The organism is Chachezhania sediminis, assembly GCF_009765275.1.
GTDB classification, from domain to species: Bacteria; Pseudomonadota; Alphaproteobacteria; order Rhodobacterales; family Rhodobacteraceae; genus Chachezhania; species Chachezhania sediminis.
Genome location: NZ_VOPH01000010.1, coordinates 55,588 through 113,258, shown reverse-complemented (window position 1 = coordinate 113,258; position 57,671 = coordinate 55,588). Strand labels below are relative to the sequence as shown.

Genomic DNA, 57,671 nt, shown 5'->3' with positions numbered 1-57,671 from the left:
CGCTGAGCCTTTACGTCCAGCGCGCCTTCGAGATGACAGCCAACACAGCCCCCTTCAACGGCGGTCTGCCGGCGATGAGCATTCCCTGCGGCCTGAGCGAGGGCCTGCCCATCGGCCTGATGCTTGTCGGTCCGAACTATGGTGAGATGAAAATCTACCAGGCAGCGCATGCCTTCGAGCAATCGGGCGACTGGCGCGACATGTGAGTTCCTGAGGAGGAGGAGACGGCCATGAGCATCCTGAATGAAAGCGTCGCCGGCCGGATCAGGTCATTCGGGACGGACAGTGCCGCGCCCGTGCCCGTGGATCTGGCCCCCCGGGACGGGCGGTCCTATGTGCAGGGGCCCAGCGTCCCGCCGCTGGTCTATGCCACGATCCCGCAGATGCTGGCCGACACCGTGTCGCGCTATGGGCCACGGGATGCGCTGGTCTTTCCGGACCGCAGGCTCAGCTATTACGACCTGGACCGCGAGGTGGACGCGCTGGCCTCTGGCTTCCTGGCGATGGGACTGGAAAAGGGCGACCGGCTGGGGATCTGGTCGCCCAACCGGCTGGAATGGGTGCTGACCCAGTTCGCCACGGCACGGATCGGGGTGATCCTGGTCAACATCAATCCCGCCTATCGCCTGAACGAGCTGGAATATGCGCTGAACAAGTCGGGCTGCACCGCGCTGGTGCTGGCACCGCGGTTCAAGACGTCGGACTACATCGACATGATCCGCACGCTGGCGCCAGAGATGGAGCGGTCCGAAAAGGGCCGCCTGCACGCGGTGAAAGTGCCCGCACTCCGCCATGTCATCGTGATGGAGGACGCCCCCGCCGGCGCCTGGAGTTTCGACGAGATCGCGGCCCTTGGCGGCCCGGCCCAGCAGCTGCGCCTGCCGCAGATCGACCGCAAGCTGCAACCGGACGACGCGATCAACATCCAGTTCACCTCCGGCACGACGGGCCATCCCAAGGGCGCGACGCTGTCTCATTACAACGTCATCAACAACGCCCGGTTCGTGACCGACCGGATCAAGCTGACGGAAACCGACCGGCTGGCGATCCCGGTGCCGCTCTATCACTGCTTCGGCATGGTGATGGCCGTGCTGGGCGCGGTCAGCAAGGGCGCCGCGATGGTCTTTCCGGGCGAGGCCTTCGAACCCGCCCAGACGCTGGACACCGTCAGCGCGGAACGCTGCACCGCACTTTACGGTGTGCCGACGATGTTCGTGGCCATGCTGGCGGAACTGGACGCCAAGCCCCGAGAGCTGTCCAGCCTGCGCACGGGCGTGATGGCCGGCGCGCTGTGCCCGGTCGAGGTGATGCGCCAGGTCAACGACCGGATGCATATGTCCGAGGTCACGATCTGCTATGGCATGACCGAAACCTCGCCCGTATCGTTCCAAAGCTTCGTCGACGATCCATTGGTGAAGCGCTGCGAAACGGTGGGCCGGGTGCATCCGCATCTGGAGGTGAAAATCGTCGATGCCGAGGGCGCCATCGTGCCGCCGGGCACGCAGGGCGAACTTTGCACCCGCGGCTATTCGGTGATGAAGGGCTATTGGGACGAACCGGAACGCACGGCCGAGGCGATCCGCGACGGGTGGATGCACACCGGCGATCTGGCGGTGCTGGACGACGAAGGGTTCTGCACCATCACCGGCCGGATCAAGGACATGATCATCCGCGGGGGCGAGAACATCTATCCGCGCGAGATCGAGGAATTCCTGATCGCCCATCCCCATGTGCGCGACGTGCAGGTCTTCGGAATCCCCGACGACCGCTTCGGCGAGGAGGTCTGTGCCTGGGTCATCGCGGTCGAGGGCGCGGGCCTGACGGCCGAGGCGCTGCGCAGCCACTGCACGGGCCAGATCGCCCATTTCAAGGTCCCGCGCCACATCCATCTGGTGGAGGAACTGCCGATGACGATCACGGGCAAGCCGCAGAAATTCGTGATGCGCGACCTGATGGTCGAGCTGCTAAAGACCGGGGACTGATCGGAAGACCGGTCGCGACAGGGCCTTCCGGAACCGGGCACCAGGCACGGACCAGCCCAGGACCCCATCGGTCATGAAGCCCGGGCGGGGCGCAGGTGCTGCATCCGCGTGCCCGGGCCTGCCTCGCGACGGACTTTCCCGAAAGGGCCCGCTGCCTGCGCCCGAAACCGCCACGCCCATCGTCTTCTTCAGAGAGATGGAGCCGCGGATGGTCGCGCGGGTCGACGTCCGCGTCCCCGGAAAGTCCGATTGCGTTCGGCAAACCCGGTTCTGCACCGGACGCAAAGGTGCCTGCCGACAGCCGCGCCCACCCGGATCTGCCTTAAGCCTGTAGTCAGTCTTATGTAAATAATATCAAAAACTTACAAGACACTCCTGAAGTGGTGCGTGCAAAGCATGCTCTTGCAGGCAAACCCGGGGCACGGAAACCTGGCCGGAACCCATCGCCGGTGGATCCCCGTCTATTGGGGCTGCACATCCGCCGGTCGCCGCGCGTCCTCAAAAGCCGCCAGAAGGTCATCAAGACCCCGGAAAACCGACGCGGACCCGAACTGGTCGGATACCTGCCGCCATGTCGGGACATCCGCGGCGGACACCGACTGGACGAAGACCAGCCGGACCGAAAGGTCGGCCAACATCTTCCGAAGGTCTTCCAGCGTGGCCTGCGCGGTGAAGTCAACATCGTCCACGGCCGAGATGTCGATGCAGAACCATTGCAGCGGTGGCGCGGCCTGTCCGACGAGGTCCGCGATTTCGGTCCGCATCTGCTGGGCATTGGCAAAGTACATCGCATGAGTGAAGCGATAAACCATCAGCCCCGGCCGAAGCTGGGCTCCTGACGAGAGCGGTTGCGCGACCACGCCGTAGGGACGCATGTCGGCGACCAGAAGGTCCAGCGGCCGATAGCCGTGGCGCGTATGGCTGATGATCGCCATCAGAACGGCAAAGGCGATGCCCTTCTGCACCCCCAGCAGAACCACGGCCGCAATCGTGGCGACCGCGATCCAGCCTTCGGCCGGGCGCTTGTAAAAGATGTCGCGGATCGCGGGGAAATCTGTCAGCTCGATCGCGATCACGATCACGACACCGGACAGGACCGACATCGGGACATAACTCAGCGGTCGGGTCAGGAACATCAGCACCGCCAGTACCACGCTCGCCATGACCAGAAGCGACAGCTGCGTCCGCCCGCCGGCCCCGGCCACCATGGCCGTCTTGGTGGGGCTGCCGTTGACCACGAAGGACCCGCTCAGCCCCGCGCCCAGATTGGCCAAGCCCAGGGCGTAGAGATCGGTGCTTTCTTCCAGGCTTTCACCGGCCTCTTCGGCGTAGGCCCGCGCGGTGGCCGCACTTTGCGCCAGGACGACAACGGCCATGGCCAGTGCCGTGGGCAGAAGGGACGCGATCACCTGGAGGCTGAGGTCGGCGCGCGGCAGGGCCAGTTGCGGCAGGCCGGTCGGGATGGGGCCGACCAGCGGCACCAGCCGGCCCAGGTCGAAGGTCCAGGAACCCGCGATGGACATGCAGATCAGGGCCAGCGCAAAGGGCGGGCGGACCCGCCAGCCGCTGCCGATCCGCCGGGTGGCCCCAAGGACCAGCGCGGTCCCGGCGGCAATGGCGATGGCGCTCCAGTTCGCCTGCTGCAAACCCTGTGGCAGGCCCTGCAGGGCCGCGATCATGCCGTTGCCGGGACCCGGCAGGGCGACAAGGCGTCCGACCTCCTTCAGGGCGACCTGTAGTCCGACGCCGGTGAGGAAGCCCGTTAGCACCGGACGCGACAGGAAATCGGCCATGAAACCCAGCCCCAGCAGCGCGGCAATCAGCATCAGTACGCCGACCATCAGCGCCAGGACCATGGCCAGCGCCATGTACTGGTCCGTCCCCGTCGCGGCCAGGCCGATCAGCCCGCTCGCCAGGATCGCCGCCGTTGCCGAATCCGCCCCCACCACAAGGTGCCGCGACGATGCAAAGACCGCGAAGAGCGCCGATGGGATCAGGATCGTGTAAAGCCCGGTGATCACCGGCGTGCCAGAGATCCTCGTATAACCCATCACCTCGGGTATCGCGAGCGCGGCCAGCGTAAGCCCGGCCAGCACCTCGGCCGGAATTTGGCCGGGCGTCAGGGGGCGGATGCCGCCCAAGGCCCTTGGTCCGCTGATCTTCCGAAGCTGCATGCAGGTGCCCTGACCTTCTGTCTGCCAGATCCGCGTTGTCGCACACAGTTCGCCCGACGTGTAGCCGCTGCAAGACATGTCCCCATCATTGCCGCGGTCCCGAACGAAGGTGCCCCAGGGCCAGGCGGCAAACCTTGGCGGCCGGCGTTCCGGGCGGTCTTCCGGGGCGATCCCGCGCCCGCGCGGCCGGGGGGAGGCAGTGGCTGTGTCCCACTTTTCTGACAGGCAGTCCGACGGGCATCCCGTGCCGGGACGTCGGGCCGGTCACCCGACCGCGGTGCGGATCAGGTAAGTGCAGCGCCGTCCGTCGCCCAGCAGGTATTCGACGCGCTCCACCTCTGCCCCGTCGCCCAAAACGTTCTGGAACACCGCCAGCTCCGCCCGGCAGAAGCCGCGGCACTGCGTGGCGGCGGCGCAGATCGGGCAATGGTTCTCGATCAAAAGCATGGCGCCGTCCGCCCCGTCCTCGGCCCGGGCCATGTAGCCTTCGGCGGTCCGCAAGTTGGCCAGTTTTTCCACGCGTTCCTTCAACGACGCGCAGCCGGACAGCGCGTCCCGGTACTGGGCCTGCGTCCGGGCCTCGCGCGCGGCGATGACCCGATCCAGCGCCTCGGTGCCCAGCACCGCCTCGATCGACGCCAGGATCTCGACCGTCAGGGCGGCGTGCGTATCCGGGAACCGCGCCTGCCCGGCATCGGTCAGGTGCCAGTAGACCGAAGGCCGGCCCCGGCCCTGCGACCGCCGTTCCTCGGCCACCAGTCCGTCCTCGGCCAGCTTCACAAGCTGCTGGCGCGCCGCCTCGCCCGTGATCCCCAGCCGTTCCCCGGTCTGACCAGAGGTCTGAGGCCCATGCATCTTCAACTGCATCAGGATCCGATCGGCAGGCCCCCGCGGCGACCAGGCATAATTTTCCAAGCTTTTGCTTGACATATTGCCTCCGATATTTTTCAAAGATACTACTTGGTTTAATATCGCCGCGGGCCCTCCGACGCAAGCCCCCGGCCGGAAAGGATCCCGTCCATGCCCTTCGAACTCCCCGCCCTCGGCTATGCCGCATCCGCCCTGGCCGCCCGCGGCATGAACCAGGAAACCCTGGAACTGCACCATGACAAGCACCACCAGGCCTATGTCACGGCGCTGAACGGCTTCGTCGAAAAGAACGCCGACCTGCAGGGCAAGACGCTGGAGGAAATCGTCGTCCAGAGCTACGGGACCGATGCGCTGATCCCCGTCTTCAACCAGGCCAGCCAGCACTGGAACCACGTCCATTTCTGGAACGCCCTTTCTCCGACGGGTGGCGGCATCCCCGGCAAGCTGGAAGCGAAGCTGGTCGAAACCTTCGGGGCGGTGGACGAATTCAAACAGGCCTTCAAGGCCGCGGCGGTGGGCCAGTTCGGGTCCGGCTGGGCCTGGCTGATCCAGACCCCCCAAGGCGATCTGGCCGTGACAAGGACGCCAAACGGCGTGAACCCGCTGGCCACTGGTGAAGGCACCGCGCTGCTGGGCCTCGATGTGTGGGAACACAGCTACTACGTCGATTTCCGCAACCGCCGACCGGACTATGTGACCAACTTCCTCGACAACCTTGCGAACTACGACTTTGCCGAGGCGAACCTGGACTGATCCTCTGTCCCCTGCCCTCCGTCAGGGCGGCAGGGGAACCCGCGACGCAGCGCGGGGGCCTTGTCGCACGTATCGTCCCGACCACCGCATCGGCCCCAAGCACATGCGCCATGTCGAAATCTGCCCTGTGGATGACGTTCCCGATCCCGCGGGCCTGGACCGCGCCAAAGGCCTGGCGGCCATTCCATGCCCCTGCGCGCCCACCTTTTCGGCACGCCCCGGGGCTCAGTTGTCCCGCAGGTATTCGATCGTGACGCGGACATGGGACCGGGCGGCGCCTTCGGCCCGGTCGGGATCGCCCGCCAGGATCGCATCCGCGATCCGGCGGTAGGACGCCGCCCGCGCCTCGGGATCCATGACCAGCCGGTTCCGAACCAGATGGACGTGCAGATTGGCCAGCGTCTGTTCCAGCACGCGGCTGCCCGCGATCTGGGCCAGGGTGCGGTGAAACCGGTTGCGCGCCAGGATGAAGTCGAACCGGTCGCCCGAGGCCGAGGCAGTGGTCACCGCCTCCAGCGCTTCCCGAAGGTTGGCCCGCGCGGTCCCGCGGTCGATATGTTCCGCCGCCTGCCGGGCGGCCAGGCCCACCAGAAGCTCTGCAATCGACAGGATGTTCAGCCCTTCCTCCTTCGTCACCGTCAGGATCCGGGCGCCGTGATGGTGGCGGGTTTCGACCACGCCCTGCGCCGCCAGACGCTTGATCGCCTCGCGGACCGTAGACCGGCTGACCCCGTAGCGGGCGATCAGGTCGGGCTCCACCAACCGCTGGCCTGAAACATAGCGCCCCTCGTAAAGCCCGCGCAGAATGTCTCGGACGATGGTCTCGGCGGCACTGGCGGTGCCGGTTTCCGTATCGGCGCTCACGTCGGTCGGACCTTCCCTGGCTGTGACGGTAGGCAAGCCTAGTGCGACCTGCGCCCCGTGTCCACGACCCCCCGCGTGTGGCCGCCCGCCGGTGTCGCAACCGGCGCCGACCAGACGGATCGCCGTCCCCTTGCGCCCGCCAGTCCATCGGATCCGCCCGGATCGCTTCCGGGTCCGGAACACGCACCGCCCGCAGGCCCGGGCTGCAGGAACCGTTCAGCAGACCCGGGAGAGTCCGGCTTCTTCTCTTTGAAAATACTCCCGCCGGAGGCGGCTCCACGGCCACGACAGGTGAACGGTCGGGCATCGGGCTGGGCCTATCCGCCGCCCGGCGCCAGCTTCTTCCGTGCCGCGATGTTATCCGGCGAATGCCTGCTCCAACGCCCGCATGGAACGGTCCGCCGTCATGTCGAGCTGGATCGGCGTGACCGCGATCTCGCCGTTTTCGATCGCCTCAAGATCCGTGCCCGGCACGACGTCGTGGTCGACCCGCATGATCTCGATCCACCAATAGTCCTTGTGACGTGCATCCGTGCGCCTGGTCGGCTTGAACGATCCCGGCGGACGCTGGCCCAGGCGGCAGACACGGATGCCCTTCACCTCGTCCGGCGCCACCGGCGGAAAGTTGACGTTGACAAATGTCCCCGGCGCGATGCCCGCGTCCAGAATGCCCGCGATCACCTCGGGCGCAAAACGTTCGGCGGTGGCCCAATGCACTTCCTCGAAGGCGTGCACCAGGCTCATCGCGACCGAGGGCACGCCCAGCAATGCGCCTTCCATCGCCGCGGACGCGGTGCCGGAATAGGTCAGGTCCTCGGCCAGGTTGGCACCCCAGTTGATGCCCGACAGCAGCAGCGTCGGCTTTTCCGGCATGATCTCGTAGATCCCCATCAATGCACAATCCGTGGGTGTTCCCTTCACCGCGTGGTGGTGGTCGTCCACCCTGCGGTAACGGATCGGCAGATGCATCGAGATAGAATGCGAAGCGCCCGACATCTCTTCCGCCGGGGCCACGACCCAGGTTTCCGCCGCATGGGGGTTCACCAACCGTTCCAGAAGCCGGATTCCGTCGGCCTCGATCCCGTCGTCATTGCACAAAAGCACCCTGTGTCCAGCCAGTTGCTGCATGGTCGTTCCTCCGTCTTCCATTATTGTCCTACATAATTGTTGTACATTATGCTAGGTGATTCCCGACGGCCCGAGGGAAGTCACCGGGGACGTCGGGAACCCAGGGGGGGAGAACTGATGGACATCTGGATCGCCGGGATCGGAATGACCCGGTTTGGCCGCCATGCAGACCGGTCGCTGCGCAACCTGACGGAGGACGCCGTGACCGGCGCCCTGGTGGATGCGGGACTGGCCAGCCGGGACATCGGCGCGGCCTTCTTCGGCAATGCGGTACAGGGCGCCATCGAGGGCCAGTACGGTATCCGCGGCCAGATCGCACTTCGCGATACCGCACTGGGGCCGATCCCCATCGTCAATGTCGAAAATGCCTGTGCCAGCGCCACCACCGCCCTGCACCTGGCAATCAACCACATCCGGTCGGGAAGCTGCGACATCGCGCTGGCCATCGGGGCGGAAAAGATGGTCCATCCCGACAGCGCCGTGTCCATGACCGCCTTCGAAGGCAGCTGGGAGCGGGGGGACCGCGACCGGGTGATCGGCCGACTGACCGAGCTTGGCCGGAACACGCCCACGCCGGCCGACGCTCTGGCGCGCGAGACGCCGCATTCCGTCTTCATGGATGTCTATGCCGCCTTCGCCAAATGGCACATGGCGGAATACGGCACGACGATGGAGCAGATCGCGGCCATCGCCGCCAAGAACCACGGCCATTCGGTCCACAACGACAGGGCACAGTTCCGCAAGGCGTTCTCGGTCGAGGAGATCCTGCGCGCCCGCCTGATCGCCTGGCCCTTCACCTTGCCGATGTGTTCGGCCATTTCGGACGGGGCGGCGGCGGCCGTCGTCTGCAACGCCGCCGGTCTGGCGAAGGTGAACCGCGCAAGGGCCGTCAAGGTCCGCGCGGCGGTCCTGATGCATGGCGGGCGGCGGGCGCCGACGGACTATGCCTCGCATATCTCGCGCACCGCATCGGCCCGGGCCTACGAGATCGCGGGACTGGGGCCGGAACACATCGACCTGGTCGAATGCCACGACGCCACGGCTTTCGGCGAGTTGCAGCAGTCGGAATTGCTGGGCTTCGCCGAACTGGGCGACGGCGGCGCGCTGGCCGTCAGTGGCGCCACGACCCTGGGCGGATCGATCCCCTTCAACCCGTCCGGGGGACTGGAAAGCCGGGGCCATCCGATCGGCGCCACCGGGCTGGCGCAGACCTTCGAACTCGTCACTCAGTTGCGGGGCGAGGCGGGCCCACGGCAGGTCGACGGCGCGCGCATCGCGCTTGCGGAAAACGGCGGCGGGCTGATGGGCGTCGAAGAGGCCGCGATCGGCATCACCATCTACGAGGCCGCGTCGTGAACATCGCACATCTCCTGGCCATCGCGGCCCGAAGCCATCCCGAAAGGCCGGCCATGTCGGTCGGAAACGAGGTGCGTCTCACCTATGAAGGCCTTGCCCGGTTGGCGGCCGGTTTCGCGGCGCACCTGGCGAAGCGGGGCCTGACGCCCGGCGACCGTGTGATGCTGGCGATGAAGAACAACCACCGCTATTTCTCGTATCTCTTCGGTTGCTGGTGGGGCGGGTTCGTGGCTGCGCCGGTCAATGCCACGCTGCACGCGAAGGAAATGGCCGGGATCGCCGACGATCTGGCGCCGAAACTGGTGGTCGCCGACTTGGACCTTGCGGCCTCGCTGGCATCTGTGGCACCGCACCTGCCCATCCTCTCGCATGGCACGGCCGAGGCCCGGCGGGCCGGGACTGAAGACCCTGTCACCCTTCAGGCCCGCGCCCTGACGGATCCGGCATGGGTCTTCTATACCTCGGGTACCACCGGCGCGCCCAAGGGGGCCGTCCTGACCCATGCCAACCTTCTGGCCATGACCACGGCCTATCTGGCGGATGTCGACCAGCTGGAGCCGGCCGACAGCCTGCTGCACCTGGCCGCCACCTCCCATGCCTCGGGCCTTATCGGGCTCAGCTTCGTGGCGCGGGGGGCGGAACATGTGCTGATGGCCTCGGGCGGGTACGATGCGGACGAGATGCGCGAGGTCCTGAAGGCCCGGGAACAGGTCACCTTCTTTGCCCCCACGACCCTGCTGTCACGGATGCGGCGGGACGGGATCGGGGACTTGTCCGCCCATGTCCGCACCGTCCTGACCGGCGCCGGGCCGATCCTGGCGCAGGATGTTCGCGATGCGGTCGATACCTTCGGACCGCGGCTCTGGAACGGGTACGGGCAGGGCGAAACCCCCTGCACCATCACCGCCAATGACCGCCATGCCATCGCCCGGGCCATCGAAGACGACGACGAGGCCGGCATCGTCTCGGTCGGTGTCCCACGTTCCGCGACCGCCGTCAGGCTGCTGGACCCGGACGGCAAGGACGTGCCACCGGGCACGCCCGGAGAGGTCTGCGTCGCCGGTCCCACGGTCATGCAGGGCTATCTGAACCGGCCCGAAGCGACGGCGGAAGCGCTGGCCGGCGGGTGGCTTCACACCGGCGATATCGGGATCTTCGACCACCGCGGGCGGCTGTCGCTGATGGACCGTATCAAGGATGTGATCATTTCCGGCGGCATGAATGTCTATGCCCGCGAGGTCGAGGATGTGCTGAGCCGCCATCCCGACGTGGCCGAAGTCGCCGTGATCGGCCGCCCCCATCCCGAATGGGGCGAGGAGGTCCTGGCCCTGGTCGTGCCGCGCGCCGGCCGCACGCCGGAACCGGAATCACTCGACGCGATGTGCCTGGACCGGCTGGCCCGTTTCAAGCGGCCGAAACACTATGAAATCCGCGAAAACCTGCCCAGAAATGCCGCAGGAAAGGTACTCAAGGCGCTGTTGCGCAAGGACTTTTCATCCTTCGAGCATTGAGAGCCGAAATTGTTATACAATTTTGTCTTAAGATTGTTGACAGCTTAGGTCCGTCCACGCAAAGTCGGACCTGCGAAGACTGGCTGGAGGGCGGTCGTCGCCAAGGGAGGGAAATCATGGTCAAACTCTATGTCGACTCCGACAAGTTCGGAGACGCCAACGCTTCACCGACGGTCGATGCCTTTCACGCTGCGGTCAAGGAAATCGTTCGGACCAAACTGGCCGCGTCCGGCGGGCACTGGGACAGCTTCGTCTTCGACAAGTCCTATGCCCTGATCACGGCCGAGGACATGGCGGGCGTCGAGAAGATGATGCTGGACGCCGGCCACCTGTTCGACTGGTCGGCCGCGATCTCGCCACAGGAACGTCCCGACGTCTACAAGCCGATCGAAGGCGTCTCGGATGCCGACATGGCGAAATTCAGCTTCGAACATGAAGATGCGGTCACCGGCCCGGACGGCAATCTGGAACAGCGCGGACAGGGCGATAACGTGGCCCGCTATCCGACCGATTGCGAAGGCATCGCGCGCTATGTCCGGTCGCCCATGCAGGTCATGAAGTTCCTGGAAGAAGGTGTGCCGGATAACACCATCGCCATCATAGACGACAGCGGCGGCACGCTGACTGCGCCGATCCTGGACCAGTTCAAGGGCGTGATCTGTGCCGGCGGGTCGACCCGGTCGCACCTGGGTATCCTGACCCGCGAATACGGCGTGCCATGCCTGATGAACGCCAAGATCAGCGGCATCCGGCAGGGCGACACGGTGCGCTTCGAATGCACCGCCGATCCGAAGACCGCCGCCGATTACCAGAAGAACGTCGACCGGACCGCGAAGGTCTGGCGCGTGGCATCGGCCGACTGAGCCGCGCGAGGGAGGAGACAACTCATGGCACTACCGCTGACCTACGGCCAGTTGCTGGAAACCAACAACTTGATCCAGCAGAACGTCGATGAAAGCTATTGGCTTTGCGTCACCCGCACCGTGCAGGAATCCAAGCTGTTCCCGGTGCCGTCCTACATGATGCTGAGCTACCTCATGGCGTTCTACCGCTACCCGTCGCTTCTGCGGAAGATCGAGACGCGGATGTCGGCCGAGGAACTGGGTGACCGTTCGCGCGAGATGGCGATGAAGCACCGCGCACCGGGTGTCAGCTGGGGCCTGCCGAACTTCTACCTGCTGGGCCGCGAATGGCTGATCAACCTGGGCGTCATCAAGCCCACGGACGCGATCGAGGACGTGATGTACGTGATGGACTTCTGGAAACGCTTCCAGCTCGCGCTCTATCGCAATGACGGCCACATGAGCCGCGTCCAGTACGGCCACCGCGCACAGATCCTGTCGGAACGGCAGGCGCAGGTCTTCCATTCCGATCTCTATGCCTGTGCCGAAGGCGACGAACTGCACGAGGCGGCGCATGCGTTCATGGCCTCGGCCTCGCAGTATGGGTTCCTGATTTCCTGCGAAAGCCGGATCAGCCTGCACAACCACGGCCCTTACAAGCTGACCGACAATTCGGAAATGATCGTCCGCGATTTCATGGATCTTGCAGAAAGCGATTTCCCCTGGCTGGACGGCGTGGCCGAAGGGGTGGAATACAACAACATCACCGTAACCATGGCCGCCAAGGACTGCCATTTTTATCTGGTGGACGATTGGGGCAGCTTCGAGGCAGAGCCCGAATTCACGGCCGAGAAGCTGGTGGGCGTGGGCCTATATACCTCGGACAACCTGTCCGAAGGCTATGTGCCGCTGGGCATGGAAAGCCGCGAAAGCCTGATCGCCATGTTCCGCAAGCTGGACGGTCAGGTGAAGGAGGCGATGAACAACCTCTGGAAACGGATCGCCGGCTACAGCCGCGACCAGATGCTGGATGCGGGCGCCATCACCTATTTCGGCATCGTCAAGGATCTGGCCCATGTCGCCGGCGTCTATGACGTGGACGACTGGATGAAGGTGGACGAACGCGCGGAACGGTTCCGGCCGCTTCTGAACGACGAATACGGCCGCGACGTGCTGGGCGAACTGGTGGGCCTTCTGTCGAACCCCAGCCAGAAGCTGTCGGACTATTCGATGATGATGCATTCGAACGCGCCGACGCGAATGTACACGCCGATCCCCTATTCGGTCCTGTCGGGTGAAGGCTATACCCCGACCTGCGGGCCGGTCTATCCGGGTGTCACGAATCTGCCCGAGAAGAAGGACGTCTACACGACGACCAGGGGCAAGATGTCCCTGGCCCAGTACAACAAGGCAAGCCAGGACTTCACCCCCGCTGCCGTGGCGCCCGAGAACCGGTTCCTGTGCGATACTTGGGTGAAGTACAACGCCGGGTCGGACAAGGCCGATGCGCTCTATGCCATTTCGCAGGGCACATCGCGGAAACTGTCGGGCAAGGGCTCCACGCTCTCCCGTCAGGATGTCGAGGCGCTGCGCGACTGATCACGACCGGGAGGGGCCATGCCCCTCCCCCACCATTCTCAACGAAGGTTTGGACCCATGCAAATCGGATCCCTGATCCGGCGTGCCGCACGCCAGTACAAGGACGCGCCCTGTCTTGAACAGGACGGCCGGGTGCTGAGTTTCGCCGATTTCGACGCCGCCACCAACCGGCTGGGCAATGCGCTTCTGGCCAGCGGGCTGGAGCCCGGCGACCGGGTGGGCGTGCTGCTGCCGAATTCGATGGAATGCATCGTCGCGTATTACGCGCTGGCCAAGGCCGGTCTTGTGCGCGTCGGCATGAACACCCGCGAAACCTTCGACGATCATTCCTACAAGCTGACCGACAGCCAGTCCCGCGCCGTGATCCACCACGAGATGCCGGGCCTGCCGGTGGAACGTTCGATTTCCCTGTCCGAACTGACCGCGATGATCGACGGGGGATCGGACACCCCCTGCGAGGTGCCGCGCGAACTGGATGCACCCTATCGCATGGGGTACACCGGCGGGACGACGGGCAAGCCCAAGGCGGTGACGCTGACCGAACGCGGGGAACTGGCCGAACTGTCGGCCTTTCTCATGGACCTGATGCCGGGCATGGCCGAGGGCGACACCTTCCTGCATGCAGCACCCATCGCCCATGCCTCGGGCGCGTTCTTCCTGCCTGCGCTCGTGCGCGGTGTGCGGTCGATGACCATGACCAAGTTCGACGCGGCGGAATTCATCGCGCTTTCGCAGTCGACCGGTGCCACGATGACCTTCCTGGTGCCAACGATGCTGGCCATGGTCCTGGCAGATCCCGCCTGCGCGGGCGCCGATTTCAAGTACCGCCGCATCGCCTATGGCGCATCGCCCATCGCCGAAAGCGTCCTGCGCAAGGCCGAAGACCGCTTTGGCCGGATCTTCGCCCAGACCTACGGGCAGGCGGAAAGCCCGATGGTGATCACCTGCCTGAAGCCCGAAGACCATGACCGGATCGGATCCTGCGGGCGCCCCTTCACGATGGTGGAGGTTCGCGTGCTGGATGATGACGACCGGGAGGTCCCGGTGGGCGAGACGGGCGAGATCTGCTGCCGCGGGCCGCAGACCATGGCCTATTACTGGAACCGCCCCGAAGCGACCGAAAAGGCGTTCCGCAATGGCTGGCTGCATACCGGCGACGTGGGGCGGATGGACCAGGACGGGTTCTTCTACATCCTCGACCGCAAGAACGACATGCTGATTTCCGGCGGCTACAACGTCTACCCGCGCGAGGTCGAGGACGTCCTGCTGGAGGTCGACGGCGTGGTCGAAGCCGCCGTCGTTGGCCTGCCGGACGAAAAATGGGGCGACCGGGTGGTGGCGGTCGTCGCAGGGGCCGGGGGGCTGAACGCCGACACGGTCCTGTCCCACGCGCGGGCACAGCTGGCCGGGCACAAGGCGCCCAAGGCCGTCATGATTTGGGACGAACTGCCGAAAAGCGGCGCGGGCAAGATCCTGCGGCGGTCCGTCCGGGACCGGCTGGTCGCCGCTGCCAAGAAAGAGGAAGTATCGTGATGATGAAGGACCCCCAGCTTGCGCTGCACGGGCTTGCGATCAAGAAGCACGGCTCGGCCGCCGAGGTCGCCGCGATCACCGGTCTGGACGCAACGGCGACGGAACAGCACCTGAATGCCGCGGTCGACAGCGGGCGGGCGATGAAGTCGGGCGACAAGTACATGCTGAAGCCCGCGGCGCAGGTCGCGCTGAAAATGGGTTACGGCCGCGACTTCGCCGGCCAGCGGTCTGACGAGGCGCTGCAAAAGGCCTATGACGATTTCGAACGGGTGAACGAGCAGCTGAAAAGCCTGATCACCGAATGGCAGACGATCGAGGTCGGCGGCAAGTCGATGCCCAACGATCATTCCGACGCCGAACACGACCAGAAGATCATCGACAGACTGGGCGACCTGCACGAACGCGCCGAACCGATCCTGGACCGTCTGGCCGCGGGCCTGCCCCGGCTGGGGGTCTGGAAGGACCTGTTGCTGGCCGCGCTGGAAAAGGCCGAGGACGGGGATATCGCCTGGGTCTCGGACGCGACCTGCATAAGCTACCACACCGCCTGGTTCGAGATGCACGAAGACCTAATCCGCGTCCTTGGACGCGAGCGGCTGGAGTAGGCCATGACCCGCTGGACCATGAAACTCGACGGTGCGGACCTGCCCGACAAGGCGCTGATCGGCGGCAAGGGCTGGTCGGTGGCGCGCATGGCCTCGCTGGGCCTGACGGTGCCGCCCGCCTTCGTGATCACCACCAAGGCCTGCGCCGCCTACCAGGACGGCAAGACCTTCCCCGACGGGCTGCAGGCCGAGATCGCCGAAGGGATCAGCTGGCTGGAGGAAGAAACCGGCCGGACCTATGGCGCGGGACCGTCTCCCCTGCTGGTTTCCGTCCGTTCGGGTGCCGCGATTTCGATGCCGGGGATGATGGACACAGTCCTGAACATGGGCATCACGCCGGTGACCGAAACCGCGCTGGCCACGGAATGCGACGACCCCGGCTTCGCCCGGGACACGCACAGGCGGTTCCATGAGCTTTACGCCCATATCGTGCTGAAGACCGATGCCGGAAACCTGTCGAACGACGATACGGCCGAGGATTGGGCGGCCGCGATCCGCGGCGCATCTGGCAGCGAACTGCCCGCCGATCCGGTGGAGCGGCTGCATGCCGCCGTCCGGGCCGTCTTCGAAAGCTGGGACTCGCGCCGGGCCAAACGGTATCGCAAGCACCACGGCATCCCGGACGACCTGGGCACCGCCGTTGTCGTGCAGGCCATGGTCTTCGGCAATATGGGGTCCACCTCTGGCACCGGCGTCATGTTCTCGCGCAATCCCGTCGATGGCGACCCGGCGCCCTATGGCGAGTTCCTGGCCAATGCCCAGGGCGAGGACGTGGTGTCAGGCAAGTTCACGCCCCGCCCACTCGACACGATGAAGGACGTGCTGCCCGACGCCCACGCCCAGCTTCTGAAAGCCGCCCGCCGGCTGGAGATCGAGAACGGCGATGTCCAGGACATCGAGTTCACGGTGCAGGACGGAACCCTTTACCTGCTGCAATCCCGGGCCGCGAAGCGCGCGCCGGAGGCGGCGCTGAAGATCGCCTGCGACATGCTGGACGAAGGCGCCATCGACGAGGTGACCGCCCTGTCGCGGATCACGCCAGACCAGGTGCGCAGCCTGCTGGCCCCCCGCCTGCCGGAACGGGCCACCGAAACGGCCGAGGTTCTGGCGCGGGGCGAAGCGGCCTCTCCCGGCATCGGGATCGGGCTTGTCGTGACCGACAGCGACGATGCCGAACGGTCGGCCAACAACGGCGCCGCGGTGATCCTGGCGCGCGAAACGACCAGCCCCGACGACCTGCACGGCATGATCGCCGCCATGGCCGTGATCACCGAACGCGGCGGGTCGACCAGCCACGCCGCCGTAGTCAGCCGCGCCCTGGGCGTGCCCTGCGTCACCGGCTGCGGCGACGGGTCGGTCACGGCGCTGAAGGGCCAGACCGTCACCGTCGACGGCGCGAACGGGCTGATCCTGAAGGGCGCCCTGCCGGTGCAGGAACCGGATGAAACCGCGCTGGCCGGCCTTGTGAAGCTGACCCGCATCGCGGAACGCATGAGCCCGGTAAAGGTGATCCTGCCCGAAAATGCCCCGTCCAACGCGCTGGACCTGAACCGGATCGACGGCGGAAGCGAGATCCAAAGGCTGCCCGACCTGCTGAAAGGCGCCCAGATCGCCGGCGGGGGCGCCCTGTCCGACGACAAGGGCATTGCCATCGCCGTCCAGGCCGGCGTCACCGCCATCGTCGGCCGTCCGCGCCTGCCCATCCTGCTGGCCGCGATCCGCGCCGGCGCCGTGACCGAGGACCGCGAAACCGTCGCCGTCTCTGCCACCGACTGATCCAAGGAAAGCCACCATGTCCCTGACCCATTCCGACATCACCGCACTGGTGCAGCTTTTCGGCGACTCCGACTGGAACGAGATGCACCTGAAATACGACGGGGAGGAAATCTTCCTGTCCAAGGACCCGGCCAGTCCCGGACCGGTGCCGGCGACCGCGAACGCGGTGCCGGCGGGCCCCGGCGCTGTGGCGCCCGCGCAGCCTGTGCCTCCCGCATCCGCTGCCCGTACGCAAGCACCTGCCGCGCCGGAGATCGACCGGTCCGGCTGGGTCGAGATCAAGGCGCCGAACCTCGGCACCTTCTATCGCGCACCCAGCCCCGACGCGGATCCTTACGTGACCGAAGGGGCCACAGTAACCGAGGACACGGAAATCTGCCTGGTCGAGGTGATGAAGCTGTTCACCACGATCCGCGCCGGGATGGCGGGAACTGTACGGGAAATCGCGGCCGAAGACGGCCAGATGGTTGAATTCGGCGCCACGCTGATGTGGATCGAGCCCGGAGCCTGATCCATGACCGTCAATCGCATCTTTGTCGCGAACCGGGGTGAAATCGCACTCCGGGTTCTGCGCACGGCCAGGGCCATGGGGCTGGAAACGGTCATCGGCGTCTCCGACGCCGACCGTGACAGCCTGCCCGCCCAGATGGCCGACCGCGCCGTGGTGCTGGGTCCGGCGCAGGCGACCAAAAGCTATCTGAACGTCGATCTGGTGCTGCATGCCGCGCAGGCCACCGGCTGCGATGCGCTCCATCCCGGGTATGGGTTCCTGTCGGAAAAACCGGAACTGGCCCGGCGATGTGCCAAGGAAGGGATCACCTTCATCGGCCCCCGGCCCGAAACCATCGAGGCCATGGGCGACAAGCTGTCGGCCATCGCCGTGGCCCGTGCCGCCAAGGTCGCGACCGTGCCCGGCACCGACCGGATCGACAGCGCGGCAAAGGCCGCCGAAGCGGCGGAAGATCTGGGCTATCCGGTCGTCATGAAGGCCAGCGCGGGCGGCGGCGGCAAGGGGATGTTCCTGGCGCGATCCGCCGACGGTCTGGCCAGCGCCTTCACCCGCGCCACCCGCGAGGCCGAAGCGGCCTTTGGCGACGGCCGCCTGTACATGGAACGTTTCGTCGAGAAGGCGCGCCATGTCGAGGTCCAGATCGTGGGCGACGGAGCCGGCAACGTGATCCACTTCGGCGACCGGGACTGTTCGGTCCAGCGCCGCTACCAGAAGCTGATCGAGGAAGCCCCCGTCACCGCGATGCCCCCTGCCCTACAGGAGAAACTGCGGGACAGTGCCGTCCGCCTCTGTGCCCATGCGAACTATCGCGGCGCCGGGACGGTCGAGTTTCTCTATGACGTCGCGCGAGAGGATTTCTATTTCATCGAGGTCAATTCCCGGATCCAGGTCGAACACCCGGTGACGGAGGAGATCACGGGCCAGGACCTGATCCGCCACCAGATCCTGGCGGCCTCGGGCGCGGGTCTGCAGATCGCCCAAGCCGACATCCACCTGGAAGGCCACGCGCTGGAAGTCCGGATCAATGCCGAGGACGCTGAAAGGGATTTCACCCCCTGCCCCGGCCGCCTGACCGCCTGGTCGCCGCCGGACCGGCCCGAGATCCGGCTGGACAGCCACATGCGCGCCGGCGACCTGGTGCCGCCCTTCTATGACAGCATGGTCGGCAAGCTGATCGTCCGGGGCAAGACCCGCGATGACGCCATTGAATCCATGCTGCGGGCGATCCGCGATTTCCGGATCGAGGGCGTGACCACAACCCTGCCTTTCGCGGCCCGCATCATCGACCACCCGGATTTCCGGGGCAACCGCATCACCACCCGCTGGCTCGAGGACACCGTCCTGCCCGCGCTGGAAACCGCCTGAAGGAGAGACAGATGGCCCATGTGGAGTTCCTCGACGAGACCATGCGCGACGGTCAGCAAAGCCTGTGGGGCATGCGCATGCAGGCCGGAATGGCACTGCCCGTCTCGCCCCTGATCGACCGGACCGGATTCCGGGTGATCGACCTTGCGGGATCCTCCCTGATGGAGGTCCTGATCAAGCACGCCCAGGAAAACCCTTGGGAAGGGCTGGACCTCCTGGTCAATTCCATGCCCCGCACCCGGCTGCGGGGGGGCATGCGGTCGAACGCGTCGGTCACCTTCGGCGTGACGCCCGATGCGCTGATGGACCTGTGGATGCGGCAATTGAACGAACACGGGATCCGATCCTTCTGGATCTACGACGTGCTCTACAACATCGACAAGATGCACCGGCTGGCGAAGGTCGCGAAGGAGTACGGATCCGAAGTGGCCGGGTCGATCATGTATGTCCAGTCGCCCGTCCATACGGACGCCTATTTCGCCGACAAGGCTGGCCAGATGGCGGCGTCCCCGGACATCGACACGATCCTGCTCTACGATACCGCGGGCGTGCTGGAGAAGGAGCGGCTGCAGACCCTGATCCCGGCCATAAAGGCCAAGATCAGCGGCAAGCCGCTGGAATTCCACGCCAACAACATCCTAGGCCAGTCCGGCAAGGCCTATCTGGATGCGGTCGATCTGGGGGTGAACATCCTCCACACCGCGTCGCGGTCCATGGCCAACGGCCCGTCGGTGCCGTCGACCGAAAGCGTGGTGAAGAACCTTGAAATCCTGGGCCACACCCATTCGCTGGACAAGACCCTGTTCAAGCCGGTCGAGGAACATTTCCGCGCCGTGGGCAAGGCGGCCGGCTTCCTTGTCGACCAGTTCAACGAATATGACGTGCTGGCGGTCCACCACCAGATCCCGGGAGGCATGACCGGCACGCTGAAGGCGCAGCTGGCGCAGCACAACATGTCTGATCGCCTGGACGACGTGCTGGAGGAAACCGCGAAGGTCCGGCGCGAACTGGGCTATCCCGGCATGGCCACACCGTTCTCGCAACTGGTCGGCACTCTGGCGGTGCTGAACGTGGTGACCGGCAAGCGCTATTCCATCATCCCGGACGAGGTGATCCAGTATGCCGCCGGCTACTATGGCCAGACCGTGGCACCGATCGAAGGCGACGTGCTGGACAGGATCATGACGTCGTCCCGCGCGAAGGAGGTTCTAAACAGCCCGCCGCCGCAACCGTCGATCGAGGATCTGCAGAAACAGTACGGCACCACAGACCCGGACGAGCTGATCCTGCGGGCGCTGGTCCCGGAACCCGCGCTGGCCAGGATGCGCGCGGCAGGGGCGGTCAAGACCGACTTTCCGCTGCTGTCCTCGCCGGAGCTGGACCAGGTGCGGAAGCTTCTGAAGATCGCCAGCATCCCGGCAGTGCAGATCAGGTCGGCGCAGATGGACCTGACCCTGCGCCGGAGCGCCTGACCCATGCGCCGTGCCGTCATCGTCGATATCCTCCGCTCGCCCTTCACAAAGGGGCGGGAAGGCGGGGCCCTGGCCCATATGCACCCGGTCGACCTCTATGCCCATGTCTTGCGGGCGCTGGTCGACCGGACGGGCGTCGATCCCGGCCTGATCGAGGACGTGATCACCGGCTGCGTCATCCAGGTCGGCGAACAGGCCGCCAATATCGGCCGCCAGGCGGTGCTGGCGGCGGGCCTGCCCGAAACCATCCCGGCCCTGACGCTGGACCGCAAGTGCGGCTCCGCCCAGCAGGCGCTGGACTTCGCGGCGCAGGGCGTCATCGCCGGCGCCTATGACGTGGTCATCGCCGGCGGGGTCGAGATGATGAGCCGCGTTTCGATGAAGTCGAACCGGATGGGCAAGGATAACCTTGGGCCCATGTTTCACGGCCGCTACCCGAAGGGGCTGGTGCACCAGGGCATTTCCGCCGAACTGATCGCCGCCCGTTGGCAGCTCGGCCGCGAGGAAATGGATGCCTTCGCTGCCCGCTCCCATGCCCGCGCCGACGCGGCCCGGGCCCGGATCGGCCGCGACGTGGTCGCGGTCGACGGTGTGGCCGACGACGAAGGCATCCGTCCCGGCACCAATGTGGAAAAGCTGGGCACCTTGCGGAACGCCTTCGAGGATGAGGCGATGGCGGGCCGGTTTCCAAAGATCCGGTGGTCCGTCTCGGCCGGAAATTCCAGCCAGGTCACCGACGGCGCCGGTGCGGCCCTGATCATGGAAGAGAAGGTGGCCGAAAAACTGGGTCTGACACCTCGCGTGGCCGTCACCGGCTTCGCCGTCGTGGGTGACGATCCGGTGATGATGCTGACCGGTCCGATCCCCGCCACGGCCAGGTTGCTGACCCGCCAGGGCCTGAAGATCGACGCCATCGACGCCTTCGAGATCAACGAGGCCTTCGCTTCGGTCGTGCTGGCCTGGCAGGCCGAAACCGGCGCCGATCCCGACCGGGTGAACCGGTATGGCGGCGCCATTGCACTGGGTCACCCTGTCGGTGCCTCCGGCATGCGCCTGACCGCCAACCTGATTGCGGCGCTCGAGGAAACCGGCGGCCGCTACGGCCTGCAAAGCATGTGCGAAAGCGGCGGCATGGCCAATGCAACTCTCCTGGAAAGGATCTGACCCGTGTTCATCGCAATGGTTCTCTACCCTTCGGGCGGCGAGATCGACATGGGTTATTACCGCACGAAGCACTTGCCGCTGGTCCGCAATCTGCTGGACCCGATGGGCCTGAAGGAACTGGTCCACTGGTCGCCGCAGGCGATGGACCCTGCCTCTCCGTACCAGCTTGTGGCTGAACTGCGGTTCCAAACGGCCGAGGCGGGTCTCGCGGCCCTTGAAGCCCACGGGCCCGAAACCCAGGCCGACATCCCGAACTTCACGACTGTCGTTCCGACTATCCTGATCGGAACAGCCGCGTAGGGAGGGTGTACCCCGCCCTATGCAAGCCATCGGCCGCTGCGGCGCGTTCCCCCGGATACGCCTCCGGCGGGAGTATTTTTCAAGAGAAGAAACCTCGGGTGCATCCCGGCTTCTTCTTTTCAAAAATACTCCGGGGGAGTCCGCCCGGACCGGGCGGGCGGGGGCGGAGCCCCCTATTCCGCGGCGCGGGTCAGGCCGCCGCGGTCGAGACCGGTGCGGAACGCGTCGTCGCTCATCCGCGAGATCGACAGGCGGGTGCGGCGGATATGGATCGCCATCAGGCGCGCCGCGCGTCTGGCCTCGCCGCCCAGGATGGCGGAAACGACGGCCCTGTATTCGTCGAACTGCTTCCTGCGGTCCCGGTCCGAGATGCGGGTCTGGAACTGAAGCCGCAGCAAGTGGATGTTCATCTGCGGGATGATCCGGTGCAGCTCCATGTTGTCCGAAGCCAGGAACAGCACGTCATAAAATTCGCGCCGGCATTCGATGAAGGCCTGGGAATCGCCCCGTTCCTCGAAGGCCATCAGCTTGTCGGCGATGTCCTGGAATTCTTCCCGCATGTAGCCGGCGGCGATCTTGCGCGTGGCGAGTTCGGCACCCAGCGCGCAGTTCACTTCCAGAACCTGCAGCAGGTCGTTCGCATCCTTGCGGTTCAGCGCCCTGACGAAGGCGCCGCGGTTCTGGTTCAGGGTCACGATGCCTTCGGCCGCCAGCCGCTTCAGCGCCTCTCGCACGGGCCCGCGGCTTACGCCCAGGCTTTCGGTCAGGTCGGCCTCGACCAGCCGCTGCCCCGGCACCAGCGACCCGCGGCAGATCCCCATGATGATCGCGTCGAACACGATATCAGGCGAGCTTTGCGTCACCTTCTTGGCGGTCTTTGCCGTCACCGTACCTTGGGTCTTGTTCACGTTCCTGTCCTTCTCTGCCGCCCGGCCGCAGGCGCCCGGCCCGGGGCGGCGCACTCTGCCCCATCCTGTTGTACTACAATATCTCGTGCAAGTGATAGCGCGGACCGGTCTTCAGACGCTCGCCCAGGCCGACGCAAAGAACCCGGTTGAGCCACAGCCAGTCGGGCGCCGAGGTTTCGAACCGCGGCAGGATCCGGAAATAGAGCCGTTCGGGCGGGACATCTTCCCCGCGGGCGAGTGCCGCCAGGTCCTCGTCCGATCCGTGACGCATGCCGTCATAGGTCACGTGAATCAGGGCGCCGTCGTCGGTCTCGACCGTCAGGCGGACATCCAGTTCCAGCACACCGTCCGCACGGGTCAGCGCCCAGTCGCCGCCGAAGGGCAGGACCTTGCCGGAAATGCGGCCCGCCACCCTGCCACCGGTCACCGGCACGATCTTGCGATTGCCGCGGGGCGTGGCCCCATGGGCCTGGGCCGGGCCCAGATCGACCGTCAGCACCGCCAGCGGCCGGGTCCGTGGAATGGTCCAGTCCTGCATTTCCTGTCCTCCGTCAGGAAAGGATATCCCAGTTTCGGATTCATTGTATAGGACAATATTGCACTACGATTTTGTCATGCTAAAGTGCCTGATCATTTTGGGAAGGACATTGCAAGCCATGGCCATTGTCATCACGGGTGGATCCAAGGGTATTGGCCGCGATGTCGCCCTGGGCTTTGCCGCGCCGGGCAGGACCGTCGTCATCAATTACCTGTCGGACCACGCGGCGGCCGAAGCCACGGCGGCCGAGCTTCGGGAACTGGGCGCCGCACCCATCGTCGTCCGGGCGGATGCTGGAACCGTGGAAGGCTGCACGACCATCGCCCGGGCCGTCGAAGACGCGGGCGAACGGGTCGGGATGGCTGTGCACTGTGCCGTCGATGCCTATGCGACCCCCTGCCTGACGGCCGAGCCCGCACGTTTCGCCCGCGCGGTGGAAACCAACAGCCTGTCCTTCCTCTACCTCGTCCAGGCGCTGGACGGTTTGCTGGACCGCGGTTCGACGCTTTTCTTCTTCTCCAGCCGCGGCGGGCGGACCGTGATCGCGAACTATGCCGCCATCGGCATCGGAAAGGCCGCGACCGAGGCGCTGATCCGCTATCTGGCGACCGAACTGGCGCCGCGGGGGATCCGGATCAATACCGTCGCGCCATCGATCGTCGGCACCGAAGCCGTGCGTCGGATCTTCGGCGATGCGACCGGCGCGATGATGGATCATGCCCGCGACGACAACCCGTCGGGCCGGGCCGTGGCGCCGAAGGATTACATTGAACTGATCCGCTTCCTTGCCTCGCCCGCCGCAGAATTCATCACGGGCCAGGTCATCTATGTGAATGGCGGGGCCAACCTGACCGCCTGACCTTCGCAAGGAAGCGATTGCCAAAATACTACCAATCAGTATACAAAAACCCATCCGAGGACCGAAAGGGTGGGAAGACCATGCACGACACGGAGACCGACAGGATTCACCGGCTGGCCGGAATCGTGGTGGACGAGCTTCTGGCGACGCAGGCGGGCGAGAAGGTCCTGATCGTGACCGATGTCGCCGGCATGGCCGAAAACGGCGACATCGTCGCCGCGATCACCGCCCGGGCCCGGGTCGCGGGGGCGGAAACGCTGCTGGTCGAGATGAACGACAACCCGCCCGGCGGCGGCGAGTACCTGCCCGAGGCGGTCCAGAAGATGATGCCCGGGCAGGATATCATCATCAGCCTGACGCGCACGACTTCTGCCCCCCTGCCCCATCACAGGGTGCCCATCGGCCTGGTCCGGTCGAACCGGGTGCGCGGCGTCTTCATGGTCAAACGCTCGCGGTCGGACCTGTTCCACGAAAGCGTGCTGGAGGCCGATTACGCCGCCATGTCGAAGGTCGCGAATTTCTGGCAGAAGGCGTTCCAGAACGGCTCGACCGTCCACGTGACCTCGGCCGCGGGCACAGATTTCACGGCCAGCATTGCCGGACAGCCCTCTCACCGGTCGGATTTCGCGCACGAAGCGGGGCGGATGTCGCCGGTGAACTGGGGCGAGGTTTATCAGGGTCCTGTCGTCGGCACGACCAATGGCCGCTTCGTCTGCGACGGCCCGATCCTGGGGTTCGACTGGCCGAAGGAACCGGTGGTGGTCGAGATGAAGGATGGACTTGCGACCTCGGTCACCGGCGATCCGGAGGTGTCGGAAAAGCTGTGGGCGCTGATCCAAGGGAATGAGAACGGCGCGAACATTGCCGAGATCGCCCTGGGCATCAACGCCAAGGCCAACGACCACAGCTGCAACACCTACAAGAAGGGTCTGGGGCGGCTGCACATCGCGGTGGGGAACGGGCTGGTCTACAACCAGACCGTCGACAGCAAGATCCATATCGACCTGGTGATGCACGCGCCCAAGGTTGAAATCGACGGCCGGGTGATCGTCCGCGACGGCATTTCGACCCAGGACGACTGACGGCGCGCGCCAAAGCATCACATCCGCGATCTTCCCCCGATTGACGAAAATATCTACTGAAAAGTAGGCAAATACAGGCCCCGCAACACGGCCCGCAGCACAGGACCCGATCATGACCGACACGACCTATCCCGCGATTCGGATCCTGGTGGACGGCCTCTGGACCGAAGGCACAGGCACCGCCCGGATCCCGGTCGAGAACCCGGCGACGGGCCGGATCCTGACAGAGTTTCCGGCGGCTTCGGCAGATGACGTCGCGCGGGCCATCGCGGCGGCGACGCGCACTTTCCCCGCATGGTCCGGTCTGGCCCCGCATGCGCGGGCCCGGATCCTGCACCGGGCCGCGGCTTTGGTCCGGGACCGGGTGGACGAACTGGCGCGGCTGATGGCCCTGGAACTGGGCAAGCCACTCCGCGAAGGGCTGGGCGAGGCCGCAAAGGTGGCCGAGCACATGGAATGGCACGCCGAACAGGGCATGCGTATTCTTGGCGACGTGATCCCGACCGCCCGCGGCATCCATCTGACGGCCCGACGCTTCGCCGTGGGCCCGGTCACGGCCTTCACGCCGTGGAACGGGCCGGGCGCCTCGCCCGCCCGCAAGATGAGCGCGGCCCTGGCCGCCGGTTGCACACTGGTCATAAAACCGGCCGAGGAGACGCCCGCCACCGCCATGGTCATCGCCGAATGCCTGGTCGAGGCCGGGGTGCCGCCGGGCGTGCTGAACCTGCTTTACGGCGACCCGGCCGAAATTTCACGGATTCTCCTGGCCAGCCGGGACATCCGGATGATCAGCTTTACCGGGTCGGTCCCGGTTGGCCGTCATCTGGCCCAAGAGGCCGGGAAGCACCTGAAGCCGATGATCCTGGAACTGGGCGGCCATGCCCCGGTAATCGTCTGCGGGGACGTGGATGCAGAGGCCGCCGCCGATCTTGCCGTTGCGGCGAAGTTCCGCAATTCCGGGCAGATTTGCGTCTCGCCCACCCGGTTCTTCCTGCACGAGACGATTCATGACCGCTTTGTCGACCGGATGGTCGAGGTGACCGAAGCACTGGTCGTGGGCGATCCCCTGGCCGCGGCAACAACCATGGGGCCGCTGATCCACGAAAGGCGCCTTCAGGCCGCCGACGCGCTGGTTCAGCAGGCTGTCGACGCGGGTGCCAATCTTCGGACCGGAGGCAAACGCCTGTCGGACACAGGTGCCTTCTATGCCCCGACGATCCTGACCGACGTCCCAGACACGGCCGACATCATGACCCGCGAACCCTTCGGCCCCGTCGCCGTGGTCCAGCGGTTCACGGATCTGGACGACGCCTGCACCCGCGCCAATGCCACTGACTACGGTCTGGCGGCCTATGCGTTTACCGGATCGGCCCGTGCCGCGGAAACCATCGCCCACCGGATCGAAACCGGCATCCTGTCGATCAACCACTTCGCAGGCTCCAACGTCGACGTCCCCTTCGGCGGCGTGAAGGACAGCGGATACGGCCGCGAAGGCGGCGCGCAGTGCTTCGACGGCTACCTGACGACGAAATCGGTGTCCCACAAGGTCGCCTGATCCATGAATGGAACCTGAGAACGTGACCGACCCAAGACTGACCCCCCTTCACGGCCTGCGCGTGCTGGACCTGTCCACCGTCGTGGCCGGGCCCTTTGGCTCCGACATCCTGGCCTCGCTGGGGGCCGAGGTGATCCGCGTCACGCCCCCCGCAACGCCGCGCGCAGCCGAACCGCGTGATCCGCAGGCACAGGTAGAAGATGGCGAAGGCTTCACCTTCTCGCTGGCCCGTTCCAAGCGCAGCGTCGGGCTGGACCTGAAGGATCCGGTGGGCAAGGCCGCCTTCCTGCGGTTGGTCGAAGGGGCCGACGTCGTCTATGACAACTTCCGCCCGGGCGTGACACACCGCTTGGGGATCGACTCGGACAGCCTGAAGGCCGTCAACCCGCGCATCGTGACCTGTTCGATCAGCGGCTTCGGGTCCGAAGGCCCCTGGGCGGCCGTCGGGGCCTATGACGTGACGGTGCAGGCGCTGAGCGGCGCGATGAGTATCACCGGCGACGGCACGGGCATGCCATGCCGCTGGGGCGTACCCATCGGCGACATCACCGGCGCCTTCTATGCCGTGATCGGCCTCCTGGCCGCGCTGGAGGAACGCGCGCGGACCGGGCTGGGCCAGCATGTCGAGGTCTCGCTTCTGGACGGGCAACTGGCCCTGAACAGCTATCGCGTGCCGCAGGCCTTCGGCGCTGGCATGGATTTTGGCCAGCCGGAACCGCGCAAGGGCGGCGCCGGGACGGTGCCCTACGGTCCGTTCCTGTGCGGGGACGACAGCTGGATCGTGATCGGCGTCGCGTCCAATTTCTGGAAACGTTTCTGCGAGGCAACGGGCCTTGGCGCGCTTGTCGACGATCCCCGCTTCGCCACACTGGCCCTGCGGCAGAAGAACCAGCTGGCGCTGGATCCCCTGATCGAGGCCCGCCTGCTGGACGACAGTTCCGACCACTGGCAAACGACGCTGATGGAGGCCGGCGTGCCGGTCGGCAAGGTCAACACGATCCGCCAGGCCTTCGAGCAGCCGCAGGCACAGGCACGCGGCATGGTCGTCCCGCTGGAGGGCACGGGGGCCGAAGGCGTCCGCACCGCCGGATCGCCGATCCGGTTCATGGGTGAGCCCGGCGCAACCTTCGCGGCGCCGCTCCCGGACGGGGCGGACAATGACGCACTTCTGTCCGCACCGCGCGCCCTGCCGAAAGACCCCGATCCGGCAGCAGCCGATGCCGCCGTGATGGGGCTGGCCGCGGTCGACGGCCCCCTGCAGGGCCTGATGGTGCTGGAACTCTGCGGCGACGAACCCAGCGGGACCTTCGCCACCCAGATGCTCGCCGACCTTGGCGCGACAGTGATCAAGGTCGAACGGCCGGGCAGGCCGGACGACACCGGTTCGGACCTGGCCCGGACCCCGGTCACCCCGGCACTGGCCTATTACTTCGGCCTGAACCGCAACAAGCGGTCGGTCTGCCTGGACCTGAAATCCGACGCAGGCCGGGAGACGTTCCTGAAGCTCGTGGCCCGTGCGGACGTGGTCTATGACAATTACAAGACCGGCGTGACCGCCAAGCTGGGGATCGACCCAGGCAGCCTGGGCAAGGTCAATCCGGGGATCGTCACCTGTTCCGTCTGCGGCTTCGGCAAAACCGGGCCCTGGGCGCACCTGCCGGCCTATGACGCCACGATCCAGGCCCTGGGCGGCGGCATGAGCATTACCGGCACAGGCGAGCCCGGCGCCATGCCCGTCCGCTGGGGCAATCCGATTGGCGGTTTCGGCGGCGCCTTCTATGCCGTGATCGGGATCCTTGCCGCCCTGCGCCGCCGCCGTCTGACCGGGCGGCCCGCATCTCTCGACATTGCGCTCCTCGATGCGCAGCTGGCCATGCATGCCTATCGCGCGGCGCCCGCCCTTTCCGGCCGCGTCTACCCCGCCGCCCAGCGGCGCGGCGGATCCGGCGCCCTGCCCTACGGCCCGTTCCTTTGCGCCGACGCCCAGTGGTTCGCCCTTGGCATCACCGGTCAGTTCTGGCCCGCCTGCGCCCGCACCCTTGGCCACCCGGAATGGATCGACGATCCCCGCTTTGCCACCGAAAACCTGCGGCAGGAAAACGAGGACGCGCTGAACGCGCTTGTCACCGAGGCCATGGCGACCCAGACCAGTATCGAATGGCAGCGCCGCTTCGTGGAACTCGGCATTCCCGGCGCGGCGGTGAAGACCATACCCGACGCCTTCGACCATCCCCATGTCGCCCGGCGCAACATGCTGGTGTCCTTCGACCATCCGGTGGGGCAGCGCCTGAAGGTGGCCGGGTCGCCGGTGAAGCTGTCTGGCCATGCCTTTTCCGGCTTCCGCCATGCCCCGTCGCTGGGCGAGGACACGCAAACTGTCCTGCGCGCCATCGCCGGGCTGGACGACCGGGCGCTGGCCGCCCTGCGCACCGATGCCAGCGTCTGGTGGCCGGAAGACGCGCCCTCCTACGCCCGCCCCAGCGTCGTCTGAGCCTGGCCCGTGACGGACGCGATGAGCGTTCGATCCCGGGAGGGTGGCGCTGCATTGTGCCGGAGCATCCAGACACGCCGTCCCATGCGCGGCCCGCGCCGGAGGGGGGCTCTGCCCCCCACGCCCTGCGGGCTCCCCCCGAGATATTTGAAGACCAAAGAAGCCGGGAAAGCCTCAGGACGGCTTCTCCCGGCTTCTTCTTTTCGCAAATACTCCCGCCGGAGGCATCCGACAGCAGCAACCGGCGCGGCAGACGGGCTTCCGGGGCCCGCAATCAGGCGGGGTTGGTTTTCCCATCGTGCCGGAGGCCGGGAACATGCCGCCGGCCACGCAGCAGACCCGGATCCGGCCCCTTCGACCTGCCCGCTGGATCTATCCATCCTCCGGCAGGCCATACATCCCATGCGTCCCGGAATGCATGTAGCCGAGGCCGCCGCCATTGGTGTTCATCGGCAGGTGGCCGCGGGCGCGGGTGTTGCCGTCGGCGATGAAGGCCCCGGCCTGGTCCCCGCCAGCACAGCCCGGGTCATCCGACCCGCAGATCGGCAGAGGCGCGAAGACGTACCAAACCATCGGGTGATCCAGATCCGAACTGGCGATCCCGGCACGGTCGGAACCCAGCTTGCCGAGGATCCGGAACGCCCCGAACGAGGTCAACCCACAAGAACTACAGGGCGGGCAGAAGGGGTGCGGCAGGATAGGGAGCGGCGCAGGACCGGCTTTGCCGCAGGCGCAACTCTTCCGCCCGGGCCTCGTCCCAATAGTGCCTGGTTTCCGGCCAGGGTTTCGGGACGATGCAGCCTGTCACCGGGCGACTTTCGCATAGCCGTTGTTCAGGACGACCTTCTGCCGTTCGACGGCCGTGGTGCGGAAGGACACGATTTCGCCGTCCACCCAGATCTGGGTCTGCAGCGTTTCGCCCGGGAAGACAGGGGAGGAGAAGCGCAGGTCGAACTGTTTCAGCCCTGTCGGATCGCCTCCGCAACAGGTGCGCAGGACCGACCAGCCGGCCACGCCATAGGAACAGAGCCCGTGCAGGATCGGCGCGTGGAAACCTGCCCCTCTGGCCACAGCCGGGCTGGCATGGAGCGGGTTGGAATCGCCTGAAAGGCGATAGATCAGCGCGGCCTGCGGCAGGGTCGGCACTTCGTCCACGATATCCGGCGCGCGGTCCGGCAGTGTGTGGACGGGCAATGTCGGACCGTCGGGTCCGCCGAAGCCGCCATCGGCCCGGGCAAAGGTCGTGCTGATCGAGGTCGAGATATGCGTGCCGGTCGCCTTGTCGTGGACATCGCGGGCGACGTAGATCAGCGCGCCCTTGCCGGGCCCCTTGTCGACGATGTCCTTGATCCAGGTCTTGCCGATCAGCGTCCCTTCTGGCGGCAGCGGGTTGTGGATCGTCAGCCGCTGTTCGCCGTGCAGCACCTGTTCCCAGGTCACACCGCTGTCGGGTTCGCGCACCCAGAAGCCGGGGCCGGCCATCACGACGTGCATGGTCGGAAGGGGGGCAAAGCCGTCGGCCTCTTCGAAGGTGAAACGGACATGGTCCTCGTTCAGCGGGTCGGCACCGACGCCGATCCCAAGGGCGTAAAGGATCGTGTCCCGCGTCGTGTAGGTCTGCTCGATCTCCTCGAAGGCGCGGGTCTTCAGTCTTTCATAATCGATGGCCATGGGTCTGTCCTTCCATCTGGCATGTCGTGTCCGGGCCGCGGCCCTCTCGGGCGCGCTTCGGCGGTGCGGGGTTTCAGGCCGTCAGAGCGGCAAAGAGGCGAGGCCCAGCCGCGCCGGCAGGGCGGTCAGGCGGCTCAGGATGTCATCGCGGATTTCCATCATGCGGGCCTCGGGGCCGCCGACGCCGATCATCAGGGGCGTGGGATCGTCCCGGCCGCTGAGCAGGACCGAGATGGAGTTGACCCCCGCCACCCGGCCGCCGTGGCTTTCGAAAAAGCCCTGCCTGCGCTCCTCGCCGATGCGTTCCAGAAGCCGGCGTTCGCCGACGCGGGCATGGGGCGGGGCTTCGGCATTGTTGCGCCGCGCGATGCGCAGGATCTTGGGGTCCTCCAGCCGGGACAGCAACGAACGGCCTGCGGCAGTGCAGGTCATGAAATCCTTGCCGCCGACCTTCGGCGCGATCTCTTCCGGCCGACCGGAGCTGACAACGTGGACCAGCTGGACATAAGGTCCGGTCTGGGTACCGATGACGACGGTTTCCCCCAGGTCTTGCGACAAAGCCTCGGCCGTGTCGCACAGCGGGTTGCGGCGGCCGATCCGTTCCAGCGCCCAGTCGCTGAGGAAGGCGGCGCGGCGGGCTGGGGCATAGGTGCGGGTGCCCTCGATCCGATAAAGATAGCCCAGATCCGTCAGGCATTTCACCAGCATCGATGCGCTCGATTGCGGCACGGACAGGGCCTTGCAGATATCGGTCACGCAGACTGGCCTGCGGACCGTGTTGAAGAACTCCATCAGCGCCATGGCGCGCGCCGCGGACTTGATACTCGACCCGCCCGGTTTGACGGCCATCCCCGTTCCCCCCTCCCTTAATCCTACTAATTGGTAGTATACTATTGGGTTTCCTGTTCGCAATCCTGTCTTGGCGGCGAAAACCACGGGTGCGATGTGTTTCGGGATGCCAGAACCTTGGTGGCGGCGCCTGCACGGAAGGCAAGGACCGGCAGCGCAGTTCCTGGCGGGAAGTAAGATGTTTCAGCGCAAAGAGCCGCGGCGTCTTCGCCAGTGAAACAGGCGGGAACGGGTCAGCCGGGCGGGACATTATATGATGGTCCTGGCTCCGGTACTTTCGAAGTGGGCAGCCCGCATTTTCGCGACACTGCGAACGCCCTCGCGGAACTCGGCGGCCTTGAAGCGCGCCTCCGTCCCGGCATTGACCTGCCTGTGCACCAGCCCCCTGGCGACAGATTGGCCGGACCTGCCTCCTGACGATCGCCACCGACCGGGACGAGATCCTCGTGGCCATCCCACCGGACAGGACATCGAAGATCTGGCCGATGGTGATCCGCCCCCTCACATCAGCGACGGGAGCCAGAGCGAAATCGCGGGGAAGCCGATCAGCAGCGCCATGATCACGACCTCGCAGGCCAGGAACCACAGAAGGCCGCGGAAGATCGTCGTCAGGGGCACGGCGTCGCCCACGACGCCCTTCACCACATAGGCGTTCAATCCCACAGGTGGCGTCAGCAACCCGATTTCGATCAGTTTCACGACCAGGACGCCGATCCAGATCTCGTCCACGCCCAGCGACTTGTAGATCGGCAGGAAGATCGGCAGCGTCAGAAGCATGACACCCAGCGGATCCAGGAACATGCCCAGCACCAGATAGACGGCGCACATGGCCAGGATCACCAATGTCGGGTTGGGGTCGATTTCCGTGACGAAGGCGGTCAGAAAGCGCGGCACCCCGGCGATGGCCAGGAAGCGGGTCAGAAGGATCGCCCCGATGGCGATGAAGAAGATCGACGCGGTGGTCTTCAGCGCCTCGGCAAAGCTGATGATCAGGTTGCGCCATGTCAGCTGGCGCAGGGCCGCGCCGATGACCAGCGCCAAGATCGCGCCGACGGCACCGGCCTCGGTCGGGGTGGCGATGCCGGCATAGATCGACCCGATCACGCCCGCGATCAGCAGCGGCAGGGGCCAGACATCCCGCAGGGCGCGCATCTTGTCTGCAAAGGTGATGGTTTCGGGAATCTTCGGCGCCAGCTTCGGATTGACGATGCAGCGGCCGACGATCATCACGGCATAGATGCCGGCGGTCAGCAGGCCCGGCAGGAAGCCGGCAATCAGCAGGGCACCCACCGGCACTTCGGCATACCAGCCATAGATGACGAAAGCGATCGAAGGCGGGATCAGCGCGCCCAGCGTGCCGGCCGCGGCGATCGTCCCCGTGGCCAGCGCCTTGTCATAACCGTATTTCAGCATCTCCGGTATCGCCAGGCGCCCCATCGCGGCCGAGGTCGCAAGGCTGGACCCCGACGCCGCCGCGAACCCGGCAGAGGCCAGATTCGACGCCACCGCCAGCCCGCCGGGCGTGTTGTTCAGCCAGACCCGCGCGGTGCGGAACAGCGACGACGTCAGCCCGGTGTGATAGGCGACCGCGCCCATCAGCAGGAACATCGGCACCGCTGACAGCGTGAAACTGGAGGCGAAATCGAACGGCAACGATCCCAGCGTCCCGAAGGACGCCCGCCAGCCGCGCAGCAGGAACAGACCCGCCACGGACACCGTCGCAAGGGCCACGGCGATGGGCACCCGGAAGGCCAGAAGCACAAGCACCAGCCCGATGCCGATGAAGCCGAGAAGCAGTGGATCCATCAGCGGGAACCTCCGTCAGGTCGTCGAGTTTTGGAGAGGGTCGCGGGCGGGGACACGCGCGGCCTCACAGGCCCGCCGGGTTCAGCGGATCGGCACCCCGGCGCCAGATGCACAGCTTCTGCCAGATGACCACGACCAGATAGACCGCCATCAGTGCGCAGCCGACGGGCAGGAACCAGCGTGCGGGCCAGACCTGAAGGTCCAGCGTCGCCGCCTCCCAGCTTTCGCGGATCGCGGTCTTTTCCACGGCGACATGAAAGCTGCGCACGCTGATGGCCGAGACATAGGCCAGCGCCAGGATCGCGCCCATTGCGTCGATCAGGGCGATGGTCTTGGGCCGCAATCCCTGGGTGAACAGTTCGACGATGACATGGCCCCCATCCCGCGTCACCAGCCCCAGCGGCAGGAAGACCAGCGCGACCATGTAATAGGACGACACCATTTCCAGCGTGTGGGGGACGGGACGGCCCAGCAGGTATTTGGCGGTCACGTCCAGCCCGACCTGCACCATCATCATGAACATCGCGATGCCGCCCAGGACGGCCCCGGCGATACACAGTCCGTTGGCGATCTTCGCGAAAGTCTTCATCCCGGCCCCATTCTGCGCATCGGACCGCAAATGCGGTCCGGTTTCCGGGCCGGTCGTGCCGGCCCGGATCCGTTCAGCGGATCAAAGCTTGGAATAGATCTCGGACCACAGCTTTTCGGCGTATTTCTGGCGGTCCATGCCGATCTCGGCCATGATGCCCTTCCATTTCTCGACGTTCTTCATCAACGCATCGACGATGGCCGACGGATCGTCGACACCGGCTTCCCTGGCTTTCTCTTCGGAATAGCCGATCTCGCCCTTCAGGAACTCGTCGAAGGACGCCTTCATGTCGTCGCCCATGGCATAGAACTCGATGCCGTCGGCCTTGGCCTGCTGGGCCGCTTCCAGCCCTTCCTCGTAGTAGGAAAAGTTGATGTCGGCGACCAGCTGCGGCATCTCCTTCAGAAGGATCGTCCTTTCCTCGTCCGACAGGTCGGCCCAGCGGTCTTCGGTCGTGTACATGACCAGCGCGCTGAAAATGCCGCCGATGGGGGTTTCCACGATCGACGTCACCAGGTCCTTCAGTCCGTAGGAGTTCAGCCACGCATAGGCGCCGATGGTACAATCGGCCTGGCCGCGCTGCATCGCCTCGTACATCTCGGCCGTGGTGATGCTGACAGGCACAGCCCCCCAATGTTCGGACAGCGCCCCGTTGCGGGTGCTGGCGCGGACCTTCTTGTCCTTCACCTGGTCCAGTGTATGGACCTCTTCAGTGCACATCAGGTGATAGTCGCCGCCGGAATAGAAGGCCAGAGGCTTCAGATCGTGCTTCTTGAACTCGGCCTCGCATTGCGGGCAGTCGAGCAGCTGCGTTTCGGTCAGTGCGGCGCCCCAGGCGATCTGATCGTCCACCAGCATGAACAGGTCGGACATCGTCACCGCGACCGGCAGCTCGCTCTTGTAATAGACGTCCACCAGCAGAGAGCTGTCGACCAGCCCGTCCTTGACGATCTGGAGCGACTCCTTGGGGCCACCCATCGACCCGCCCGAGAACAGTTCCCACGTGAGGCTGCCGTTGCTGTCGGCCGCGACGCGGTCGAAGAACGGCTGCAGGCCCTTTTCCACGACCACGTGGGTGGGCGGCAGCCACGAACCGTAGGTCAGCTTTGTATCGGCAGCAGCGCCGGTCGAGGCTATGGCCAGGACTGCGGCCGAGGCCGCAAGAATGCGTGTCATGATGGCGTGTCCTTCTCCCTGTGCGCAGGCCCGGCCCCTTGCGGATTGTCTCGCAGCCTAGCGCCCCCTCTCTCCCGTTGAAGGTATCGCCGGCGGACCGCCTGCAATGCAAGACTTATACCAATTGGTAGCACTACTCAATAGTAAAGACTTTTATTGCCATCGCACCGGATTTTTTCTAGGTTTGACATGAAGTTTTCTGCTTGCTATCCGATTATGTACTACCGATTGGTATACTGTTATTCGACAATCAGCCCGGGGCGGAATTATCCTCTGTTCCCCGGCGGCTAGGCCACTTGCGGCGTCCCCGTGCGCCGCGTCCGAAGGGGGACAGATGATCGAGGGGTACACCGGAAAGCTTCCCGTGCCGACGCCGGGCACCCAGCCCTTCTGGGACGGGACGCAGGCGGGCAAACTGGTGTTGCCGCGCTGCGGCGATTGCGGCGGCTGGACCTATTATCCGCGGCCGTTCTGCATGCACTGCTTTTCCTGGAACGTGACCTGGACCCGCGCCAGCGGCCACGGGACGCTGCACACCTTCGCCATCAACCACCTGCCCGCCAAGGGGTTCGAGGACGTGGGCAAGCCCGTCATCGCCGTGGTCGAACTGGAGGAAGGCCCGCGCATGATCACGAATCTGATGATCGAGGGCGAACCGGACCCGGACGCCATCCCCCTGGACGCCCCGGTCGAAGTCACCTTTCGCGCCGTGACGCCGGGCATCACCCTGCCCTGGTTCCGGCTGGTCCGAGGGGGCAGGTAGATGGCAAGGCACCCCCATTCCGGCAAGGTCGCCATCGTCGGCGCGGCCCACACCGACCAGATCGGCAAACTGCCCGGTCATTCCCGCCTGATGCTGCATGCCGAGGCCGCGCGGAACGCGCTGGCCGATGCGGGCCTGACATTGAAGGACGTGGACGGCATCTTCAGCGCCGTGGCGACGCCGAACGAGATTTCGGAATACCTGAACGTCACGCCCCGCTATGTCGACGGCACCAGCGTCGGCGGCTGCTCCTACATCCTGATGGTCCAGCACGCAGTGGCCGCGATCATGGGCGGCTATTGCGACGTGGCACTGATCCTGCACGGCGAATCCGGCAGGTCCTGGATCGACATGGAATCGCAAGGCACACCGCAGGGACCCGGCGGCCAGTTCGAGGATCCATTCGGCACGGTCGGCGCGGCATCGACCTATGCCCTGCCGGTCCTGCGGCACTTTCACGACTACGGCACGACAAAGTACCAGATGAGCCATATCCCGGCCGCGACCCGGGAATGGGCGCTGCTGAACCCGATGGCAATGATGCGCAGCAAGGGGCCGATCACGCCCCAGGACGTGATGGCATCCCGCCCCGTCTGCTATCCCCTGAACCTTCTCGACTGCTGCCTTGTCTGCGATGGCGGCGGCGCGCTGGTCGTCACCTCTGCCGAGCGCGCGAAGGACCTGAGGCAGCGGCCCGTCTATGTGCACGGAACGGGCGAGGCCACGGCCCATCGCAGCGTCGGCATGATGCGGGACTTCACAACATCGGATTCGACCGTGATCTCTGGCCAGCAGGCCTTTGCCTTCGCGGACATGCAGCCGTCGGACATAGATCACCTGATGCTTTACGACGCCTTCAGCCCGACGCCGATGTACTTCCTGGAAGACCTGGGCTTCGTGCCCAAGGGCGAGGTCGGGCCCTGGCTGGAAGACACGTCGAAGACGCCGGACGGAAAGATCATCTATCGCACCGGTCCCGGGGGCGATCTTCCGATGAACACCAATGGCGGCGGTCTCTCGTTCGGGCATTCGGGCCGCTACGGCATGTTCGCGATGCTGGAAGCGGTGTTCCAGCTGCGCGGCACCGCCGGCGCGCGGCAGGTCGATAACGTCAACACTTCGCTTGTTCATGGCCCCGGCCGGCAATTTGCCGCGGCGGCCACACTCATCCTCGGCCGCGACTGACGCGGGCCGCCTGTATCTGGAAAGGAAAACGCTCATGAGTCTTCAAGGCAAGGCCGCCATCATCACCGGCGGTGGGCGGGGCATCGGCTTTGAGTCCGCCAGGCTTCTCGCCGAACAGGGCGTCAATATCGTGGTCGTCGATCCCGGCGGCGCGCGGGATGGATCGCCTGAGGACAGCAGCCCCGCCGACGACGCGGTGAAGGTGCTGGAAAGCATGGGCGTCAAGGCTCTGGCGGTGAAGGAATCCGTCGCCGACTTCGATACCGCGGGCGAAATCGTGCGCCTTTGCGTCGATCAGTTCGGCAGTTGCGATATCCTGATCAACTCCGCCGGCCTGCTGCGCGAACGCATGGTCTGGAACATGTCCGAAGCCGAATGGTCGGGCGTCGTCAACGTCCACCTGAACGGGACTTTCAACATGTCCCGCCACGCCGCAGGCTACATGCGCGAACAAAAGTTCGGGCGGATCATCACCATGGGGTCCGACGCCTGGCGCGGAACCATCGGGCAGGCCAATTATGGCGCGGCCAAGGGCGGGATCTATTCCCTGACTCGTGCGCTGGCGCGCGAATTGGGAAAATACGGCGTCACCGCCAACACGATCTGCCCCACCGCCGCCACCCGCCTGACGCTGGACCAGCGGGTGAAGGACGGGTTCAGGAAGCGGCTCGAGGCCGGCCTGATCACCGAGGCGCGTTACAACGAGGTCGTGAACATGCCCCAGCCTGAATACATCGCGCCGCTGGTGGCCTATCTTGTGTCGGAAGATGCGGCCAACGTGAACGGCCAGTGTTTCCGTGCCGAAGGCACCCGCGTGTCGGTGATGGCCGAACCCTACGAAAAGGCCGCGATCTTCAAGGCCAATGGCAGCGAAAAGTTCAGCCATGACGAACTGGCCGACCTGATCCCGCGTATCCTCCTGGCAGACTACACCAACCCGGCGCCTGCCGCCGAAGACGCCTGAACCAAGGACGAAGCCCCATGTCGACCCGCAAACTGCCTTCGCCCATGATGTCGGGGCGGACGATCTATCAGCCCGAACACGAACAGTTCCGCGACACGTGCCGGAAGTTCTTCACGGCCGAGATCCTGCCCAACATCGCCCAGTGGGAAAAGGACGAAATCGTCCCCCGCAGCTTCTGGCGGAAAGCGGGCGAGATGGGGCTTCTGTGCGTCACGGTCCCCGAGGAATATGGCGGGCCCGGGGCGGATTACCTCTATGCCTCGATCGTGGACGAGGAGCTGGGCTATACCGGCCAGGCCAGCGTCACGCTTCAGGTCCAAAGCGACATCATCGCGCCCTATATCCTCGCCCTGGGCACCGAGGAGCAGAAGCAGGCATGGCTGCCCAAGATGGTGACGGGCGAAGTGATCGGCGGCCTCTGCCTGACCGAACCCGGCACCGGCAGCGACGTCCGGAACGTGCGGACGCGCGCCGTGCGGGACGGCGACGAGTACGTGATCAATGGGTCCAAGACCTTCATCACCAACGGCCAGAACGGGGACCTGTTCGTCGTGGCCTGCCAGACCGGGACGGGAGACCGGAAGGGCATCAGCCTGATCCTGGTCGAGGCCATACGCGACGGCTTTCGCCGGGGCCGGAACCTTGAAAAGCTGGGTATGAAGGCATCGGACACGTCCGAACTGTTCTTCGAGGACGTGCGGGTGCCGGTGACGAACCTTCTGGGCGTTGAAAATGGCGGTCTGGCGCAGGTGATGAAGGAACTGCCCAAGGAACGGCTGGCCATCGCCACCATCGCCATGGCCAATGCGCAGAAGGCGTTCGACATCACGCTGGATTATGTCCGGGAACGCGAGGCCTTCGGTAAGAAGATCTTCGAATTCCAGAACACCCAGTTCAAGCTGGCCGAGATCCGGTCCCAGCTGGCCATGGGCTGGGCCTATCTGGATCAGTGCATCGCCCGTTTCATGAAGGACGAACTGACGGGCGAGGAAGCGGCAATCGCCAAGTATTCCACGACCGAGATGCAGTGCCGGATCATCGACGACTGCCTGCAGATGCATGGCGGCTGGGGCTACATGTGGGAAATGCCGATTTCGCGCATGTATGCCGATGCCCGCGTCCGCCGGATCGGCGGCGGCAGTTCGGAAATCATGAAGCTGGTCATCGGACGGGCGCTGTGAGCGGTTCCGTGGTCGACGCCGCAACCGGCGACGGGCCGGGCGCCCTGCCCTTCGACCTAGCCCTGTGGCAGCGCGCGGCCGGAACCGTCGAAACGGGGCGGTTGTTCGAACTGGGGCGAGAATTCCACGACGGGATGCCGCATTACCCGACCCACCCGGATTTCGAGGTGTCCCTGTTCCGCAAGCACGGCGACCGCGTGCGCGGCGACGGGGCCAGTTCCGCCAGTTGCCACCTGTCCTTTGGCGGGCATACCGGCACCCATATCGACGCCCTGTGCCATGTCAGCCAGGACGGGCGGATGCATGACGGCTCGCCCGCCGACAACCAGCGGATTCAGGCCGGGACGGCCGTGGGCGATGCCGCGGACCTTGGCGTCTATGTCCGGCGCGGGGTGCTGTTCGACATCGCGGCGCTGGACCGGGTCGACCGGCTGTCAGGCGACCGGGTGATCGGCCCCGAGGATCTGGCACAGGCGGCCGAGCGGCAGGGGTTCAGGGTCGAGCACGGCGACGTCGTCCTGATCCGCACCGGCTGGGGACAGCTCTGGGGTGCGCCCGGCTATATCGACCACGCGACGCCCGGACCGAATTATGAGGCCGCCAAGTGGCTGCTGGACCGCGGCGCCGGGCTTGTCGGCAGCGACACGGCGGTGTTCGAGAAGGGCCCCGTGACCGATGCCGCACCGGTCCACCGCTTGCTGCTCTTCGAACAGAAGGTCAACATCATGGAAAACCTGGACCTGGAGCCGATTGCAGCTGCTGGCGTGTCCACCTTCCTGTTCCTTGCCCTGCCCCTGCGGGTCCGGGGCGGAACCGCCTCACCCCTGCGCCCGGTGGCGATATGCTGACGGGCAAACGCCAGGGCCCCCTGACCGACCTGAAAGTGGTCGAGATGGTGGGCGTGGGCCCCGGCCCCTTCTGCGGCATGATGCTGGCCGACATGGGCGCCGATGTGGTTCGGGTGGACCGGCTGGACCGCAAGGGCAATTCGACCCGGCAGGACGTGCTGAACCGCTCGCGCCGGTCGGTGGCGGTGGATCTGAAATCGAACACCGGTGTGGGCATCGCCAAGCGCCTGATCGCAGGCGCCGATGTGCTGATCGAAGGCTTCCGGCCCAGCGTCATGGAGCGTCTGGGTCTGGGACCGCAGGTCTGCCACGGCCTGAACCCGGCGCTGGTCTATGGCCGGATCACCGGCTGGGGACAGGACGGACCGCTGGCGCAGACCTCCGGCCACGACATAAACTACATCGCCCTGACCGGCGCGCTGCAGACCATCGGCACGAAAGACGCCCCCGTCCCGCCCCTGAACCTTGTCGGCGACTTTGGCGGCGGGGGCATGCTTCTGGCCTTCGGTGTCCTGGCGGCGGTGCACGAGGCACGGGTATCGGGCAAGGGCCAGGTCGTGGACGCGGCCATGATGGACGGTGCCGCACTTCTGATGTCGATGATCTATGGCTACCATGCCAAGGGCCGGTGGACCGACGAGAGACAGGCCAACATCTTCGACGGCGGCGCCCATTTCTACGGGACCTATGAATGCGCCGACGGAAAATTCGTCGGTGTCGGCGCCATCGAGCCGCAATTCTATGCCCTGATGCTGCAGCTGATGGACATTGACCCCGGCACCTTCGCCGACCAGTGGAACGAAACCGAATGGCCCCGCTTCCGCGAAGAACTGTCCCGGGTGTTTCGCACCAAGACCCGAGACGAGTGGGACGCGATCTTTGCCGGGACGGATGCCTGCGTCTCGCCCGTCCTGTCGATGGGAGAAGTGACCGCGCACCCCCACAACGCGGCGCGGCAGATCTTTACGAATGTGGCGGGGACGGTCATGCCCTCCCCTGCCCCGCGGTTCAGCCGGACGCCGGGCGCGATCAGCGCGCCGCCGGTGCTGGGCGGGGAACAGGGGGCCGAGGTGCTGGCGGACTGGGGTTTCGCCCCGGACGAGATCGCCGAACTGGAACAGTCCGGCGCCATCTGAAACGGATGTCGAACGGAACGGCGCCCGGGGGTATCCCCCGGGCGTCTCGCGTTTCAGCCCACCTGCCGGGTCCGGTTTTCCCAGTAAGGTTCGCGCAGCACACGTTTCAGCACCTTGCCGCTGGCGTTCCGGGGCAGCGCATCCAGGAATGTCACCTTCCGCGGCACCTTGTAGCCGCCGATATGCTGGCGGCAGTGGGCGATCACGTCATCGGCGGTCAGGGACGCCCCTGCACGCATCACGCAGACGGCCATCACTGTCTCGCCATATTTCACGTCCGGCACGCCGATCACCGCGCATTCGGCGATATCGCGATGTTCGGACAGGGCGTTTTCGACCTCTACGGGATAGATGTTCTCTCCGCCGCTGACGATCATGTCCTTGATGCGGTCCTTCAGGTAGACATAGCCCTCGCCATCCATCATGCCCGCGTCGCCCGTGCGCAGCCAGCCGTCGGCGTCCAGAACCTTGTCGGTCGCCGCCTTGTCCTGCCAATAGCCCTTCATGATCTGCGGGCCCTTGGCCACGATCTCGCCCACTTCACCACGGGGCAGCTCGCGGCCGTCATCGTCGCAGATCCGGATCTTCGTGCCCACGGCCGGTTTCCCTGCGGATTCGAGCAGATGCGCCTGCCCTTTCAGCGCCTTCTCGTGGTCGTATTCGTTCAGATAGGTCAGCGCGCCGGTCGCCTCGGTCAGCCCGTAGCCCTGGATCAGATCGCAGCGGAACACCTCGGTCGTGCGCTGCAGCAGCGGGACGGAGATCGGCGCCGCGCCGTAATAGATCACCCTCAGGTCGTCGAATGTCATCGACGCGATGTCCGGCACGTCGTCCAGCAAGGACTGGATGATCGCCGGGACCATGTTGATCGTGTTGATCCGGTATTCTTTCAGCGCCTTGACCAGCCCGTCGGGGCTAAAGCTTTCGTGGAGCACGCAGGTGGTCCCGTTCACACCGGCCGCGAAGACGCGCAAGGCCCCCGCCGCGTGATACAGCGGCGTCACGATCAGTGCCCGTTCCCCCGGGCTGCGCCGGGCACTTGTCGCGACCATCGCCTGGTCCAGATGCGCCAAGATATTCGCATGGGTCAGCACCACGCCCTTGGGCATCCCCGTCGTACCGCTGGTGTACATGATGTAAAGGCTGTCGCGGTCCGTCACCGGCACGTCCGGCCGGCGGTCCGAGGCATCGAGCCATCTGTCCCAGCCCTGCCAGCCGGCGCGCTCTGTGCCCACCGACACGAAGGTTTCCACCGACGACAGGCTGCCACGGACGCTATCGATCCCGTACATGTATTCCTCGGTCGCGAACAGCATCCGGCTGCCGGAGTGGCTGATGATGTACGCCCACTCCTTCGGGGCCAGGCGAAAATTCAGCGGGATTGGCGCAGCGCCGGCCTTGGCCGCGGCCAGGTAGACCAGCGCGTGTTCGATCGAATTCTTGCCCAGATAGGCGATCCGGTCGCCCACCTTAACGCCCGACGCGATCATCGCATTGGCGATGCGGTTCGCAAGACGCTCTGCCTCGGCATAGGAAACGATGCGGTCGCCCTGGATCAGGAAGGGCACGGCCGGACGCATGTCCGCGTGGTACTCGAAATAGTCGTGGAACCGCATGCACGTCCTGCCTTCCGGGGATTTCGGCCGCAGTCAGCCGCGATCAGCTGCTGTTGGCCGGCCTGTCCACGGCCAGGCCGAACTGGAACAGGTCAAAGAACTTCTCGGCAATCTCGCGCGGGTCTTCCTCGCCGTCTTCCCGATACCAGTGCGCGATCCAGTTGAAGGACCCGAACAGCGCGAAGGACACCGATTTCGGATCGCATTTCCGGATCGACCCGTCCTCGATCCCCTGTTCGATCACCTCGCGGACCTCGCTGTTCAGCCGCCGGCGTCCGTCCCAAAGGCGGGTGGAGCTTTCGGGCGACATGTCGTTTGCGCGGGTCAGGATCAGGCACTTGCCGAAATCGGTCGTCATGATCTGGGCATAGGCCACGAAGATGTTGCGCAGCCGTTCCCAGCCGTTCCGCCCGTCATCGCGCGCCTTGCGGATCGCAGAATGCAGGTCGGCGGTGGCGATGCGCGAACATTCGAACAGCAGCGCCTCCTTATCCTTTACGTAGTAATAGACGGTCGGCTTCGACAGCCCCAGGATCTCGCATAGATCGTCGATCGTGGTGTTGTGAAACCCCTTCTCGTTAAAGGTGCGGGCAGCGGCGCGCAGGATCTCCAGGCGCTTCTCTTCGCGCCGGACGAGCACTGCCTTGCTGGTCTTCCTAGCCATGGCGATCCCTGATTTTTATTGCTTTCGACTATAGCCCGGGCGGCGGCGCGATGCCACAAAAACTTACCAATCAGTAGGGTTTTTCGGTACGGCTTTTTGCGCGCCCGTTCCGGGCGGCGACAAGATGTAGTGGTTTGGACCAGACGCGGCAACAGCCGGTAATGAAGCTGCCACGACTGATGAACCTTGCTGCCTTCGACTGCGGGCTGCTCCCTGCCTCAGGCCGGTTTTCCGCTCGAAGCAAGGGCCAGACGCCCCCAGCGGACCAGAACGGCCAGGGCCGCACTTCCCGCCGCCCAAAGCCAGAATTCCGGCCAGCGAAACATGGATGGAAAACCGATGATGAACTGCGCGGCGGCCAGCCCCACGATCTGTGCTGTCACATGGTTCGTCACCTGCGTCGCCGAAGCGGAAACGGGGGTCAGGAAGGCCGTTGTCGCACCGACCAACAAAAAGGCCCCGGCCTTGGCAAGTCCGAGCATGTTGCGGGCGCCGGAGCTGTTGTGCTCGATGAGAGAGGGCACAGCGGCCGCGCGTATATCAGCGTCGGGCGACATGAAACGGGCGATCACACCCGAGGACCGTTGCATCAGATCGACCTGAATCTGCCAGGTCAGGGTCCAAAGACCCCAGGCAACAAGGACAGGCAGCAGCAAAACAAGAAAGTACCTGACGGCAATCATGAAACGCACCTTGCACCATCCAGCCGGAAACATGGTGGCTCGAAGCTTGCAGAAATCAAACTATGGCCGAGAACACCTCTGGCAGGACAGCGGACGGTACCGCGATCTCCTTAGCGGACGTAGCCCCGGTCATAAATGATCTGCTGGGCGATGCCCGCAACCGTCAGGTAGATCGAGGTCACCGCAACGATGAATGTCAGCAGCGGGAAATGCGCGAAATCGGTCCAGGCGGCATAGGCGATGGACCCGGTCCAGACCAGCGCCACCGGCAGGGAAATCGCCCGCCAACGTGCGGTGCGCACAGGGTGGATGAAGCGCAGCGTCAGGAACTGCGCGACCGACAGGGCGAGGACCAGCCCCAGGATCACCCACCAGGCCGGCTCGATCACCAGCAGGGCCAGCGTCAGCATGTTCCAGCAGGCCGGAAAACCCCGGAAGGACGCATCCGACGTCTTCATCCGCGTGTCGGCGAAGTAGAGCGACGAGGTGAAGGGGATGAAGAGCACCACGAACCAGCCAGTCCAGCCGGGCAGAAGGCCCGATCCATAGAGCGCATAGGCCGGGATCATGACATAGGTCAGGAAGTCGATGATCAGGTCCAGAAGCGTCCCGTCGATGATGGGCGCGTTGGACTTCACGTCATATTTCCGTGCCAGCGGTCCGTCGATCCCGTCGACGATGAATGCCACGGCCAGCCAGATGGCCATCATGGACCAGTCCTGCTGGGCAGCCTCCAACAAGGCCAGCATCGCCAGCGAGGCGCCGACGGCAGTGAAGAGGTGTACGGAATAGGCTCGGAAACGCATTCGCCGGAAAGTGCCCGTTCCGGTGGGGAGTTGCAAGCGGTTGCTTGCCGACGCGGGCCGATCCGGGTCACATGATCCGGTCGGTGAGCTGACGGTCACAGGTCCAGGTTTCGCGCCGTCCGGTCGTGATGAAGAATGCGGGCGACCGCCTCGGCCAGGGGTTCGGCCGGATGGGCGCGGATGCCACCATGTTCGATCGTCGTCTCGATCAGGCGGATCCGGGCGGGATCGTGGGCAGCCAGGCGGCGGATGGGGGCGATCGGCACCCGCGTGTCGGCCGGGTTGTGGAGCGCCAGAACAGGCACCTCGCCCGTGACCCGGGACGTCGCATAGGCAAAGGCCCCCGAGGCCACGAACACCGACGATATGTTATCGGGCCGCCGGACCTGCGCCAGATCCGACGCGTAAAGCACGTTCAGCGCCGTGATTCCCCCGGCCGAGGATCCGCAGAGGCAGACCGGGCCGGCGATGCCGTGAAGGTCCGGGCGGTCCCGAAGCCAGTAGAGCAGCGCGACCGTATCCTCGACCGCGGCCATGGCCAGGCGCCGGGTGAAATGGACGGTCAGCCCTTCGCCAAGGGCGGCGACTTCCGCATCCATCCGATGAATGCGCCGCCATTTGATCCCGCACACCGGCTTGTCCCGGCCCAGTCTGTAGGACGGAAACAAGGCGTCATAGCCCTGACTGTTGAGTTCCGCGGCGATTCCGGCGTGTTTCGGAGACTTTCGCGACCCGCTTCTGAACCCACCGGAATGCAGCCAGACCACGGTGCCCCTGGGCTGGGGGGCGCCGGTCCGGAAAAGATCAACCTCCAGCGGCAGCGGTCCGCGTTCGGTCGGGGCCTGATGATATTCGAATGTCTCGATCATGAGCGATCCCTTACCGGACAACGAATGGACCACATAGCCGACTTGCCCTGAAGACACCATTCCGGGCGACGGCGGATCAGATCGACCCGCGCGCTGGATCTGCCGATCAGACATTTGGACTTGGCCACCGCGTTAGCCACGCCGAAGGGTATCGAAACGGAATGGACCGCGGCGGTCGAAGCGCTTCAATAGCTTTTGTACCTCGGTTTCCACGTCAGCCTGAACCCCCTCTCCGGGCTTGAAACGGTAGCGGCGAAGCATCGGGACCTGAGCGACCGCGGTCAACGGCACGAATTTACTGTCAGGCTTGAACGGCCCGCACATGACCCATCGACTGGCAGACCGCCGATTGCATTGATGCCGAACGTCTCCTGGTTCCGGTTGAAAAAGACCCCAAATGACGTTGGTCGGGCGCCAGGGCCCGATTTCCAACCGGTCGATGGAGCGGGAACCGTCGGTTTGGGCAAGCGAAGCTTTTCTGGGCCCTACCTTCTGGAACCCATTCGCCCGAACAAAACGGATGAAGCACGTCCCCCCTGTGCCCTGCAGTATTTGCCCGGCACCTGGACGAGACGCAGGAATTCCCTCCTGTTCGGCCTCACGTCGTCATCGCTGACTTGCGACCTGCGAATATCCTTGGAACGGCAGGTTGAATCCGTCCAGACGATCCGTCTCCGATACTCGTGGAACCTTGCCGTCCAGACCTCGATGGTGCCCGCGATCAGGATACCGCGGTCTTCGACAAGGCCCGGGCCATGGCATACCTTTATCCGGGTCGCTCAGCGATAGGTCAGGCCGAAGCGCAGCGGCATCGGCACACCCGCCCGCACCGTGTCGGCGCGGATCAGGGTGTCGATTTCGTCAGGTCTCAGCCCGTATTCCTGCAGCAAGGTCACCGAGTGCTCGCCGATCCCCGGTGGCAGCAGCGTCCGCCCCACCTGCCCGCCCGCGAAGTGTGCCAGCCGGCCAACCATCGGCAGGATGTGTACCTCGCCCGGAACAAAGACGACCTGACCGGACTGAACGAAATCCGGGTCGCGCAGCAACTCCTTCACCTTCCGGGCCGGGATGGCCGGGATGCCCGCGGCGGTCAGTCGCGTGACGGCTTCGGCCGTCGTGATCCGTGCCATGCCCTGGGCGATGCCGGCCGTTCCCAGCGCGGCCGTCACGCATGCGGCGTCCGACGCCGCGATCCGGACCCAGCCGTCCGCCGTCCGGTGCAGGCGGTCATGGTCGGCCCGACCCTTGTAATCGGTATCGCCCTGTACCAGCCCCGCGGTGCCGTTCACGCCGGTCACCTGTTCGGCCTGCATGAAGACAGCGGTGCGCAGCAGCGCCGCTTCCACGGCCTGCCCCCGCCCCGACCGTTTGCGTTCGACCAGCGCCAGGGCAGTGGCCCAGACGCTGACACAGGCCGAGGTCACGTCGACATAGGCGGCCGACGAGACATAGGGCGTGGTCCCATCCCCCTGGGCCGCCATGATCCCGGTCATCGCCTGTATCACCATGTCGACGCCCGGCAGCATCGCCTTGGGCCCTTGGGTGCCATAAGCGGACAGAGCGATGCTGATCAGCCCCGGATTGTCGGCTGCCAGCCGGTCGTGATCCAGACCCAGCCGGGCCATCGTCCCCGGCCGCATCCCGTTGATCGCCACGTCGGCCGATCGCGACAGACGGCGGAAGAGGTCCCTGCCCTCCCCCGTCCGCAGGGACACCGACAAGCTGCGCATGCCCCGATTGAAAGAAAAGCCCGTGGCGCGAAAGGGATCGCCCTCCAGATCCTCGACCTTCACGACATCGGCGCCCAGTTCCGCCAGAAGGAACCCGGCCATGGGCGTCGCCACGAAGGTGCCCAGGTTCAGGACCTTGACGCCCGCCAAGGGGCCGGGGCGCACCTGCGCCTCGACCGTTGGCGCCGACTTCGCGGGCCAGGAAGATTCGGCCCCCTGTGCCACATGGCGGAAGGACGGCGGCGTACGGGTCAGGATCGCGGGGGGTGCGGGCGTCACCACCTGTCCCCAGCCCTCCGCATCCAGCCGCCAGTCGATGCCGTTGGCGGTGACCTGCACCCCGTCCATGAGCCCGTCACGGTGGCGGACGGGTTCCACGGGGATGCCCTTCTCGCGAAAGCGCGCGGCCCAATGGGCGACGTCGTGCTGCAGGAAGGCCTTCTCGATCAGCGCGGTGGACCATTCGAAGTTCTGCGGGAAGGTCACGGCGTCGGGATTGCCGCCCACCCGCGGTTCGTCGATCATCCAGCCCAGGCCCAGTTCGACCAGCATCAGCCCGACGAACCGCTGCCCCAGCGCGCCGCTGGCGATCCAGCCGCCGCATTTCGCCCGGAACGGCCGATAGGTCGGATGCTTGCCGAAGGCGCCGACCTTGGTCGATGTCTCGGGCCCGTTCGGATCAACGGCGACGGAGGCCGACGATGTGACCATCGAGGCATGGACGCCCGACACGACGATCTGCTGCCCTGCTTCTCCTTCGCCCTGCGCGAAGACCGCCGACAGGATCGACGCCGCCGACCAGATCCCGTGGATGTAGAGCACGTAAGGACCCACCATCTCGACCGGCGATCCATCCGTGGACATCTGGCGCGAGGAGATGGCGGCATAGGCACAAAGCAGCCCGTGGGATTCCACGTCCGTCGCCCATTTCGGATCGCCCAGCCAGGTCGTGGGCATCCGCGCGACGATGGCATGACCATTGGCCGCCAGCGCCTCCCCTGCCCTTCCTTGCCAGCCATGGCTCGCCCACCTGTCGGCCAGGATCACCACGTCCGCCCCGGCGAAATATCCGGCCAACAAATGCGCATCCCGGTCCGGGTCGATCACCAGCGCGGCCTTGTTGCGATAGCGGAAGGCCATCGCGCCGGTCCGCGGAACGGCCGCGGTCGAAATCTTCACGACCTCGGCGCCGTAATCCGCCATCAGCGTACCGGCGACGGAGCCGGCCAGCCCATCCGCGAACTCGACGACGCGAAGTCCTGCCAGTGCGTTCATGTCTGCCCCCCTTCCCTTGCTCTCATTACGGCGACCGACCGAACCTATACCCAATAGTATACACCCGAAGCATGATCCTGCCGGATGCAACCGGTCAATCCGGTTCGGGCCCCGGTACGGTTTTCTCACATATGCGATATGGCCGTTTCTGCGGGGTCGAGTGCATACCGGCAGGAAGACGTCGAGGTCAGCCAAGCGTAGATGGTGTGACGGCACTTATTATACCATTTGGTAGCATCAATGCCCCGGTCGCCCAGCCAGTACAGGAATTATGTTCTTGCGGTTGCCGCCATATAATCATTACTAATCAGTATATATTACTAACGGGTAGGGTTTCGGCGCGGATCGGATCTCGGGCCCGGACAGGATAACCTGCGAGGACCGCATGAAACTGCTTGAAAACAAGGTTGCGCTGATCACCGGCGGCGGGTCCGGGTTCGGCAAGGCCGGATCCATCGCCTTTGCGGACCACGGCGCCGCGGTCTGCGTGGCCGATATCAATGCCGACAACGCGGCCGCCGTCGCGGAAGAGATCACCGCCGCCGGTGGTCGGGCCATCGCGGTGGCCGCCGACGTGGCCGATGAACGAAGCTGCGCCGACATGGTCGCAAGGACTGTCGATGCCTTCGGCGGGCTGGACGTGGTCTGGGCCAATGCCGGCGTCGCCCAACCCAAACGCGCGATCGAGGACATGCCCCTGGCCGAGTTCCAGCGCATCATGACCATCAACACGCAAGGGGTCTGGCTGACCCTGCGGGCCGCGGCCAGGGCGCTGAAGGCCTCTGGCTCCGGCTCGGCCATCGTGACGTCTTCGGTGTCGGGCGTGAAAGGACGGCCGGGGCTGTCGGCTTATCACGCGTCCAAGGGCGCGGTGATCATGATCACCCGTGGGCTGGCCGCGGAATGGGCGCCCTTCAACGCACGGGTGAACTGCATCTGCCCGGTGGCCGCCGACACGCCGATGCTGCCCACCTTCTTCGAAAGCCTTGGCGATCCGAAGGAACTGGTCGAGAAATCCCGGTCGAACATCCCGCTTGGGCGACTGGCCACGCCCAAGGACATCGTCGACTGCGCGCTCTACCTAGCCTCGGAAATGTCGGCGATGATGACGGGCAGCACGCTTCACATCGACGGCGGTGTCCTGGCGACCTGAGGCGGAACCTCCTCCTGCCCTGCCAGGCGCCAAGGGGCCCGCCGTGACGACGGCGGGCCCCGCTTTCGTTTCGCCGGGATCAGGCTGCGGACGGGAACTTTTTCATCTTCATCGCCCTGCCGCGGCCCCAAGAACTTCAGTGCATGCTGTCCGGCAGCCACGTTGCCATCTGGGGGTTGGCGGTCAGAATGTGTCCGGTCAGATTGGGCATACACTGAAGACGGATCGAGGCGTCTGTCAGCGCTGCCAGCGTACACTTCGAAGGCCGGACCGGGCCCCGTTTGCGCCGTCTTGCGTCAAGGTCATCGGGTGGGCGTGGCAGCGCGATCGCTTCAGGGCTGAAGTACTCCACACATGGAACAAGACCGGTCGTTTGGGCATGTACCTACGGGTCGAGATTGTCCTGGCCCTGTCCACCGCGGTGGACTGTATGTCGCCCACGATCCGGGACCACCTGTCCCACCTGTTACATGGCCGGGACCGGAAAGGGGTCATTGGCAGGCCTGCCCCGATCAGAAGAACGCTTTCGTCCTCATCCTGTTCCTACAACCATTTTGTCTGGATCACGGCATCGTTGGCTGCTGCGTCGAACCGTGCCTGGCTGTGAGTGGCCGCGGTCATGGATTGTCCCGGCGAACACGGCGGTCCTGGGAAACCCGGATTGCTTGTCCATCGGCAGGACCGCTCCGGGAACTGGGCGCCCTTCGGCGACGGCGGACGAAATCTCCCCGCTGGATTGCGCCGGGACGGCCAATGTCGGGCCTGGCTTTGGGGCCGGACCGGTCCTGCAAGACCACGGCATGGACCTCGACATAGGTGCCCATGATCCGGTGACCTGGATCTGCAGAACGGTCGCGTTCATGTCCGTCAACGACTCGTAACCGGGGTCATTTTGGCTGTGGGCGGCATGCCGGCCTGGGAATAGGCCATGGAGGCTGTCACTAATGTCAATGATCTGGCCGCGCCTTTTACAAGTTCACCGTACTCTGGCATCGGATATTCCAGCGCTAAGGTCTCCCGGGCATAAGCCCAATCGGTTTAGCCAGCCACGGAGGGGCGAGGGCCTGTCGAATATCACAGGGTTGTTCATGCCTTGACCGCCTTGTCCACCGCGGTGGACGCTGGACTTCAGGCCTGTGCCATCCGGTGCAGCAGGGCCGCCGGATCGAAACTGTCAGCTCGTTTACCCAATGTGACGCTTTGGAAATATGCGGGCAGGTTCCGGATGTGGCCGCCCAGTTGCAGCAGAAGAAACACGGTCAACGACGCTCTTGTTTCACCCAGCCTTCGGGTTGCCTGGCGATAGGTGTTGGGATCGATCCCCATCATCGACGAAAGTCCCGTCGCGTGGTTCACGACATCGGTCCAGGATCGCAATGGCCCGGTCGAAAATGCGACGGCTTCATGGCATGTTTCCACGATCTGCTGCAAGGAGCAGGTCGTCCCGGTTTCGACCGACGGTTCGGAATCCTGTGTTTCTTGTTCTGACTTAGATTGGTGCCGGACAGTTTGACCGTCATTGGCGGGCAAAACGGTCGGTTCCGATTGTTCCGCAGGAACCGAGGGTAGGGCGTCAAGCATCGCGCGATAGTCGTCGGGCGCCAGGGCTCGGCGCAGCGTCTTGCGGATTGCGGCTGTCGCTTCCGTCTCGCCATTTACGTCTTCAATCCGGGCCAGGCGCGCCAGCAGGACTTTTCGCAGGCAGCGGCCGGTGCGGCGGTCGTCTTCGACCTGTTGGGCGAGGGCGATCAGCCGCTCGGCCCGCGCGAAGAGAGGTGCCAGCGACAGGCCGAAGCTGGCGCCCGATCCGTCGGTGGACCGGACACGATAGCGTTTGCCGTTGGGGCTGTCCTGGCGGTCCAGAAGGTCCAGCGTGGCAAGCCGTTCGATGTGCCGGCGCAAGGTGCGTTCGTCGATGCCACCGGCCCTGCGGCAAAGCTCGATGTTCGATGCGAAGACGACGACGCCTTGTCCGGGCTTCAGGAAGCTGATCATCGCCTGGAGCGTCTGAACGTGTCCGGCGCGCAGGCCCAGGATGCTGCGGGCGTCGCGAACGGCGCGCAGGATGTCCCACGCGGTGGATTTCGGGTCGGCACAGGCCGACCGGTCCGCCGGGCGCGTGCCCGGCAGCGGGATCCGTTTGAATGCCATGTTTTCCAACACGGGACGACCGTCAGGCCAGACCCCACCCATGCCTTTCCCCGGTGTTACCCGAAAAAAGGCCGCAAAAAGCCGGCTCGCCGAATCGGCGACACTTGACCGGAATGTCGGAGATTGCTACATCACAGGTGCTAATCACATGATGAGGGCTCTCCAGGGGATACCTTGGGGGGCTCTTTTCTTTTGGGGTCCTGCGTGCTCCTTCTGCTCGGTTTTTATGGTGGCCGGTCTTGTTATTGCCGGCCGGTTTCATCCTTCCAGCGGATCAGAAGCGATTGAAGGATGTCCTCCGCCTGCTCCTCGATCCACTGGCCGAATTCCGGGTGATCCCGCAGCGAGACGCTGAGCGAGATGGTGTCCTTCTTGCGCTGAAGGTCGCCCAGGGGGTTTCCGTCGACAGTCAGCAATGCGCGTTGGGCGGCGTCCGGCGCTGTCGCTTCGCGCGGCTTGCGCATCGCGATCTTGCCGGCGTCCATCACGGCGTGGAATCGGGCGACGCTGTCGCTTTCCGGATCCATGCCTGCCAGCATGTCGCGCGCGACGGTCAGCAGGTCCATCTCGGCCGCCAGCGTGGCCAGTTCGCCCCATTGCCGCCGGCCGATGCCATGGGCCGGACCGATCAGCCGGATCAGCTCGTCGGGCAGGGTGTCCAGCACCACCTTGTGGTTGGACACGCCCTGTCGTGACAGCCCCAGCGCATCCTGGATCACTTGCGGTTTATAGCCGGTTTCCTGCATCTCGCGGATGAACAGCGCCTTCTCGATGAAGGAGGGGTCCAGGCGCAGGTTGTTTTCCTGCCCCTGCGCGATGATCGACGCCTCGTCGTCCAGCGTGCGGACGATGGCCTTGACCGGCCCGCCGATCCTGCGGATGGCGGCCAGCCGCCTCCGACCATAGATGATGCGATAGCGGTCGGGCTCGCCCGTCGGGCGGACCAGGATCGGGACCTGCTGGCCGTGGCGGCGGATGCTTTCCGCCAGTTCCACGATGCCGGATTCGTCCATCGCCAGCCGGTCGCGCAGACCGTCCTGTTCGATCCGGTCGGGATCGATGTCGCGGATCGAATTCGCCGTGATCTCGCGCAGGGAGTCACGTAGGCCCCCGACCGACCCGCCGAAACCCTGCCGCTTGGCAGCAGCAGGGGAGGCGTCCTGGGCGGCCTCGGCCGCGGAAAAGATCTTGCGTCCCATCAGCGTCCCCATGCCTTCTGGATCACCGTCTCGAGCTCGTCCGCGACGCTGTTCATACTGGTCAGAGCGCGGTCCAGCGTCTTGCGGATCAGCTGCCCCGGTTCGACCTCGTAGATGGTCTGCTGGGTCATGCCGGCATCGCTGATCGCGGTCGATTTCAGCATCGGTTCGGTCAGCACCTGGTCAACAAGGATCGACCGAAGATAGCCCGCCATCTGTGTCTGCGGTCCGTCCGAAGGTTCGTAGCGCGTGATCAGGAACTTCAGGAAGTCCCAGGTTACCCGCCGGCCGATCGCCTCTTCCACTGCCTTTATGGTTTCGGATGCCAGCTTCAGGAACTGGCTCATCGACGCGATGTCCAGCATGCCCGGAACGACAGTGACCAAAAGCCCGGTCGAGGCCGACAGCGCCGTCAGCGTCAGAAAGCCCAGCTGCGGCGGGCAGTCCATCAGGACGATGTCATAGTCGCCGTCGACCTCCTCCAGCGCCAGAGCCAGCCGCTCGGCAAAGATGGGCTGGATCCGGCCGGCCAGGGCATTGGCCGTTTCGGTCTCGTACTCCGACAGCATCAGACCGGCGGGCACCATGTCGAGATTGTGGAAATAGGTCTTGCGGATGACCTGGGACAGCGGCCGCTGATCGTGGTATCGCAGCGCGTCATAGATCGTGCCGCCTTCGCCGAATTCCAGTTCCGGGCGATAGCCGAAAAAGGTCGTGAGGCTGGCCTGCGGATCCAGGTCCAGCACCAGTACGCGATAGCCGCGAAGCGCATAACGCTGTGCCAGGTGGATCGTCGTCGTGGTCTTGGAACTGCCGCCCTTGAAGTTCACGACCGAAAGGACCTGCAGCCGATCGGACTTGCGCCGTCCGTGTTGGTAGGACGCCGCGTTCTTGCCCGTCCGGCCCAGGATACCGCGCAGGGTATCCACATCCTCGGCACTGTAGAAGCGGTGGCCGCGGGCGTCGGTGAAGACCTCGGGGAAACTGCCGTCCTTGTGGCGGTTCCTCAGGTTCGACGGGCTGACGCGCAGCATCTCGGCCACCTCGCCCGAACTGAAGCGGCGCAGGGTCTTACGTTCTTCGGGCTGGAAGGCAATTTTCATCTGGCGGTCGAGCGATTCCGCAAGGCTGTCGGCCATCGCTCCGATATGATCGGAATCGATTCCAACGGCTTTCGCCCGCGCGGACGCGTTCGTGACATCCATTGCTCACTGCCTCTTGTAGCCCGTTATGTGGGTCTTGTAAGGTTCTGACGGTGGTCTGGGGTTCTATCGCTAAACACCGTCAGAATGCCAAATGCCACGAGAGTTCGATTCCGGCAACAGTTTTCTGCCCTTGCGGAAATCTTATCCACAGGGCGATGTGGATGAAACAGCGCTTTGGCCTGCTTTCCGCGATGTCGGCAAGCCGATTTCTTGGAGCTCTACCCGGAGAAACCGAACAAACGGCCCATTTTCGTTCGGATTGGGTGTGCAGCTCGCGGTTTCGAAGGGAATCGGAGTCTTCGGCCGAAAACCGTTTGAACCCCGTGCTTTGGCGGAAACCATGATCTTCAATGCACGCGACGGGACGGAATAAGCGGTGTGCCGCGGCAAACGACCGGGCAGGGCAGGGGAGGGGGCGTAGGTTCGGGGCCCGGACAGGCCCCGAAGGTGATGGCACTACTGTCCCGCCGCGGCCTGAAGGCCATGCGCGGCAAAGGCGCGGGCCAGGCGGATGGCATCCTGCGCGGCGTCGCCGGCGGCGTTGCCCTGACGGCCCCGGTCGGCGATGCCGACGAAGATCACGGCGAAACGGAACAGGGCGAAGGCCTCGTGGAACGGCGTCAGTTCCGCGCCGTGGGTGCTGTGGGCGTTGTACTCGGCCAGGAATTCCGACCTGCCCGGAATGCCCAGGGACCGCCAGTCGAGGTCGGCAAAGCCACCATATTCGTCCTGCCGCGACCGCCAGCACAGGCAGAAGAAGGCCAGATCCGCCATCGGGTGGCCCAAGGTCGACAGTTCCCAGTCCAGCACGACCGAGACCTCGGGGGTGTCCGGGGCGAACAGCATGTTGCCGATGCGGAAATCGCCATGGGCGATGGCGACCCGTCCGTCATCGGCCGGCATGTTGGCCTGCAGCCAGTCGTAGAGCCGGTCCAGGTCCGGGATGTCATAGGCCTTGGCTTCACCCCATTGCCGTCCCCAGCGGCCGATCTGGCGCGAGAAATAGTCTCCCGGCCGGCCATAGTCGGCCAGGCCCACCGCCTCCGGATCGACCGCGTGCATCGCGGCCATGGTCCGCGCGACCGACAGGTACATTGCGCGCCGGTCTTCCGCCGTTGCGCCGGGCATCGAGGTGTCGTGGAACACCCGCCCGGGCACCCTGTCCATCAAATAGAACGGTGTCCCGAGGATCGCGGGATCGTCGCACCAGGCCCGCATGGCCGGGACCGGCACGCCGCTGCCGGCCAGCGCCGACTGCACGCGGTATTCCCGGTCGATGGCATGGGCGCCTTTCACCAACTCTCCCGGCGGCTGCTTGCGCAGGACCATGGCGGTGCCGCCCATGGTCACGAAATAGGTCGGGTTCGACTGCCCGCCCGAGATCGGTTCTGCGGTCAGCGGTCCGTCCAGCCCCAGCGTGTCTTCGATCCAGCGGCCTAGTGCCTGTTCTTCGGCCGGGGTCATGCGCGGGACCTTGCGGAAAGGAAAGTGCTATCCATCGTATTCCTCACAGCACCGAAATGGAGGTCCCCGAACAGGTCGGCGAAACTGCCTTCATCCGCGAAGTCCAGCGGAACCGCATCGGCCTTCTGTCGTTCGGCGTTCAGTGCGCCGGTCATCCGGGCCGGCTTGCCGGCGTGGCTGGTGCCCAGTGTGAAGGCGGCGCCGGCCTCGGCCAGGACGCGGGCGAAATGGGCGCCTGGGCCCCCCGATGTGCTGGTGAGCAGTGCAGTCTTACCGGTGACGTTCAGATTCATTCGTGTCCTCCACTTGGCGCCGCGGCTGTCCTGTCTCGATGGCGGGCCGGGGCGCGGATGGCGGCACGATAGGCACAGGCCGGCGGATGGAAAAGGGCGCCCGCGGATATCACATCCGCGATGCCCAGGATCCCGGATTGGAGGCCCGGGTCTCCAGGCCCGGCTTTTTGCCCCGCTGCCAGCCGGTGGCCGGGGTTGTATCGCGGGGACGAACTACTTTGGCCCCGCGCGATGCGGCGTTGCCGGACGTGTCTGCGCGGTATTGCGCGGTGGGCAGGCCCTGAAAAACTTCAAAAGGCTTTCTATATCTGATCTGCGTGCCGGAGCGCTCCGGCCGCGACAGCATCACAGAGGGGACGCAATCCATGCAGACGGATTTCCACGGAAAGAATGCACTGGTCACCGGCGCGGGCTCTGGCATCGGCAAGGCCATCGCGCTGCGGCTGGCCGCCTTGGGCGCGAAGGTCTTCGTGGCCGACCTGAAGCTTGAGGTCGCTGAAGCTGCGGTCGGCGAAATCGAGGCCGCGGGCGGGCAGGCGGTGGCGCTGGCCGGCGACGTTGCCGATCCGGCGGTGGTCGAGTCGCTGGTCAAGACGGCCATGGACCAGGGCGGGCTGCACCTTCTGGTCAACAATGCCGGGATCGGCGGGCCGCAGGCACCGGTGGGCGAATACCCGGTCGACGGCTGGCAGAACATCATCGGCGTCAACCTGAACGCGGTCTTCTACGGCATGCGCTTCGGTATCCCTGCGATGCTGGATTCGGGCGGCGGGGCGATCGTGAACATCGCCTCGATCCTGGGGACGGTCGCGACGCCGAACGCGGCGGGCTATGTGGCCGCAAAGCACGCGGTGGTGGGCCTGACCAAGACGGCGGCGGTGGAATACGCCCAGAAGGGCATCCGCGTGAATTCCGTGGGTCCCGCCTATATCGATACGCCGCTGCTGAACGTGCTGGATGCCGAGCAGAAGAGCGCCCTTGTGACCCAGCATCCGATCGGCCGCCTGGGCAAGCCGGAAGAGGTCGCGCACCTGGTGGCTTTCCTGCTGTCCGACGATGCCAGTTTCATTACGGGGTCCTATCACCTGGTCGACGGCGCCTATACCGCGGTCTGAACCGACCGACCCGGGGACGGCCCGTGGCCGTCCCCTGCCGGA

50 protein-coding genes (1 of these 50 running past the window's edge) are annotated in these 57,671 nt (G+C 65.4%); 27 read left to right on the top strand and 23 right to left on the bottom strand.

From position 1 onward, the window contains the following. Both FQK05_RS21600 and FQK05_RS21595 read left to right on the top strand, forming a co-directional pair. Positions 1–206, top strand: partial view of an amidase gene (locus FQK05_RS21600; protein WP_158970829.1) — the 3' end only. 2,185 nt of this gene lie to the left of the window's left edge; 206 of the gene's 2,391 nt are visible here — the last part of the coding sequence; the start codon falls outside the window, past its left edge; its stop codon occupies positions 204–206. A gap of 24 nt (positions 207–230) precedes the next feature. Beyond that, complete coding sequence (locus FQK05_RS21595; RefSeq protein WP_158970827.1) at positions 231–1,982, top strand: AMP-binding protein; 1,752 nt, start codon at positions 231–233, stop codon at positions 1,980–1,982. 461 nt (positions 1,983–2,443) lie between these two features. On the opposite strand, the gene FQK05_RS21590 is transcribed toward FQK05_RS21595, so the two are convergent. Both FQK05_RS21590 and FQK05_RS21585 read right to left on the bottom strand, forming a co-directional pair. After that, the gene (locus FQK05_RS21590) at positions 2,444–4,156 is read right to left on the bottom strand and encodes a SulP family inorganic anion transporter (RefSeq protein ID WP_158970825.1); all 1,713 of its coding nucleotides are present in this window, start codon (positions 4,154–4,156) and stop codon (positions 2,444–2,446) included. A gap of 264 nt (positions 4,157–4,420) precedes the next feature. Then, on the bottom strand, positions 4,421–5,086 hold the full coding sequence (locus FQK05_RS21585; RefSeq protein WP_158970823.1) for a helix-turn-helix transcriptional regulator: 666 nt from the start codon (positions 5,084–5,086) through the stop codon (positions 4,421–4,423). A 90-nt stretch (positions 5,087–5,176) separates the two neighbouring features. Here FQK05_RS21585 and FQK05_RS21580 point away from each other — a divergent pair, with 90 nt between their 5' ends. Next, a complete protein-coding gene (locus tag FQK05_RS21580; protein WP_158970821.1) occupies positions 5,177–5,779 on the top strand; it encodes a superoxide dismutase in 603 nt (200 codons plus the stop codon). A gap of 225 nt (positions 5,780–6,004) precedes the next feature. Here FQK05_RS21580 and FQK05_RS21575 read toward each other — a convergent pair whose 3' ends face one another. Then, positions 6,005–6,643, bottom strand: a complete 639-nt coding sequence (locus FQK05_RS21575) for a GntR family transcriptional regulator (protein ID WP_158970819.1) — start codon at positions 6,641–6,643, stop codon at positions 6,005–6,007. A gap of 357 nt (positions 6,644–7,000) precedes the next feature. After that, a complete protein-coding gene (gene surE / locus FQK05_RS21570; RefSeq protein WP_158970817.1) occupies positions 7,001–7,771 on the bottom strand; it encodes a 5'/3'-nucleotidase SurE in 771 nt (256 codons plus the stop codon). A 117-nt stretch (positions 7,772–7,888) separates the two neighbouring features. Between surE and FQK05_RS21565 the strand changes: the two genes are divergently transcribed. From FQK05_RS21565 to FQK05_RS21510, 12 genes are all read left to right on the top strand, one after another. After that, positions 7,889–9,127: a thiolase family protein gene (locus tag FQK05_RS21565; RefSeq protein ID WP_233270626.1), complete on the top strand. Its 1,239-nt coding sequence runs from the start codon at positions 7,889–7,891 to the stop codon at positions 9,125–9,127. Further along, entirely contained in the window at positions 9,124–10,638 is a 1,515-nt protein-coding gene (locus tag FQK05_RS21560) for a class I adenylate-forming enzyme family protein (RefSeq protein WP_158970815.1), read from the top strand. Before FQK05_RS21565 ends, FQK05_RS21560 begins: the two co-directional genes overlap by 4 nt. A 116-nt stretch (positions 10,639–10,754) precedes the next feature. Beyond that, on the top strand, positions 10,755–11,501 hold the full coding sequence (locus tag FQK05_RS21555; protein ID WP_158970813.1) for a PEP-utilizing enzyme: 747 nt from the start codon (positions 10,755–10,757) through the stop codon (positions 11,499–11,501). A 24-nt stretch (positions 11,502–11,525) separates the two neighbouring features. Next, the gene (locus tag FQK05_RS21550) at positions 11,526–13,079 is read left to right on the top strand and encodes a hypothetical protein (RefSeq protein ID WP_158970811.1); all 1,554 of its coding nucleotides are present in this window, start codon (positions 11,526–11,528) and stop codon (positions 13,077–13,079) included. A gap of 57 nt (positions 13,080–13,136) precedes the next feature. Further along, positions 13,137–14,612 carry an AMP-binding protein gene (locus FQK05_RS21545; protein ID WP_158970809.1) on the top strand — a complete coding sequence of 492 codons (1,476 nt, stop codon included), beginning with the start codon at positions 13,137–13,139 and terminating at the stop codon, positions 14,610–14,612. Beyond that, the gene (locus tag FQK05_RS21540) at positions 14,612–15,217 is read left to right on the top strand and encodes a hypothetical protein (protein ID WP_158970807.1); all 606 of its coding nucleotides are present in this window, start codon (positions 14,612–14,614) and stop codon (positions 15,215–15,217) included. Before FQK05_RS21545 ends, FQK05_RS21540 begins: the two co-directional genes overlap by 1 nt. Positions 15,218–15,220: 3 nt before the next feature. Continuing rightward, the gene (locus tag FQK05_RS21535) at positions 15,221–16,993 is read left to right on the top strand and encodes a pyruvate, phosphate dikinase (RefSeq protein WP_158970805.1); all 1,773 of its coding nucleotides are present in this window, start codon (positions 15,221–15,223) and stop codon (positions 16,991–16,993) included. A gap of 16 nt (positions 16,994–17,009) precedes the next feature. Further along, positions 17,010–17,504 carry an acetyl-CoA carboxylase biotin carboxyl carrier protein gene (accB, locus tag FQK05_RS21530; protein ID WP_158970803.1) on the top strand — a complete coding sequence of 165 codons (495 nt, stop codon included), beginning with the start codon at positions 17,010–17,012 and terminating at the stop codon, positions 17,502–17,504. 3 nt (positions 17,505–17,507) lie between these two features. Further along, positions 17,508–18,869, top strand: coding sequence for an acetyl-CoA carboxylase biotin carboxylase subunit (locus FQK05_RS21525; RefSeq protein ID WP_158970801.1), 1,362 nt, complete (start codon positions 17,508–17,510; stop codon positions 18,867–18,869). A gap of 11 nt (positions 18,870–18,880) precedes the next feature. Continuing rightward, positions 18,881–20,341 carry a pyruvate carboxylase gene (locus FQK05_RS21520; RefSeq protein ID WP_158970799.1) on the top strand — a complete coding sequence of 487 codons (1,461 nt, stop codon included), beginning with the start codon at positions 18,881–18,883 and terminating at the stop codon, positions 20,339–20,341. 3 nt (positions 20,342–20,344) lie between these two features. Further along, a complete protein-coding gene (locus FQK05_RS21515) occupies positions 20,345–21,505 on the top strand; it encodes a thiolase family protein (RefSeq protein WP_158970797.1) in 1,161 nt (386 codons plus the stop codon). 3 nt (positions 21,506–21,508) lie between these two features. Then, complete coding sequence (locus FQK05_RS21510; protein ID WP_158970795.1) at positions 21,509–21,805, top strand: EthD family reductase; 297 nt, start codon at positions 21,509–21,511, stop codon at positions 21,803–21,805. 173 nt (positions 21,806–21,978) lie between these two features. Here the strand turns inward: FQK05_RS21510 and FQK05_RS21505 are convergent, their stop codons facing one another. Together FQK05_RS21505 and FQK05_RS21500 are read right to left on the bottom strand one after the other, a co-directional pair. Then, positions 21,979–22,713 carry a GntR family transcriptional regulator gene (locus FQK05_RS21505; RefSeq protein ID WP_158970793.1) on the bottom strand — a complete coding sequence of 245 codons (735 nt, stop codon included), beginning with the start codon at positions 22,711–22,713 and terminating at the stop codon, positions 21,979–21,981. A gap of 73 nt (positions 22,714–22,786) precedes the next feature. Further along, positions 22,787–23,251 (bottom strand): DUF3237 domain-containing protein, encoded by a 465-nt coding sequence (locus tag FQK05_RS21500; RefSeq protein WP_158970791.1) that lies wholly within the window; start codon positions 23,249–23,251, stop codon positions 22,787–22,789. A gap of 118 nt (positions 23,252–23,369) precedes the next feature. Here FQK05_RS21500 and FQK05_RS21495 point away from each other — a divergent pair, with 118 nt between their 5' ends. From FQK05_RS21495 to FQK05_RS21480, 4 genes are all read left to right on the top strand, one after another. Then, a complete protein-coding gene (locus FQK05_RS21495) occupies positions 23,370–24,110 on the top strand; it encodes an SDR family oxidoreductase (RefSeq protein ID WP_158970789.1) in 741 nt (246 codons plus the stop codon). A gap of 80 nt (positions 24,111–24,190) precedes the next feature. Further along, a complete protein-coding gene (locus FQK05_RS21490) occupies positions 24,191–25,192 on the top strand; it encodes an aminopeptidase (RefSeq protein ID WP_158970787.1) in 1,002 nt (333 codons plus the stop codon). A gap of 112 nt (positions 25,193–25,304) precedes the next feature. Beyond that, complete coding sequence (locus FQK05_RS21485; protein ID WP_158970785.1) at positions 25,305–26,747, top strand: NAD-dependent succinate-semialdehyde dehydrogenase; 1,443 nt, start codon at positions 25,305–25,307, stop codon at positions 26,745–26,747. A 7-nt stretch (positions 26,748–26,754) separates the two neighbouring features. Continuing rightward, positions 26,755–29,238 carry a CaiB/BaiF CoA transferase family protein gene (locus tag FQK05_RS21480; protein WP_233270625.1) on the top strand — a complete coding sequence of 828 codons (2,484 nt, stop codon included), beginning with the start codon at positions 26,755–26,757 and terminating at the stop codon, positions 29,236–29,238. 372 nt (positions 29,239–29,610) lie between these two features. On the opposite strand, the gene FQK05_RS21475 is transcribed toward FQK05_RS21480, so the two are convergent. The 6 genes from FQK05_RS21475 to FQK05_RS21450 form a co-directional block, all read right to left on the bottom strand. Continuing rightward, positions 29,611–29,895 carry a thiolase C-terminal domain-containing protein gene (locus FQK05_RS21475; RefSeq protein ID WP_158970781.1) on the bottom strand — a complete coding sequence of 95 codons (285 nt, stop codon included), beginning with the start codon at positions 29,893–29,895 and terminating at the stop codon, positions 29,611–29,613. A gap of 147 nt (positions 29,896–30,042) precedes the next feature. Further along, a complete protein-coding gene (locus FQK05_RS21470; protein ID WP_158970779.1) occupies positions 30,043–30,909 on the bottom strand; it encodes a MaoC family dehydratase in 867 nt (288 codons plus the stop codon). A gap of 81 nt (positions 30,910–30,990) precedes the next feature. After that, complete coding sequence (locus tag FQK05_RS21465; protein WP_158970777.1) at positions 30,991–31,758, bottom strand: IclR family transcriptional regulator; 768 nt, start codon at positions 31,756–31,758, stop codon at positions 30,991–30,993. A 501-nt stretch (positions 31,759–32,259) separates the two neighbouring features. After that, the gene (locus tag FQK05_RS21460) at positions 32,260–33,564 is read right to left on the bottom strand and encodes a TRAP transporter large permease (protein ID WP_158970775.1); all 1,305 of its coding nucleotides are present in this window, start codon (positions 33,562–33,564) and stop codon (positions 32,260–32,262) included. Between the two features lie 64 nt (positions 33,565–33,628). After that, positions 33,629–34,153 carry a TRAP transporter small permease gene (locus tag FQK05_RS21455; protein WP_158970773.1) on the bottom strand — a complete coding sequence of 175 codons (525 nt, stop codon included), beginning with the start codon at positions 34,151–34,153 and terminating at the stop codon, positions 33,629–33,631. A gap of 81 nt (positions 34,154–34,234) precedes the next feature. Continuing rightward, positions 34,235–35,329, bottom strand: a complete 1,095-nt coding sequence (locus FQK05_RS21450; RefSeq protein ID WP_158970771.1) for a C4-dicarboxylate TRAP transporter substrate-binding protein — start codon at positions 35,327–35,329, stop codon at positions 34,235–34,237. A gap of 334 nt (positions 35,330–35,663) precedes the next feature. Here FQK05_RS21450 and FQK05_RS21445 point away from each other — a divergent pair, with 334 nt between their 5' ends. The 6 genes from FQK05_RS21445 to FQK05_RS21420 are packed head-to-tail and all read left to right on the top strand — an operon-like array spanning position 35,664 to position 41,406. Continuing rightward, positions 35,664–36,092, top strand: coding sequence for a Zn-ribbon domain-containing OB-fold protein (locus tag FQK05_RS21445; RefSeq protein ID WP_158970769.1), 429 nt, complete (start codon positions 35,664–35,666; stop codon positions 36,090–36,092). Continuing rightward, positions 36,093–37,277 carry a thiolase C-terminal domain-containing protein gene (locus FQK05_RS21440; protein WP_158970767.1) on the top strand — a complete coding sequence of 395 codons (1,185 nt, stop codon included), beginning with the start codon at positions 36,093–36,095 and terminating at the stop codon, positions 37,275–37,277. 34 nt (positions 37,278–37,311) lie between these two features. Further along, on the top strand, positions 37,312–38,241 hold the full coding sequence (locus FQK05_RS21435) for an SDR family NAD(P)-dependent oxidoreductase (protein ID WP_158970765.1): 930 nt from the start codon (positions 37,312–37,314) through the stop codon (positions 38,239–38,241). A gap of 17 nt (positions 38,242–38,258) precedes the next feature. Further along, complete coding sequence (locus FQK05_RS21430) at positions 38,259–39,422, top strand: acyl-CoA dehydrogenase family protein (protein ID WP_233270624.1); 1,164 nt, start codon at positions 38,259–38,261, stop codon at positions 39,420–39,422. After that, on the top strand, positions 39,419–40,270 hold the full coding sequence (locus tag FQK05_RS21425; protein WP_158970763.1) for a cyclase family protein: 852 nt from the start codon (positions 39,419–39,421) through the stop codon (positions 40,268–40,270). Before FQK05_RS21430 ends, FQK05_RS21425 begins: the two co-directional genes overlap by 4 nt. Then, positions 40,264–41,406 (top strand): CaiB/BaiF CoA transferase family protein, encoded by a 1,143-nt coding sequence (locus FQK05_RS21420; protein WP_158970761.1) that lies wholly within the window; start codon positions 40,264–40,266, stop codon positions 41,404–41,406. The genes FQK05_RS21425 and FQK05_RS21420 overlap by 7 nt, the downstream gene beginning before the upstream one ends. A 53-nt stretch (positions 41,407–41,459) precedes the next feature. On the opposite strand, the gene FQK05_RS21415 is transcribed toward FQK05_RS21420, so the two are convergent. The 6 genes from FQK05_RS21415 to FQK05_RS21390 form a co-directional block, all read right to left on the bottom strand. Continuing rightward, positions 41,460–43,022: a long-chain-fatty-acid--CoA ligase gene (locus FQK05_RS21415; protein ID WP_158970759.1), complete on the bottom strand. Its 1,563-nt coding sequence runs from the start codon at positions 43,020–43,022 to the stop codon at positions 41,460–41,462. Between the two features lie 43 nt (positions 43,023–43,065). Continuing rightward, on the bottom strand, positions 43,066–43,686 hold the full coding sequence (locus FQK05_RS21410; protein ID WP_158970757.1) for a TetR/AcrR family transcriptional regulator: 621 nt from the start codon (positions 43,684–43,686) through the stop codon (positions 43,066–43,068). Between the two features lie 218 nt (positions 43,687–43,904). Then, positions 43,905–44,378, bottom strand: a complete 474-nt coding sequence (locus FQK05_RS21405; protein ID WP_158970755.1) for a hypothetical protein — start codon at positions 44,376–44,378, stop codon at positions 43,905–43,907. A gap of 101 nt (positions 44,379–44,479) precedes the next feature. After that, positions 44,480–45,175 carry a CDP-alcohol phosphatidyltransferase family protein gene (locus tag FQK05_RS21400; protein WP_158970753.1) on the bottom strand — a complete coding sequence of 232 codons (696 nt, stop codon included), beginning with the start codon at positions 45,173–45,175 and terminating at the stop codon, positions 44,480–44,482. A gap of 95 nt (positions 45,176–45,270) precedes the next feature. After that, positions 45,271–46,044, bottom strand: coding sequence for an alpha/beta hydrolase (locus FQK05_RS21395; RefSeq protein WP_158970751.1), 774 nt, complete (start codon positions 46,042–46,044; stop codon positions 45,271–45,273). A gap of 779 nt (positions 46,045–46,823) precedes the next feature. Continuing rightward, entirely contained in the window at positions 46,824–49,049 is a 2,226-nt protein-coding gene (locus FQK05_RS21390) for a CoA transferase (RefSeq protein ID WP_158970749.1), read from the bottom strand. Between the two features lie 385 nt (positions 49,050–49,434). Between FQK05_RS21390 and FQK05_RS21385 the strand changes: the two genes are divergently transcribed. Continuing rightward, a complete protein-coding gene (locus FQK05_RS21385; RefSeq protein WP_158970747.1) occupies positions 49,435–50,202 on the top strand; it encodes an SDR family NAD(P)-dependent oxidoreductase in 768 nt (255 codons plus the stop codon). 1,128 nt (positions 50,203–51,330) lie between these two features. Here FQK05_RS21385 and repC read toward each other — a convergent pair. The 5 genes from repC to FQK05_RS21360 all read right to left on the bottom strand — a co-directional run bounded on the left by repC (position 51,331) and on the right by FQK05_RS21360 (position 56,514). After that, positions 51,331–52,353: a plasmid replication protein RepC gene (repC, locus tag FQK05_RS21380; protein ID WP_158970745.1), complete on the bottom strand. Its 1,023-nt coding sequence runs from the start codon at positions 52,351–52,353 to the stop codon at positions 51,331–51,333. Positions 52,354–52,595: 242 nt separating this feature from the next. Beyond that, on the bottom strand, positions 52,596–53,552 hold the full coding sequence (gene repB / locus FQK05_RS21375) for a plasmid partitioning protein RepB (RefSeq protein ID WP_233270623.1): 957 nt from the start codon (positions 53,550–53,552) through the stop codon (positions 52,596–52,598). Continuing rightward, positions 53,552–54,757, bottom strand: coding sequence for a plasmid partitioning protein RepA (gene repA, locus FQK05_RS21370; protein ID WP_158970742.1), 1,206 nt, complete (start codon positions 54,755–54,757; stop codon positions 53,552–53,554). The genes repB and repA overlap by 1 nt, the downstream gene beginning before the upstream one ends. Before the next feature lie 456 nt (positions 54,758–55,213). Then, a complete protein-coding gene (locus FQK05_RS21365) occupies positions 55,214–56,221 on the bottom strand; it encodes a phosphotransferase family protein (RefSeq protein WP_158970740.1) in 1,008 nt (335 codons plus the stop codon). Continuing rightward, positions 56,218–56,514 (bottom strand): hypothetical protein, encoded by a 297-nt coding sequence (locus FQK05_RS21360; RefSeq protein WP_158970738.1) that lies wholly within the window; start codon positions 56,512–56,514, stop codon positions 56,218–56,220. Before FQK05_RS21360 ends, FQK05_RS21365 begins: the two co-directional genes overlap by 4 nt. Before the next feature lie 365 nt (positions 56,515–56,879). Between FQK05_RS21360 and FQK05_RS21355 the strand changes: the two genes are divergently transcribed. Continuing rightward, positions 56,880–57,629, top strand: a complete 750-nt coding sequence (locus FQK05_RS21355; protein ID WP_158970736.1) for an SDR family NAD(P)-dependent oxidoreductase — start codon at positions 56,880–56,882, stop codon at positions 57,627–57,629. Positions 57,630–57,671 lie beyond the last annotated feature (42 nt).

What these genes read in the sequence shown, in the direction of transcription:
- FQK05_RS21595 (WP_158970827.1), top strand. Translation starts at nt 231, where the DNA reads ATGAGCATCCTGAATGAAAGCGTCGCCGGCCGGATCAGGTCATTCGGG.
- FQK05_RS21590 (WP_158970825.1), bottom strand. Translation starts at nt 4,156, where the DNA reads ATGCAGCTTCGGAAGATCAGCGGACCAAGGGCCTTGGGCGGCATCCGC.
- FQK05_RS21585 (WP_158970823.1), bottom strand. Translation starts at nt 5,086, where the DNA reads ATGTCAAGCAAAAGCTTGGAAAATTATGCCTGGTCGCCGCGGGGGCCT.
- FQK05_RS21580 (WP_158970821.1), top strand. Translation starts at nt 5,177, where the DNA reads ATGCCCTTCGAACTCCCCGCCCTCGGCTATGCCGCATCCGCCCTGGCC.
- surE (WP_158970817.1), bottom strand. Translation starts at nt 7,771, where the DNA reads ATGCAGCAACTGGCTGGACACAGGGTGCTTTTGTGCAATGACGACGGG.
- FQK05_RS21565 (WP_233270626.1), top strand. Translation starts at nt 7,889, where the DNA reads ATGGACATCTGGATCGCCGGGATCGGAATGACCCGGTTTGGCCGCCAT.
- FQK05_RS21555 (WP_158970813.1), top strand. Translation starts at nt 10,755, where the DNA reads ATGGTCAAACTCTATGTCGACTCCGACAAGTTCGGAGACGCCAACGCT.
- FQK05_RS21550 (WP_158970811.1), top strand. Translation starts at nt 11,526, where the DNA reads ATGGCACTACCGCTGACCTACGGCCAGTTGCTGGAAACCAACAACTTG.
- FQK05_RS21545 (WP_158970809.1), top strand. Translation starts at nt 13,137, where the DNA reads ATGCAAATCGGATCCCTGATCCGGCGTGCCGCACGCCAGTACAAGGAC.
- FQK05_RS21540 (WP_158970807.1), top strand. Translation starts at nt 14,612, where the DNA reads ATGATGAAGGACCCCCAGCTTGCGCTGCACGGGCTTGCGATCAAGAAG.
- FQK05_RS21535 (WP_158970805.1), top strand. Translation starts at nt 15,221, where the DNA reads ATGACCCGCTGGACCATGAAACTCGACGGTGCGGACCTGCCCGACAAG.
- accB (WP_158970803.1), top strand. Translation starts at nt 17,010, where the DNA reads ATGTCCCTGACCCATTCCGACATCACCGCACTGGTGCAGCTTTTCGGC.
- FQK05_RS21525 (WP_158970801.1), top strand. Translation starts at nt 17,508, where the DNA reads ATGACCGTCAATCGCATCTTTGTCGCGAACCGGGGTGAAATCGCACTC.
- FQK05_RS21520 (WP_158970799.1), top strand. Translation starts at nt 18,881, where the DNA reads ATGGCCCATGTGGAGTTCCTCGACGAGACCATGCGCGACGGTCAGCAA.
- FQK05_RS21515 (WP_158970797.1), top strand. Translation starts at nt 20,345, where the DNA reads ATGCGCCGTGCCGTCATCGTCGATATCCTCCGCTCGCCCTTCACAAAG.
- FQK05_RS21500 (WP_158970791.1), bottom strand. Translation starts at nt 23,251, where the DNA reads ATGCAGGACTGGACCATTCCACGGACCCGGCCGCTGGCGGTGCTGACG.
- FQK05_RS21495 (WP_158970789.1), top strand. Translation starts at nt 23,370, where the DNA reads ATGGCCATTGTCATCACGGGTGGATCCAAGGGTATTGGCCGCGATGTC.
- FQK05_RS21490 (WP_158970787.1), top strand. Translation starts at nt 24,191, where the DNA reads ATGCACGACACGGAGACCGACAGGATTCACCGGCTGGCCGGAATCGTG.
- FQK05_RS21485 (WP_158970785.1), top strand. Translation starts at nt 25,305, where the DNA reads ATGACCGACACGACCTATCCCGCGATTCGGATCCTGGTGGACGGCCTC.
- FQK05_RS21480 (WP_233270625.1), top strand. Translation starts at nt 26,755, where the DNA reads ATGGAACCTGAGAACGTGACCGACCCAAGACTGACCCCCCTTCACGGC.
- FQK05_RS21470 (WP_158970779.1), bottom strand. Translation starts at nt 30,909, where the DNA reads ATGGCCATCGATTATGAAAGACTGAAGACCCGCGCCTTCGAGGAGATC.
- FQK05_RS21465 (WP_158970777.1), bottom strand. Translation starts at nt 31,758, where the DNA reads ATGGCCGTCAAACCGGGCGGGTCGAGTATCAAGTCCGCGGCGCGCGCC.
- FQK05_RS21460 (WP_158970775.1), bottom strand. Translation starts at nt 33,564, where the DNA reads ATGGATCCACTGCTTCTCGGCTTCATCGGCATCGGGCTGGTGCTTGTG.
- FQK05_RS21455 (WP_158970773.1), bottom strand. Translation starts at nt 34,153, where the DNA reads ATGAAGACTTTCGCGAAGATCGCCAACGGACTGTGTATCGCCGGGGCC.
- FQK05_RS21450 (WP_158970771.1), bottom strand. Translation starts at nt 35,329, where the DNA reads ATGACACGCATTCTTGCGGCCTCGGCCGCAGTCCTGGCCATAGCCTCG.
- FQK05_RS21445 (WP_158970769.1), top strand. Translation starts at nt 35,664, where the DNA reads ATGATCGAGGGGTACACCGGAAAGCTTCCCGTGCCGACGCCGGGCACC.
- FQK05_RS21440 (WP_158970767.1), top strand. Translation starts at nt 36,093, where the DNA reads ATGGCAAGGCACCCCCATTCCGGCAAGGTCGCCATCGTCGGCGCGGCC.
- FQK05_RS21435 (WP_158970765.1), top strand. Translation starts at nt 37,312, where the DNA reads ATGAGTCTTCAAGGCAAGGCCGCCATCATCACCGGCGGTGGGCGGGGC.
- FQK05_RS21430 (WP_233270624.1), top strand. Translation starts at nt 38,259, where the DNA reads ATGTCGACCCGCAAACTGCCTTCGCCCATGATGTCGGGGCGGACGATC.
- FQK05_RS21420 (WP_158970761.1), top strand. Translation starts at nt 40,264, where the DNA reads ATGCTGACGGGCAAACGCCAGGGCCCCCTGACCGACCTGAAAGTGGTC.
- FQK05_RS21415 (WP_158970759.1), bottom strand. Translation starts at nt 43,022, where the DNA reads ATGCGGTTCCACGACTATTTCGAGTACCACGCGGACATGCGTCCGGCC.
- FQK05_RS21410 (WP_158970757.1), bottom strand. Translation starts at nt 43,686, where the DNA reads ATGGCTAGGAAGACCAGCAAGGCAGTGCTCGTCCGGCGCGAAGAGAAG.
- FQK05_RS21400 (WP_158970753.1), bottom strand. Translation starts at nt 45,175, where the DNA reads ATGCGTTTCCGAGCCTATTCCGTACACCTCTTCACTGCCGTCGGCGCC.
- FQK05_RS21395 (WP_158970751.1), bottom strand. Translation starts at nt 46,044, where the DNA reads ATGATCGAGACATTCGAATATCATCAGGCCCCGACCGAACGCGGACCG.
- FQK05_RS21390 (WP_158970749.1), bottom strand. Translation starts at nt 49,049, where the DNA reads ATGAACGCACTGGCAGGACTTCGCGTCGTCGAGTTCGCGGATGGGCTG.
- FQK05_RS21385 (WP_158970747.1), top strand. Translation starts at nt 49,435, where the DNA reads ATGAAACTGCTTGAAAACAAGGTTGCGCTGATCACCGGCGGCGGGTCC.
- repC (WP_158970745.1), bottom strand. Translation starts at nt 52,353, where the DNA reads ATGGCATTCAAACGGATCCCGCTGCCGGGCACGCGCCCGGCGGACCGG.
- repB (WP_233270623.1), bottom strand. Translation starts at nt 53,552, where the DNA reads ATGGGACGCAAGATCTTTTCCGCGGCCGAGGCCGCCCAGGACGCCTCC.
- repA (WP_158970742.1), bottom strand. Translation starts at nt 54,757, where the DNA reads ATGGATGTCACGAACGCGTCCGCGCGGGCGAAAGCCGTTGGAATCGAT.
- FQK05_RS21365 (WP_158970740.1), bottom strand. Translation starts at nt 56,221, where the DNA reads ATGACCCCGGCCGAAGAACAGGCACTAGGCCGCTGGATCGAAGACACG.
- FQK05_RS21360 (WP_158970738.1), bottom strand. Translation starts at nt 56,514, where the DNA reads ATGAATCTGAACGTCACCGGTAAGACTGCACTGCTCACCAGCACATCG.
- FQK05_RS21355 (WP_158970736.1), top strand. Translation starts at nt 56,880, where the DNA reads ATGCAGACGGATTTCCACGGAAAGAATGCACTGGTCACCGGCGCGGGC.